This is a genomic window from Nonomuraea sp. SBT364 (genome assembly GCF_001083785.1).
Taxonomy (GTDB): Bacteria; Actinomycetota; Actinomycetes; order Streptosporangiales; family Streptosporangiaceae; genus Nonomuraea.
Genome location: NZ_LAVL01000061.1, coordinates 1 through 46888, shown reverse-complemented (window position 1 = coordinate 46888; position 46888 = coordinate 1). Strand labels below are relative to the sequence as shown.

The following is a 46888-nucleotide window of genomic DNA, read 5'->3' as shown; positions in this document are numbered from 1 at the left end:
GGCGGCCGCCTCGGCCAGCTCGGCCGCGCCGGCCTGGCCGCTCTCGTCGATGATGGCCAGTTCCGCGCCGACCTCGACGGTCTCGTCCTCAGCCACGACGATCTTGGTGATGACACCCGCGGACGGCGAGGGGATCTCGGTGTCGACCTTGTCGGTCGACACTTCGAGGAGCGGCTCGTCGGCCTCGACGCGCTCGCCCTCCTTCTTCAGCCAACGGGTGACGGTGCCCTCGGTGACGCTCTCGCCGAGCTGGGGCATCTGTACGGAGACCGGCATCGTTATTCTTCTCTCGCGTTCTGATCTCGAGGGCTGGACTAGTTGTGTACGTGCAGCGGCTTGCCGGCCAGGGCCAGCATCGCCTCACCGACCGCCTCGGACTGGGTCGGGTGTGCATGGATGAGCTGGGCGACCTCTGCGGGCAGAGCCTCCCAGTTGTAGATGAGCTGGCCTTCGGTGACGAGCTCGCCGATGCGGCGGCCCACCATGTGGACGCCGACGACCGGCCCGTCCTTGCGGGCGAGCACCTTGACGGCGCCGCCCGTGCCGAGGATCTGGCTCTTGGGGTTGCCCGCGAGGTCGTAGACCTGCTCGACGATCTCGATGCCGCGCTCGGCGGCCTGCGCGGACGTGATGCCCACCGAGGCGACCTCGGGGTCGGAGTAGGTGATCCGGGGCACGCCCGCGTAGTCGATGGGCGGCGGGTTGAGGCCCGCGATGTGCTCGGCCACCAGGATGCCCTCGGCGAACCCGGCGTGGGCCAGCTGCGGCGTGGGGATCAGGTCGCCGATGGCGTAGACGCCGGGAGCGGAGGTGCGGCAGTGCTCGTCGACCGTGACGGCGCCGCGCTCGACGGCCACGCCGGCCTCCTCGAAGCCCATGCCGGCCGAGACGGCCCCGCGGCCGACCGCGACGAGCAGGATCTCGGCGTCGAGGGTCTTGCCGCTGGCCAGGGTGACGAGCACGCCGGTGTCGGTGGTCTTGGCGCCCTCGAAGAAGACGCCGAGCTCGTACTTGATGCCGCGCCGGCGGAAGGCCCGCTCCAGCAGCTTGGAGCTGGACTCCTCCTCGGTGGGCAGCAGGTGCGGCAGCGCCTCGACGATGGTGACCTCGGCGCCGAAGGAGCGGTAGACGCTGGCCAGCTCGACGCCGATGACGCCGCCGCCGAGCACGATCACCGAGGCGGGCACCCGGTCCATCTGCAGCGTGTGCTCGCTGGTGATGATCCGCTCGCCGTCGATGTCGAGGCCGGGCAGGCTGCGGGGCGCGGAGCCGGTGGCCAGCACGACGTTGCGGCCCTCGTACACCTCATCGCCGACCTGGACGCGGCGCTCGGCGAGCAGCCGGCCCTCGCCCTCGACCACGGTCACGCCCGCGGCCTTGAGCAGGCCCTGCACGCCCTTCCAGGCGCGGTTGACGATCTTGTCCTTGAAGGCGTGCACGCCGGCCACGTCGATGCCCTCGAAGTGCGCCTTGACGCCGAACGAGGCGCTCTCGCGGGTCTCGTCGGCGACCTCGGCGGAGTGCAGCAGGGCCTTGGTGGGGATGCATCCCCGGTGCAGGCAGGTGCCGCCGATCTTGTCCTTCTCGATCAGGGCGACCGTCATGCCCAGCTCGGCCGCCCGCAGCGCGCAGGCGTAACCGCCGCTGCCGCCACCTAGGACGACGATGTCGTAGGCCACAGGAAGGCTCCTTGTCGGGGTGTTCGTGATGCCGTCATCTTTTCATCTGTTCCGGGCGCTCGCGCGCCGGTCCCCTCAGATGCTCGCGTGCCGTTCGGCGAGCGCGATGAGCGTGCGGGCGAAGGCGCCGGTGCCGCCCTTCGGGGTGTAGCCGTGCGCCTCGCCCTTGTTGAAGGCCGGGCCGGCCATGTCGATGTGCGCCCAGCGGACCCCGTCGGGCACGAACTCCTTGAGGAAGATGCCCGCGGCCAGCATGCTGCCCCAGCGCTCGGGCTGCAGGTTGGCGATGTCGGCGACGGGGGAGTCGAGGCCCTTGCGCAGCTCCTCGGGCAGGGGCATGCCCCAGGCGCCCTCACCGGCGGCGGCGGCCGCCTCGACGACCAGCTCGCGCACGGCGTCGTCGTTGGCCATGACGCCGGCGGTGCGCCAGCCGAGCGCGACGATCTGCGCGCCGGTCAGCGTGGCGACGTCGACGATCAGGTCGGGGCCGTCCTCGGCGGCGCGGGCGATGCCGTCCATGAGGACCAGGCGGCCCTCGGCGTCGGTGTCGAGGACCTCGACGGTCTTGCCGCTGTAGCTGTGGATGACGTCGGAGGGGCGCTGGGCGGTGCCGCTCGGCAGGTTCTCCGCCAGGCAGAGGTAGCCGATCACGTTGACCGGCAGGCCCAGGCGGGCGATGCCGACGAGCGCCCCGAAAACGGCGCCCGCGCCGCCCATGTCGGACTTCATCCAGTCCATGGACGCCGACGGCTTCAGCGACAGGCCGCCGGAGTCGAACGTGATGCCCTTGCCCACGAACGCCAGCGTCTTGGTGGCCTCGGGGTGGCTGTAGGACAGGCGGACCAGCCGGGGCGGGTTGGCCGAGCCCTGGCCGACGCCGATGAGGCCGCCGTAGCCGCCCTCCTTGAGCTGCTTGTCGTCGAGCACCTCGACGCTCAGCCCGTGCTCGCCGCCGGTCTGCTCGGCGATCTCGGCGAACTTGGCCGGCCACAGGTCGGACGGCGGCGTGTTGACCAGGTCGCGCACCAGCGTGACCGCGTCGGCCAGGATCGCGGCCCGCTCGCCGGTCTCGGCGGCCTCGCCCGACAGGACCGTCAGCTCGGCCACGGGGGCCTTCTGGTCGTCGCCGGTGCGGTAGCGGGAGAAGCCGTAGGCGCCCAGCAGCCCGCCCAGGGCCACGGCCTCGGCCTCGGCGGCGGAGCCGGCCGGCAGCGCGAGCGCGGCGCGGGCGGTGCCCGCCAGCGAGCGCACGGCGGCGCCCGCGGCCCGGCGCAGCCCCTCGGCGTCGGGGGAGTCGCCGAGCCCGACCGCGACCAGCACCGGGGCGGTGACGGAGCCGAACGTGGGCAGCTTGGCCAGCTCGCCCGGCTTGCCGGAGAAGCCCACGGAGGTGAGTGAGGAGGTGAGCTTGCCGCCGAAGGCCGCGTCGAGGGATTCGGCGCCTGTGGCGGGGCTGGGACCGCCGGGGCCGGACCGGAACCCGACGATGAGCGCGTCGGTGTCGAACGAGACGGGATCTGCTGAGTTCAGCCGCACAGTGGTCACGTAAACCGATGCTATCCAGGGTTTCCAGGTACTCACAAACAGGGGTTCATCCCACGAATCATGCGGTGCGACATGGTGCTATTGTCATTAGCACCATGTTGCTGACGCTCGACCTCAACGACGCCCGTCCCCTGCACGAGCAGGTCGCGGGCGCGATCCGCCGCGCGATCGGCGAGGGCTCCTACGCGCCGGGTGACCGGCTGCCGCCGGCCCGCGACCTCGCCGACGCGCTGGGCATCAACCCCAACACCGTGCTGCGCGCCCTGCGTGAGCTGCGCGAGGAGGGGCTGCTGGAGTTCCGGCGGGGGCGCGGCGTCAGCGTCGCGCGCCACGCCGACGGGCGCGCCCTGCTCCGCGAGCGGGCGCGCGAGCTGCTGGACGAGGCCAAGAGGTACGGATACCGCCGGGAGGACGTCATCACGCTGCTGGAGGAGCTCACATGAACATCCGGATCGCCGCCCTGTCGGGGGCGGCCGTCACCGCCGCCATGGTCGCGCTGCCGCTGGCGACGCGCGAGCGTCTGCCGGAGCCGCTGGCCGTGCACTGGGGGCCGGGCTCGGTGCCCGACGGCACGGCGTCGTTCGCCGTGTTCTTCACCGCCCAGCTCGGGATCTGGGTGCTGATGTGGCTGTTCGCGCTGACGGCGGTGACACGTGGCGCGGGCCGCGAGGCCACCGCGCCCGCGGGCGCCGCGGGCGGATGGGCGTTGCTCGCCGGCGGTGGCCTGCTCGCGCTGGGCGTGTCCGGCACCACGGTGCTGGCCAACCTCGACGCGGCGAGCTGGACCGGGGCGCGCCTGCCCGCGTGGGCGCCGGTCGCGATCGCGGTCCTGCCGCTCGCCGTCGCGCTCGCCGCGGCCTGGCTCGGCCGGGGCCGTCCCGGTGAGCGGTCGCCCGCCGCTGAGCCGCCGTCGCTGCGGCTGCGCCCCGGGCAGCGCGCGGTCTGGGTGAGCCGGGTGAGCAACCCGTGGCTGGTCGCCCTGACCGGCGCCGCCGCGGCCGGGCTCGTGGTGGCCGGGGTGCTCCTGCTCACCGGCATCGCCACGGGCGGCCCGCTCGCCGGGCTGGTCCCCGCGCTGGCCCTGGTGCTGCTCCTCGGCCTGTTCACCTCGGCCGTGCGCGCCCGGGTGACGGCGGACGGGGTGGCGATCGGATTCGGCCCGCTCGGCCGGCCGGTGCGCCGGATCTCGCTGGCCAAGATCGACCGGGCCTGGTCAGAGCCGCGCCACCCGAGCCAGGTCGGCGGCTGGGGCCTGCGCGGGGTGCCGGGCGGCTCCACCATCATGCTGCGTGGCGGCGACTGCCTGGTCATCCGCTACCGGTCCGGCGGCGAACTGGCCGTCAGCATCGACGACGCCGGTCGCGGCGCCGCCCTGATCAACGCGCTCGTCGCCGAGAGGGGCGTGGCGTGAAGCCCCTTCCCGTCTTCCTCGTCGTCGCGTTCGTCCTGTCATGGGCGGTGGCGCTGCCCCTGTGGCTGGCCGGCGGGCTGGCGTCGCCGATCGCCCGGCCGCTGGCCCTGCTGATGATGTTCACCCCCGCGGTGGGCGTGCTGGCCGCCTGGCTGGTCAGCCGGACGCCGCCGCGCCGGTGGGCCCGCGAGACCGGCCTCACCCTGGGCGAGCGCAGGGGGCGCACGGGGCTGCTCGTACTGGCCGCCTGGCTGGGGGTGCCGCTGCTGGTGCTCGCCGCCGTCGCGATCAGCGCCGGTCTCGGCCTGTTCACGCTGGACCTCGACGGGCTGAGCCTGTTCAGGGAGCAGTTGCGGGCCACCGGGCTGCCGGTCCCCGAGAGCCTGACGCCGGTCGCCGTCACCCAGGTCGTGGTCGCCGCGCTGACCGGGCCGGTGCTCAACGCCATCCCGGCGCTCGGTGAGGAGTGGGGCTGGCGCGGCTACCTGGCGCCCCGGCTGGCGGAGCGGCGCGGGGTGCTTCCCGGGCTGGCGCTGTCCGGCGTGGTCTGGGGGCTGTGGCACGCGCCGCTGACGCTGCTCGGCTACAACTACCCGGCGCTCGGGTCGTGGGCCGCCGTCTACTTCGTCGGCTTCTGCGTGCTGGCCGGGGTGGTGCTCGGGTGGTTGCGGCTCCGCTCGGGCAGCGTGTGGCCGGCGGTCGTGGCGCACGGCTCGCTCAACGCCGTCGCCCCCGCCGTCCTCCTGCTCGGTGACGCCGCCGCGCCGCCGAACCTGGTGCTGGCCGGGCCGTCCGGCCTCGTCGGCTGGGTCCTGATCGCGGCGTGCGCGGCCGTGCTGCTGAAGACCCTGCCGGTACGGGGCCCGCGACCCGCGTGATCAGCCGAGCACGGCGCACACCACGAGCGTGGCCGCCGTGGCCGTCTCCACCAGGGCGCCCAGCACGTCCCCGGTGACCCCGCCGAGCCGCCGCCGGGCGTGCCGCAGCATCACCAGCGCCGCGCCCAGCCCCGCGGCCGCCCCCGCGACGAGCACGGCCGGGCCGGGAAGCCCGATCAGGCCGGGAGCGCCGGTCGGGCTCGCGCCCCCGGGCGGCCCGGGCCGGGCGGGCCACGCGGCCCAGCCCAGGGCGGCGGCTCCCGCGAGGACGGCCAGGGTGACGAGCCACGCCGTGCGCGCCCGTACCGTGCCCGCGACCAGGACGCCGAGGCCGCCGGGCCGGGCGGCGGGGACGCCCGCCCGGCAGGCCCAGGTGAGCGCCAGGCGGCCGGTCACGCAGGCGGTCACCAGCACGGGCGCCCCGGCGGCGAACAGCGCGGGCCCCCCGGCCGGCGCGCAGGCTCCGGCGGCGGACAGCGCGGCCGCCTGGATGAGCAGCGTGAACGCCAGCGCCACCACCCCGAACGGCCCGATGTCCGACTTTTTCATGATGTCCAGCGCCTGCGGGGCCGGTTTGCCGCTGCCCAGCCCGTCGGCCAGATCCGCCAGCCCGTCCAGATGCAGGCCGCGGGTCAGCGCCGCCAGCAGGCCCAGCGCCAGGGCCGCGCCCAGCAGCGGCGGGCCCGGCAGCAGCAGCGGGAGCGACGCCACCGCGCCCAGCGCCAGCCCCACCAGCGGCGCCAGCGCCATCGCCCGCCCCGCCACCTCGCGATCGACCCGCTCCACCCGCACGGGGAACACGCTGAGCGTCCCGGCCGCGAACCGCAGCCCGTGCATCAGAACAGCTCGTCCAGCAGCCGGTAGTAGCGCAGCCTGTCCTCGTCCACCTCGGCGGGGCCGTACGCCCGCAGGAAGCTCCCGGCGGCGGGCCCGTCGAGCTCACGCAGCACGATCGCCAGGTCCACGTGCCGATCGGCCACCCCGAGCGCGCCCACGTCGACCAGGACCGTGTCGCCCGACGGCGAGGCCAGCACGTTGGCCGGGGTGTAGTCGCCGTGCGTGACCACCAGGTCCTCGCGCGCCGGCCGCTCGGCCACCAGCCGTTCGTAGACCTGGCCCGGCGTCAGCCCGAGGTGGTCCTCGTCGAAGTCACCGGCGTCGACCAGGCCGTCGCGCACCCGCCCGGCCGCCCGCGCCAGCTTGACGTCGAGCCGCTCGTCGAACGGGCACTCCCGCACCGGCACCTCGTGCAACGCGCGCAACGCCGTGCCCAGGACGGTCCCGGCGTCCGCCGGCGGCTTGCGCTCCAGGCTGCGCCATCCGGCGTCGGCCAGCACCAGCGCGTCGCCCTCGAACGCCACCACGTCCGGCACGCTCACCCACCGCTTCAGCCACAGCAGCCGCTCGTGCTCGGCCCGCGCCGACGGGCCCTGCTTGACGTAGAAGGCGCCGGTGGGGCCCGTGACGCGGAGGGTCTCGCCGCTCAGGCCCTCGTGGTCGTCCGACCAGATCGCGTCTTCGCCGAAGAGATCGAATATCCGCCCAGGGAGCTGCATAACCGACGATCCTACGAGGCCGACTAGGGTGGCCGGATGCACGTGCTTGAACTCGAAGGCGTAGGCGTCCGGGTCGTCGGCAAGACGTTGCTGGACGAAATCGACTGGCAGGTGGCCTATGGCGACCACTGGGTGATCCTCGGCCCCAACGGCGCCGGGAAGACGACGCTCCTCTCGCTGGCCGCCGCCGTGCGGCACCCGACGACGGGCTCGGTGAACGTCCTCGGCCACCGCCTGGGCCGCGTCGACCTGCGTGAGCTGCGCCGCCACATCGGCCTGGTCGCCGCCAGCCAGCGGCTGATCGACGAGGAGCTGCTGGAGGAGGAGGGGGCGACCGCGCACACCGTGGTGCTCACCGGCCACACCGGTACGAGCGCCCCGATCTGGGAGAAGTACGGCGACGCCGAGCGGGACCGGGCGCTGCGCCTGCTGGCCGACCTCGGCTGCAAGGACCTGGCCGAGCGGCCCTTCCGGGTGTGCTCCCAGGGCGAGCGGGCCAGGGTCAGGGTGGCCAGGGCGCTCATGGCGGACCCGGCGGTGCTGCTGCTGGACGAGCCGTTCGCCGGCCTCGACCTGCCGGCCCGCGAAGACCTCATCACCGCCGTGGAGGCCCTGGCCGAGACCCGGCCGGTGCTCACCACCGTCACCGTGACGCACCACCTGGAGGAGGTCCCGGCGACGACCACGCACGCGCTGCTGATGCGCGACGCCCGCGTGCTGGCCGCCGGGCCGGTGGACGACGTCCTCACCCCGGCGAACCTGTCCGACTGCTTCGGCCTGCCGCTGCACGTCGACCGCCTGGACGGCCGCTGGTACGCCCGCTCCGTCCGGCCCTGACCCTCACAGCCGCAGGAGGCGGCCGGCCACGACCAGGGCGACGTCCTCCGACTCGGCCGCCAGGCGCTCGTTCAGCCTGCCGAGCGCGTCCCTGAAGGCGCGACCGCTGGCCGTCGCCGGCACCACCCCCATGCCCACCTCGTCGGACACCGCCACGACCCGGTGCGGCGCGGTCCGCCACGCGCGGACCAGCTCGTCGCAGCGCCGCTCCACGGGCGCGCGGTCGCCCTCCCAGGCGGCGTGCTCGTCGAACACCGCCGCCAGCCAGGTGCCGAGCCCGTCGACCAGCAGCGGCCCCGTGGCCGCCCCGATCACCTCCGCGAGCTCCGTCGTCTCCGCCGTCGCCCAGTGCGCGGGCCTGCGCACCCGGTGGGCGCGCACCCGCGCGGCCCACTCGCCGTCGCCCTCCCCGGCGGGTCCCGTGGCCACGTACGTCACGTACGGCTCGGCGGCCAGGCGCAGCTCGGCCTCGGCCGACTTGCCCGAACGCGACCCGCCCAGCAGCAGCGTCCGCCGGGGCGCGGCGACGGGCGGGGGAGGCGGCCGGCCGGTGTCCAGGACCGTGCCGTCGGGCACCGCCCGGGCGCCCCACAGCTCCAGCCGCCTGGCGAGCTCGTCCTCGGACCTGGCCCGGTGGTCCAGGCCGACGGCGACCACGTGGGTGCGCTCGTCCACCAGCCCCGCCCGGCGCATCGCCCCCAGGCGCTCGGGCCGCTCCAGAAGGTCCACCAGCACCGCGTCATAGCGCCCCTCGCCGCCGGGGGGCACCTCCCGCCCCGCGGGGGCGTACAACAGGCGGGAGCCGCCGGGGCAGGTCAGCCCGAGACCGCCGGCGTGGACGCGATAGCCGGGCGGCACATCGGCGTACGGGACCGGCACCACCCCGTCGACCACCGCCCCGAAGGGTGCCCGGCGTGAGGGACGGCCGAGACACGAGGCGCACGCGCAGCCCGGCGCGGGCCAGCCAAGATCGCCCGAGGTCCCGGTGAGAAGCAGCTCCACCGCGCCGAGCGTACAAACCCGGTGCCACACGCCCTCGACCGGCCCGCCCCGGGAGCGGCGGTGAGGAGATGGGCGTGCGGCATCGATGGACCTGCGAACTCCGGAGTAGGGTTCCAGTGCCGTCGAGAGGATGCGCCGGCGAACCCGCGGAAAAAGGAGCGTATGGCATGACATGGCGGTGGCGTTATGAAAACGCGCAGGGTGGTGAGGTGACGGATCGCCCTTTGCCGCGAGAGGTTTTTCCGAGCCAGGCCGACGCGGAGTCCTGGCTGGGGGAGAACTGGCGTGAGCTGCTGGAGTCCGGGGTCGAACAGGTTGCCCTGCTCGACGAGGACCGGGTCGAATACACGGGTTTGTCATTGCGTCCGGAGTAATCGCGGAGAATAGGAAAACCCCTTGAGCGCATGCGCCGCTCAAGGGGTTTCTGTTGTGCGCGTGACTACGGGCGCTTGGCCGGGCTGACGGTCTTGGCCGGGTCGCGCTCCATGATGGGCGCCACCACGTCGTCGATCCGCTTCATCACCTCGGCGTCGAGCTTGACGCCCGCCGCCTTGACGTTGTCGCGCACCTGCTCGGGGCGGGAGGCGCCGACGATGGCGCTGGCGACGTTCGGGTTCTGCAGGACCCACGCGACCGCGAGCTGCGCCATCGACAGGCCCAGGTCGGCGGCGATCGGCTTGAGCTCCTGCACGCGGGCCAGCACGTCGTCCTTCATGAACCGGGCGATCATGCCGCTGCCGCCGGCGGCGTCCGTCGCCCGCGAGCCCTCGGGCAGGGCCTGGCCGGGCACGTACTTGCCGGTGAGCACGCCCTGCGCGATCGGCGACCAGACGATCTGGCTGACGCCCTCGCGCTCGCTCAGCGGCACGATCTCCGACTCGATGACCCGCCACAGCATCGAGTACTGCGGCTGGTTCGACACGATCCGGTCGAAGCCCATCTCGTCGGCGATGCTGAGCGCGTCGGCGATCTGGCCGGCGGTCCACTCGCTGACGCCGACGTACAGGACCTTGCCCTGCCGCACCAGGTCGTCGAACGTCTTGAGCGTCTCCTCCAGCGGCGTCTCGTGGTCGAAGCGGTGCGCCTGGTAGAGGTCGACGTAGTCGGTCTGCAGGCGGCGCAGCGAGCCGTTGATCGACTCGGTGATGTGCTTGCGCGACAGGCCGCGGTCGTTGGGGCCCTTGCCCGTGGGCCAGTAGACCTTGGTGAAGATCTCCAGCGACTCCCTGCGGACGCCCTTGAGCGCCCTGCCGAGCACCTCCTCCGCCTTCGTTCCCGCGTAGACGTCGGCGGTGTCGAACGTGGTGATCCCCTCGTCGAGAGCCGCCTGCACGCACTGCTTGGCGGCGTCCTCCTCGACCTGGGAGCCGTGAGTGAGCCAGTTGCCGTAGCTGATCTCGCTGACCATGAGACCGCTGCGGCCGAGGTGACGGAATTCCATACATCCGACCTTAGGGGGTGTCCCGGCATAACGGTCACCAGGGGCGTTGGGCGGAGATCGTCCGTCGGTCCGGGGCGATAAGGTCGGCCGGTGCCCAATCTCCTCCGGGCGGCGCTCACCGCCGCCGTCCTGGCGGCGATCGCCGTGCGGCTGCGCCGCCGCGCCCGCCTGCCCCGGACCGAGCCGCCCGCCCCCGGCGCCGCGCTCGACGCCGCGCTCGACTACGCGCCCGGTTCCACGTCGCGCCCGCGTCCGCGCCTGCGGCCCGGAAAGCTCGGCCGGCTCGGCGCGCTCGTGGCGGCCACGGTGGCCGTGCTGGCCGCCCTGGCGTACCTCGGGCCCGGGGCATGGCCGGGCCAGTCCGTGCGCGACACGTTCGCCTCCGTGAGCGGTCCCGTACGGCACGCCGCCGCGGAGCCTGGCGGCGCCGCGCCCTCCGGGCCGCCCGAGCCTGACGGTCCGACCTCGCGGGAGTTACAGGCCGGGGAGCCGGACCCCTGCGCACCCCCGCGCGGGGCCGTGACGGTCCGGCCGGTGGACCCGCGGGTCAAGCGGGCCGTCGACCGGCAGTGGCGGCGCATCGAACGGTGGCTCAGGGCCAACGCCCCGAGGACGCACGCCGCGCTCGGCCGCCCCGGCAGGGCGCGCACGATCGCGGTCGCCGAGGCGCAGATGGGCGTGAAGTTCCCCGACGACCTGCGGGCCTCGCTGCTGCGCCACGACGGCGCCCGCGGCTTCGGCTTCGGCGGAGCGATCAACCTCGGCGTACGGGAGATCAGGGACGCCTGGCGGCTCAGGTGCGCGCACGCCGCCACGACCGCGCCCGCCGGGGGATGGGACGCCGGGATCATCCCGTTCGGGCGTCTCCCGGGGCGCGGCGGCTATGCGGTCACCGGCCCGGCGGGGACGTCCGGCCGCCCGACCTACTACGCGATGATGCGCGCGGTCGCGGTGGCCCTGGAGACGGGCACGCCGATCGACGGCCGCCGCCCCGCGGTCAGGCGCGGCGTCCTGCGGTGGACGCACACGCGATGACCGCGGCGGCGAAGTGCCCGGCGGGCTACTTCTTGGGCGGCACCGGCTTGCCGCCCGGCAGCAGCTGGGGCGGCGGGAAGCGGAGCTTGCGGATCTGCAGCGCCCGCATCGCCGCGTAGAAGCCCACGCCCTTGAGGCTCTCGTTGGGCAGCTTGGCCGCGACCTCCTTCTTCACCTTCCAGGCCACGTAGCCGGAGGTGAAGACGACGCCGATCATCATGACCGGCCAGCCGAACACGATCACCGCGTTGAGCACCTGGACGCGGACCGACATCGGCCACGGCACCCAGGTCGCGAGCAGGATCAGTAGCGAGAAGGGCAGGAAGTACTGGCTCGGCAGCCGGCGCGAGTCGACCCAGTCGCGGGCGAACTTGCGCGCGGCGCCCTTGTCACGGGCCGGGAAGTAGCGCTCGTCACCGGCCAGCATGCCGCGCCGGGCCCGGTCGCGCTCGGCGGCCTGCTTGGCGCGCATCTGCCGATAAGCCTCCTTGCGGTCTTTCGGCGCGCTGACCAGCTGGCGCCGTCTGCCTTCGGCATCTCGGCGCTTGGGTGTGGGACGACCCTTACCTTGGGGCTTAGGATCGTCAACGGGGACGGGGGTGTCGTCCACGGAGGTTTGGGAACGGCGTCGCAACACGACGTCAACCCTACCTGGAGTGCAACTTAGTGACGCCCCCGTGCGTTATGCGTAGGGTAATCCCAAGGCAGGCTGCGCTGCAGTGGGTGAACGACAGCACGACCTAAGAAGGGGACGGCCGACGCGCATGAGCGTGATGAAGAGACTTTCGATGATCTTCAAGTCCAAGGCCAACAAGGCCCTGGACAAAATGGAGGATCCACGCGAGACCCTCGACTACTCCTATCAGCGGCAGCTGGAGCTGCTGCAGAAGGTGCGTCGTGGCGTGGCGGACGTCGCCACCTCTCGCAAGCGTGTGGAGCTGCAGATCAACGGTCTGGAGCAGCAAGGCAAGCGGCTGGAGGAGCAGGGCCGCAAGGCGCTGTCGGTGGGGCGTGAAGACCTCGCCCGTGAGGCGCTGTCGCGCCGCTCCGGCCTGCAGTCGCAGATCGCCGATCTGCGCGTGCAGCATGACAACCTGCAGGCCGAGGAGGAGAAGCTCACCACGGCCTCCCAGCGGCTGCAGGCCAAGGTCGACTCCTTCCGCACCAAGAAGGAGACCATCAAGGCGACCTACACCGCCGCCGAGGCGCAGACCCGCATCAACGAGGCGTTCTCCGGCATCTCCGAGGAGATGGGCGACGTCGGCCTGGCGATCCAGCGGGCGGAAGACAAGACGGCCCAGATGCAGGCCCGCGCCGGCGCCATCGACGAGCTGCTCGCCTCCGGCGCGCTCGACGACTTCAGCGGCACCCGCGGCGACGACATCCAGGCCGAGCTCGACCGGATGGGCGGCGGCATGGACGTCGAGCTGGAGCTGGCCAGGATGAAGGCCGAGCTCGGCCAGGGCCCGGCCCCGCAGGGCGCCATCGAGCCCGGCCAGCAGCAGCCGCAGCAGCAGCCCCAGCCCAACCAGCAGACGCAGCAGCTGCGCCAGCCGGGGGAGGGCGCATGATCGTCAGGATCATGGGCGAGGGCCAGATCGACATCTCGGCCGACGACATCGCGGTGCTCAACGAGCTCGACAGCGAGCTCGAGGCCGCCATCGACTCCGATGACGAGAAGGCCTTTCGCGTCAAGCTGCACGCCCTGCTCGACAAGGTGCGCCACGTGGGCAAGGCGCTTCCCGACGACAGCCTTGAGCCGTCAGAGCTGATCCTTCCCCCCGCGGACGCCTCGATCGAGGAAGTCCGGGAGATGCTGGGCGACCAGGGCCTCATCCCGGGCTGAGCCCGTGCGCACCCGGTTCGCGGCCGACCGCGGCCTGACCCGCCGCATGGTCGCGACGATGTTCCTGCTCGGCCTGCTCTACGTGGTGTTCGTCGGCATCCTCGTCGCCCTGGGCGTGCGGGCGCTGACCGTGCTGGTCATCGCGGGGGCCCTGCTGCTCGCGCAGTACTTCCTGTCCGACCGCATCGCGCTCTACGCGATGCACGGGCGGGAGGTCTCGCCCCAGGAGGCCCCCGAGCTGCACGGCCTGATCGACCGGCTGTGCGCGCTGGCCGACATGCCGAAGCCGCGCGTCGCGATCGCCCATTCCGACGTGCCCAACGCCTTCGCCACCGGCCGCAACCAGAAGAAGGCCGTCGTCTGCGTGACGACCGGCATCCTGCGCCGCCTGGAGCCGCGTGAGCTCGAGGGCGTGCTGGCCCACGAGCTGTCCCATGTCGCGCACCGCGACGTGGCGGTGATGACGATCGCCTCGTTCCTGGGCATCGTGGCCGGGCTCATGACGCGCGTCGCCCTCTACACGGGCCTCGGCGGCCGCCGCCAGAACGGCCAGGGCGGCCTGCCCATCGGCCTGATCATCATGCTCGTCTCGGTCCTGGTGTACGCGATCAGCTTCGTCCTCACCCGCGCCCTGTCGCGTTACCGGGAGCTGTCGGCCGACCGGGCCGGCGCCCTGCTCACGCAGCAGCCGTCGGCGCTGGCCAGCGCGCTGACCAAGGTGTCCGGCGACATGGCCCGGATCCCGACCCGCGACCTGCGTGAGGCCGAGCCGTTCAACGCCTTCTACTTCGCCCCGGCGCTGGCCAAGGGGCAGACGGTGGCCAACCTGTTCTCCACGCACCCGCCGCTCGAACGGCGGCTGGAGCAGCTCGCGCGCATCTCCGCGCAGCTCGGAAGGGGCTGACGACGATGGGCTGGCTCGACGCGATCCTGGGCCGTTCCAAGCCGGCCAAGCCCGACCTGGACGCGCTGTTCGCGCTGCCGTCAGCGGCCGTGACGCTCCAGGCGGCGACCGGGCTCGTGCCGACCGGGCTCGGCTCGGTGGCGTTCCGGGCGGCCGAGGGCGGTGCCTTCGCCCGCCTGGAGCAGGACGTCAAGGCCCTGCTCGGCGGCCGCGTCGAGGAGTCCGACGACGGCTACGGATACACCTGGCTGCTGGTGCGGCGCGCGCCCGACCTGCTCGGCGACCTGGTCACCGAGCTGCACGCGGTCAACTCCTCGCTGGAGTCGGCCGGGTTCGGCCCGTCGCTGCTGTGCTCGCTGGTGTCGTTCGCCGGCCCCGACGGCAGGCGGCTGGCCGTCGTCTACCTCTACAAACGCGGCACCTTCTACCCGTTCGCGCCGCTGGGCGGCGACCGCCGCGACAACGCGCTGGAGCTGCAGGTCAGGGGCGTGCTCGCGGGCGAGCTGCCGCTGGAGGAGGACCTCGGCCGCTGGTTCCCGGTCTGGGGCGCTCCCGGACTCTGAGCACCCACGGTGATGTAATCATCACGTGGAGCGAAGATTGTACGTGCTCGCGGCTTCCGGGTTCATCGTGGCCGCCGTGCTGTACTCGGCGTGGATCACCGGCCAGTTCACCACGCCGGCGGTCGACCGGGCGCACGGCTACGTCAGCGAGCTGGCCGCCCGTGACCAGCCGTGGACACGCCTGTTCCGGACCAGCGACGTGCTGTCCGGGCTCGCCTGCGTGGCCGGGGTGGCGCTGGTGCCGAGGATCGGGCGGGAGTGGGCGGGCTGGCTGACGCTGGCCGCGTTCGGCGTGCTGACGATCGCCGGCGGCCTGTTCCCGATGGACTGCGCCGCGCTGAGCTCCCCGGCGTGCGGGCGCGGGCCGCTGTCGGCCGCCCACCACGCGCACGTCGTGACCGGGGTGCTGGCGGCCGCCGCCGCGCCGCTCGCCATGGCGCTCCTGGCCGTCCGCTGGCGCACCTGGCCGGCCTGGATCATCGCGGGCCTGGCCGCCGGGTTCACCGCCTTCACCGCCACGGCCGTGGCCGCCGGTCAGCTGGCCGGCCTGGCTCAGCGCGCGCAGTTCCTGATCGTCGCCGCGTGGCTGGTGTACGCGGCGCTGCGGCTGCTCGTCTCGGACGCGCCCGTCCCGGCGCCCGTCCACCCGCACGTCGTACGGCAGGGCCGGGGGCCGGCCGTACTGATCGCCGGAGGGCCCGCGGCGGCGTGGTGCCACTGGGACGGCGTCGCCGGCGAGCTGGCCCGCACGCACACCGTGATCAGGTTCGACCGGCCGGGGCTGGGGCTCAGCCCGGCCTCGCCGGTGCCGCCCACGCTGCACGGCGAGGCGGCGCGGCTGGCGGCGCTGGCCCCCGAGCACCCCGAGCGGGTCGCCGTCGTCGCGCACCGGGCCGCCGCCTGGCACGCCGAGGCGTTCGCCAGGCTGCACCCGCTGCGGGTGTCCGCGCTCGTCCTCGTGGACCCCGCGGCGGCCCCCAGAGGCGCGCGGGGCACGTCCTCGCCCGGCAGGACGCTCGGCCGCTGGCTGCCCGCGCTGGGCGGCACCTGGGGCGCGGCGGCGCTGGCCCGCGTCGCCGGTCCGGTGGCGCACCGGCTGCTGTGCGGGACCGCCGACACCCACGGTCTCCACAGCCAGGGGCGGGTGCTGGCCGCCGCCGCGGGGGAGTGGCTCGCGCGCCGCGACATGGCCGCCGACCTGCGCGTCATCCGTGCCGAGCACGCCTTCCCCGACGTGCCGGTGACGGTGCTCGTCAGCGGCCGAGCGCGCGGCGCGAGGCTGGTGGAGGAGCTGAACGGCAGGCTCGTGCGGCTGCCCGTCTCGCGGCTGCGCGTGCACCTGAACGTCCTGCCCGCGATAGCCGACGCGCTGTGAGGCCGTGGTGAGGTTACTGTGGTTCCCGGCAGGCGAACCCCGGGAAAGGGGTAGGCGTGGACATCACCGTCGTCGGAGAGGGCACGGTCGCGGCCGTGCCGGACGTCATGCGGCTGCAGGCCGGGGTCGAGGTGCGCCGGCAGTCGGCCGCCGAGGCCTTCGCCGGGGTCAGGGCCGCCGCGAGCAGGCTCGCCGAGGCGCTGCGGCAGGCCGGGATCGCCGAGCGCGACCTGCGCACCACGGAGCTGTCACTCGGTCCCGAGTACGAGGCGTACCCGAAGGTGTCGGCCTACCGGGCCGCCCAGGGCGTCGAGGCCGTGATCCGCGACCTGGCGCGGGCCGACGAGATCATCGACACCGTCGCCCGGGTGGGGGAGGAGGCCCGGCTGCACGGCGTGGCCTTCGAGGTGTCCGACCCGGCCACGGCGCTCAGGGAGGCCAGGGCCGGGGCGTTCGCCGACGCGCGGGCCAAGGCCGAGCACTACGCCGAGCTCGCCGGACGGCCCCTGGGCGGGGTCGTCTCGGTGAGCGAGGAGGTGGAGCGCGGGCCGCAGCCGATGAGGCTGGCCGCGGCCGCCGAGCAGGGTTCGGTCAGCCCCGGGCAGCAGGGCCTGACCGTCACCGTGCGGGTGGTGCACGCCTTCGGCGACTAGGCCAGGGCGAGCATCCGGTCGAGGGCGGTACGCGCCCAGCGGGCCGTGTCGTCGTCGACCGTGATCTGGTTGACGACCTCGCCGAGCGCCAGCGACTCCAGCGCCCACACCAGGTGGGGCAGGTCGATGCGGTTCATCGTCGAGCAGTAGCAGACGGTCCGGTCCAGGAACGAGACGTTCTTGTCAGGGAACATCTGGGCCAGCCGCTTGACCAGGTTGAGCTCGGTGCCCACGGCCCAGCTCGACCCGGCCGGGGCCGCCGCCAGCGTCTTGATGATGTGCTCGGTGGAGCCCACGTGGTCGGCCTTGAGCACCACCTCGTGCCGGCACTCGGGGTGCACCAGCACGTTCACGCCCGGGACACGCCGCCGTACGTCGTCGACCGACTCGGCCGTGAAGCGGCCGTGCACCGAGCAGTGGCCCTTCCACAGCAGCATGCGCGCCCGCCGGAGCTGCTCGGGGGTGAGGCCGCCGTCGGGCCGGTGCGGGTTCCACACCGTGCAGTCGTCGAGCGACATCCCCATCTCCAGCACCGCCGTGTTGCGGCCCAGGTGCTGGTCGGGCAGGAAGAGCACCTTGGAGCCCTGCTCGAACGCCCACTCCAGGGCGCGCCTGGCGTTGGAGGAGGTGCACACCACGCCGCCGTTGCGGCCGCAGAACGCCTTGATGTCGGCGCTGGAGTTCATGTACGTGACGGGCACGACCTGGTCGGCCAGGCCCGCGTCCTCCAGCGCCTCCCAGCACTCCTCGACCTGGTCGAAGGTGGCCATGTCGGCCATCGAGCAGCCGGCCGCGAGGTCCGGCAGCACGACCCGCTGGGTGCCGGTGGTCAGGATGTCGGCCGACTCGGCCATGAAGTGCACGCCGCAGAACACGATGTACTCGGCCTCGGGCCGGGCGGCGGCCTGCTGCGCCAGCTTGAAGGAGTCACCGGTCACGTCGGCGAACTGGATGACCTCGTCGCGCTGGTAGTGGTGGCCCAGCACGAACAGCCGGTCGCCGAGCGCCTGCTTGGCCTTGCGCGCCCGTTCCACGAGCTGCGGGTCCGAGGCGGGCGGCAGCTCGCCCGGACAGTCCACCCCCGTCTCGCTGTGCGGATCGGCGTCCCGGCCGAGGACGTAGAGCGGCAGCCCAGTCTGGGTGGCCATGGCCGTACCCCCTTATCGTCGAACTGACGACTAACTATGACACACGGTATGGGGGCAGATATTCCGGGGGGTAACGGGGGAGGGAATGTGTAGCACCCGGCAGGTGTTGGTAGCGTCATCAGTAGACGTCGGAACAGACAGCCGGGTTAGGGAGTCAGCAGATGACGGTTGAGAGCAGCGAGACCACGACGCAGGGCCTGATCCTGACAGACGCGGCCGCCGCCAAGGTCAAGAGCCTGCTCGAGCAGCAGGGCGAGGAAGGCCTGCAGCTGCGCGTGGCCGTGCAGCCGGGCGGCTGCTCCGGCCTGCGTTACCAGCTCTTCTTCGACGACCGTTCGATGGACGGCGACGTCGTGACGGACTTCGGCGGCGTCAGCGTCGTCACGGACCGGATGAGCGCCCCCTACCTGATGGGCGCCTCCATCGACTTCGTCGACACGATCGAGAAGCAGGGCTTCACCATCGACAACCCGAACGCCACGGGCTCCTGCGCCTGCGGCGACTCCTTCAACTAGTCGGGTGTGCCCGTAGGCCCCGTCCGCCTTTGTGCGCGCGGGGCCTTCGCGTATCCTCGTTGCGCTCCTGGCTTGCTGACAACGAGGAAGAAGAATCCCGTGCGCATCGCCGTCACCGGCTCCATCGCGACAGACCACCTGATGACATTTCCCGGCAGCTTCGGCGATCAGCTCATCGCCGAGCAACTCGACCGGGTGTCACTCTCGTTCCTGGTCGACGATCTGCAGATCCGGCGCGGGGGATGCGCCGCCAACATCGCCTTCGGCATGGCCTGCCTCGGCCTGAAGCCCTATCTGGTGGGCGCGGTCGGCAACGACTTCGCCGACTACCGGTCGTGGCTTGAGCGGCACGGCGTCGACTGCGACTCGGTGCACATCTCCGAGACCCAGCACACCGCGCGTTTCCTGTGCACCACCGACAAGCACCACAACCAGATCGCCTCCTTCTACACCGGGGCGATGGCCGAGGCGCGGCTCATCGAGCTGCAGCCGGTCGCCAGCCGGGTGGGCGGGCTCGACCTGGTGCTCATCGGCCCGAACGACCCCGACGGCATGCTGCGTCACACCGACGAGTGCCGCCACCGCGGCATCCCCTTCGCCGCCGACATCTCCCAGCAGCTCGCCCGCATGGAGGACGAGCAGATCCGCCAGCTCGTCGACGGGGCCGCCTACCTCTTCTCCAACGACTACGAGAAGGGCCTCATCGAGCAGAAGACGGGCTGGAGCGACGAGGAGATCCTCGCCCGGGTCGGCGTCCGCGTCACCACGCTCGGCCCCAAGGGCGCCGTCATCGACCGCCGCGGCGAGCCGTCCATCGCGGTCGCGCCCGCCCCCGAGCACGGGAAGGCCGACCCGACCGGCGTCGGCGACGCCTTCCGGGCCGGCTTCCTGGCGGGCCTGGCCTGGGACCTGCCGCTGGAGCGGTGCGGGCAGCTCGGCAACCTGACCGCCACGCACGTGCTGGAGCGCGTCGGCGGCCAGGAGTACGAGCTGGGGCAGCGCGCGTTCATGGAGCGCTTCAGCGCCGCCTACGGCGCCGACGCGGCGGCCGAGATCGCGCCGCACATCCGCTGCTACCACCCCTGATACCACCCCTGATACCGCCCCTGATTCCGCCCCTGATCTCGCGGACGGGCCCCGCCGCCGCGGCGGGGCCGCTCAGGCGGGCGCGTAGACGCGGTGCACGAACTCCGCGAGCTGGTCGTCGGGCAGGTGCCTGGCCAGGTCGGCCTCGGTGATCATGCCGACGATGCGGTTGTCCTGCATCACCGGCAGCCGCTTGATCTGGTGCTTCTCCATACGCGACAGCGCGTCCTCGACGGTGGCGTCGGCGGGCGCCCAGACCAGCCCGGTCGCCAGGTCGCCGGCCCGCACCTGGGCCGGGTCGTGACCCGCGGCCACGCACTTGATGACGATGTCGCGGTCGGTGATGATGCCGCTCACCCGGTCGTCGGTGCACACCGGCAGCGCGCCCACCCCCATGTCGCGCATCATCTGCGAGGCGCGGTCGAGCGTCTCGTGAGCCTGGATGCACTCCGCGCCCGGATTCATGAGGTCGCGAGCAGTCTGATCGGTCATGTCTCTTTCCCCCGGATATCGGTGCTTTCCGGGGGCCCTACCCAGTTCACGCGTCAGTAGTTGCGCCGTACGTGAATCGCCCAGCCCCCCTGCGGAAGCTCGTAGGAGCCCACGTGGCGGTGCGACTTGAGCCGGCACCACGCGGGCACGTCCGTGAAGGCGGCGGGGTCGTCGGCCAGGACGGCCACCACCGCGTTGAGCGGGATGTGGTTGATCTGCTCGGCGAGCATGATGATCGGGATCGGGCACTTCTTCCCGAGCGCGTCGATCGTCAATGCCGGCTGAGTGGCCTCTGTCATGCGACTCCTGCGTCCTGGCGGATCCGGCGCACCAGCTCGGGCAGTACGGCGAGGAACCTGTCGACCTCGGCCGCCGAAGCGCCCCTGGGCAGTGACACCCGGACATTCCCATGCGTCAGCACGCCCATCGCTTCCAGGACATGCGATGGACGAAGCGTACTAGCGGTGCACGAACTACCGGACGATACGGCGAACCCGGCCTTGTCGAGCTCGGTCAGCAGCACCTCGCCGTCGACGTAGAGACAGGAGAACGTGACGATGTGCGGGGCCCGTTCGACCGGGTCGCCGATCACCTCCACGTCGGGGACGACCTTCGGCACGGTCTCGCGGATCCTGTCGACCAGGGCCGACAGCCTGGAGCGCTCCCGGGACGCCTCGGCCGCCATCGCGCGCAGCGCCGCGGCGGCGGCGACGATGCCCGGCACGTTCTCGAACCCCGGCACCCGGCGGCCCTCCCGCTCGTCCTCGGGGACGAACGAGCGGAAGCGGGTGCCCTTGCGCACGGCCAGGACGCCCACCCCGGGCGGGCCGCCCCACTTGTGCGCGCTGGCCGTCAGCACCGACCAGCCGCCCGGCACCGGCATCCGGCCCGCCGTCTGGGCCGCGTCGACCAGCAGCGGCACCCCGTTGCGCCGGCACGCCGCGGCGGCCTCGGCCACCGGCTGCAGCGTGCCGACCTCGTGGTTGGCCGTCTGCAGGCAGGCCAGCGCGGTGTCGGGCCTGGCCACGGCCTCGGTGAACGCCTCCAGGTCCACCCGGCCCGCGCGGTCGACGCCCACCGCCTCGACGGTGCCGCCGTCGCGCTCGTGCAGCGCGGCCGCGTGCAGGACGCTGGAGTGCTCGACGGCGCTGGTCACCAGATGTCGGCCCACACGCCGTCTGCCCTGTATGGTGCCGAGCACGCCGAGATGCACGGCCTGCGTGCCGGACGAGGTGAACGACACCTCGTCGGGCCGCGCGCCCAGCGCCTCGGCCACCTCCGTGCGGGCCTGCTCCAGCAGCAGGTGGGCACGGCGGGCCTGGCCATAGAGTCTCGCGGGGTCGGCCCAGCCGACGTCGATCGCCGCCAGGAGCGCCTCGCGCGCCTGAGGGTGAAGCGGTTCGGTCGAGGCCGCGTCAAAGTACGCCACGAGACCTATGGTCCCATCCGCGGCGCGCCACCGAGGGGGCGCGCGGAAGGGCGGGCCCGTTGCACGCTAATGTGTCTGCAATCAGCTGTGCATCTGGAAATACGAGCGCTCAGGAGAAGACTCCTGGGCTTCATCTGTGGGGTAGGCGATCCGTGAGTCCGACCCGCCGTACGACGCGGCGTTCGTTGGCCCGGCGCAGAGTGCCGCGCGCCGCCGCTTTGGCGTTGCTCCTGGCCTCCGCTACGGCGTGTGCAAATGACGTTCCCGAGGCCGATTGGTCCCGTGGCCTTCTGCCGGAATCAATCACGACGCAGGGTGACGTCGTCACGACTCTGTGGAACGGGGCGTGGATCGCCGCGCTGGCCACGGGCGCCGTGGTCATCGCCCTGATCGTGTGGGCGTGCATCTTCCACACCAAGCGCAAGGCCAAGGCCGAGCTTCCGCCGCAGGTGCGTTACAACCTGCCGATCGAGATGCTCTACACCCTGGTCCCGCTCGTCATGGTGTCGGTGTTCTTCTTCTTCACCGCGCGCGACAGCGACGTGCTCACCAAGGTCTCCGCCAACCCGGACCTCAAGGTCAAGGTCGAGGCGTTCCAGTGGAGCTGGCGCTTCACCACCACGACCGCCGACGGCAAGACCACCAAGCCGGTGACCGGCATGCCGGTGAGCGACTACAAGCAGGGGCCGCAGCTCGTGCTGCCGGTGAACTCGACGGTGGAGTTCGATCTCTACACCGACGACGTCATCCACTCGTTCTGGGTGCCGAACATGATCTTCAAGCGTGACATCATCCCCGGCATCCCGGAGAACAACCCCGGACGCAAGTTCGAGATCAAGACGTTGAACAAGCCCGGTGTCTACGCCGGTCGGTGCGCCGAACTGTGCGGCGCCGACCACAGCCGCATGCTCTTCTCGGTGAAGCTCGTCCCGCAGGCTGAGTTCGACCAGTACACCGCGTCCAACCAGGCTGGGAGTGCCCAGTGACCGCCATCCAAGAACCACTCGTCACGAGTGTCCGGCCCGTTACCAAGGGCCAGGTGATCGCGAAGTGGCTGTCCTCCACCGATCACAAGATCATTGGACACCTCTACCTGATCACCTCGTTCGTGTTCTTCCTGATCGGCGGCATCATGGCGCTGGTCATGCGGGCCGAGCTGGCGCAGCCGGGGTTGCAGTTCACGAGTAACGAGCAGTTCAACCAGCTGTTCACCATGCACGGCACGATCATGCTGCTGATGTTCGCGACGCCGCTGTTCGCCGGCTTCGCCAACGAGCTGATGCCGCTGCAGATCGGCGCGCCCGACGTGGCGTTCCCGCGCCTCAACATGGTGAGCTACTGGCTCTACCTGTTCGGCAGCACGATCGCCGTCTCCGGCTTCTTCACCCCGGAGGGCGCCGCCGCGTTCGGCTGGTTCGCCTACACGCCGCTGTCCAACGCGATCAGCTCGCCCGGCATCGGCGGCGACCTGTGGATCATGGGCCTGGCGCTGAGCGGCCTCGGCACGATCCTCGGCGCGGTCAACTTCATCACCACGATCATCTGCATGCGGGCGCCGGGCATGACCATGTTCCGGATGCCGATGTTCACCTGGAACATCCTGCTGACCAGCATGCTCGTGCTGATGGCCTTCCCGGTGCTGGCCGCCGCGCTGCTCGCGCTGGAGGCCGACCGCAAGTTCGGCACCCACATCTTCGCCTCGGAGAACGGCGGAGCGATGCTGTGGCAGCATCTGTTCTGGTTCTTCGGGCATCCAGAGGTCTACATCATCGCCTTGCCGTTCTTCGGCATCGTGACCGAGATCCTGCCGGTCTTCAGCCGTAAGCCGATCTTCGGCTACATCAGCCTGGTGGCCGCCACGATCTCGATCGCCGGCCTCTCCATCACGGTCTGGGCGCACCACATGTTCCCGACCGGGCAGGTGCTGCTGCCGTTCTTCTCGTTCATGACGTTCCTCATCGCGGTGCCGACGGGCGTGAAGTTCTTCAACTGGATCGGCACGATGTGGCGCGGGCATCTCAGCTTCGAGTCGCCCATGCTGTTCTCCATCGGCTTCCTGGTGACGTTCCTGCTCGGTGGCCTGACCGGCGTCATCCTGGCCTCGCCGCCGCTCGACTTCCACATCAGCGACACGTACTTCGTGGTGGCGCACTTCCACTACGTGGTCTTCGGCACCGTGGTGTTCGCGATGTTCGCCGGGTTCTACTTCTGGTGGCCCAAGTTCACCGGCAAGATGCTCGACGACAAACTCGGCAAGCTGCAGTTCTGGCTGCTGTTCGTGGGCTTCCACGCCACGTTCCTCATCCAGCACTGGCTCGGCGTGCTCGGCTTCCCGCGCCGCTACGCCGACTACAGCCCGGCCGACGGGTTCACCGACCTGAACATGATCTCGTCGGTCGGCGCGTTCGTGCTGGGCGCCTCGACGCTGCCGTTCTTCTACAACGTCTGGAAGACCTGGCGCACCGCGCCCAAGGTCACCGTCGACGACCCGTGGGGCTACGGCGGCTCGCTCGAATGGGCCACCTCCTGCCCGCCGCCGCGGCACAACTTCACCTCGCTGCCGCCCATCCGGTCCGAGCGTCCGGCGTTCGACCTCAAGTACCCGCACACGTCGGCGAAGCCCGCCAAGGAGGTTGAGGACTGATGAAGGTCCAGGGTTGGCTGTTCCTCCTGTGCGGCCTGTTCTTCGCCGGCGTCGACGTCGCCTACTGGTTCTGGACCAAGGCGGCCACGGGGCAGGGTGAGCCGGTCGGCACCACCGCCATGGCCATCTCGGTCGGCTTCGCGTTCATGATCGGCTACTACCTGATGTTCACCGCGCGGCGCATCGGCGCCCAGCCGGAGGACAACAAGCAGGCCGACATCAGCGACGGGGCCGGCGAGATCGGCTTCTTCAGCCCGAGCAGCTGGTGGCCGCTGTTCGTCTGCCTGGCGGCGGCCTTCGCCTTCGCCGGGTTCGTGATCGGCCTGTGGATGTTCATCATCGGCGTGTTCCTGGTGATCATGGCGATGATCGGGTTCGTGTTCCAGTACTACCGGGGTCACTTCTCGCACTGAGCGACCCGCCGGGCGGGCGCCCTCCTTAGGGAGGGACGCCCGCTTTTTGGCGTTCTTTACCGGGGGGCGGATGTGGTGATTCGATCACCGAGGGTAATAAGGGAGATGAATCTGCTCTACTCGGACGGGGGAGTACTCGTGGGGCGAGTTGCGTATCGATCGGCCGGCCTGCTGGCGCTGGCGCTGCTGACGGCGTGCTCGACGAGCAGTGCCGCCGACGAGGAGAAGACCGCCAAGGCGCCCGACGCGACCGTGACGATGTACCCGCACGACAAGGCCGCCAACGTGCCCACGGACCAGACCGTCGTCGTGGCGGCCCAGGGAGGCACGCTCAAGAGCGTCACCGTGCGCGGCAAGGAGGGCGCCCTGCCCGGCACCCTCAGCGCCGACCGGACCCGCTGGCGCAGCACCGCGACCGCCCGCCCCGGCACCACGTACACCATCACCTCCGTCGTGGCCAACGCCGACGGCAAGCAGGCCGAGCAGAAGAGCAGCTTCGCCACGGTCAAGGCGGCCAAGACCTTCGACATCGAACGCATCACCCCGAACCGCGACGACACCGGCCTCACCGTCGGCGTCGGCATGCCCATCATGATCGCCTTCGACCAGCCGATCACCGACCGGGTGTCCGTCGAGCGCAACCTGCTCGTGCGCAGTTCCAGGCCTGTCGAAGGGGCCTGGCACTGGTTCGACGACCAGCACGTCGACTTCCGGCCGCGCGACTACTGGCCCGCCCGCACCGACGTCCGCGTCGAGGCCAACCTGGCCGGCGTGCGGGGCGGCGCCGGCCTGTACGGCAAGCGTGACCTCGCCCTCGATTTCAGGGTCGGCCGCTCCCAGATCACCAAGGGCAGCACCGACGAGCACGTCCTGCACGTCAGGCGCGACGGCAAGAAGATCCGCGAGATGCCGATGCACGCCGGCCAGGGCGGCCAGTGGAAGTACTACACGACCTCCGGCATCCACCTGGCCATGTCCCGGGAGCCCGTCACCGTCATGATCTCGCCCGGGATCGGCCCGGGGTCGCCCGGCTACTACCGGATGACGGTGTACAACACGGTGCGGATCTCCAACAGCGGCGAGTACGTGCACAGCGCGCCCTGGTCGGTGGGCTCCCAGGGCAACTCCAACGTCAGCCACGGGTGCGTGAACATCAGCCCGTCCAACGCGTCCTGGTTCATCAAGAACACGCTCATCGGCGACCCCATCATCATCACCGGCTCCCCGCGCAAGCTGGAGCCGACCAACGGGTGGGGGCACTGGCAGGAGCACTGGAAGCAGTGGCTGAAGTGGAGCTCCCTCAAGGCGGGGCCCACCCTGGCCTTCTCCTGACGGAGGCCGTGCCCGCTCTCCCGCGGTGGCCGTTCCCGCCGTGGCCTCTTCACGCCGTACCGGCGCTGAGAAGGGGCCCGGAGCCCCATGGCGCATGTCGGGCACCGTGGGGCGGGCAGGAGGGCGTCAGGAGCTGGGGAAGGCGCTGCTGGCGGCGATCCAGCCGTCGAGGGTCTGGGCGGCGCGGCCGGAGTCGACGGCCTGGACGGCGCGGGAGTAGGCGTCGATCATGGCGGAGTCGAGGTCGTCGCCCGGCCCGTCGAGGGAGACGAGGGCGGCGGCGGTGTTGAGCAGGACGGCGTCGCGCACGGGCCCGGCCTTGCCGCCGACGAGGTCGTGCACCGCCTGGGCGTTGAAGGCGACGTCGCCGCCGCGCAGGGCGCCCGCCTCGGCGCGGGGGATGCCGAGGACCGCCGGGTCGAAGGTGGTCTGGGTGGCGGTGCCGTCGTGCACCGTCCAGACCGTGGACGTGGTGGCGATGGTGAGCTCGTCGAGGCCGTCGTCGCCGCGGAAGACCAGGGCCGAGACGCCGCGCTCGGCGAAGACCCCGGCCAGGACGGGCAGCATCCGGGGGTCGTAGACGCCGATGGCCTGGGCGGCGGGGCGGGCCGGGTTGGTGAGCGGCCCGAGGAAGTTGAAGATCGTGGGGACGCCGATCTCCTTGCGCGTCGGCCCGGCGAAGCGCAGCGCCGGGTGGTAGACGGGCGCGAAGCAGAAGGCGATGCCGGCCTCGGCGGCCACCCGGGCGGTCTGCTCGGGGGTGAGGTCGAGGCGGATGCCGAGGTGCTCCAGGACGTCGGCGGCGCCGCAGGAGGAGGAGGCGGCGCGGTTGCCGTGCTTGACGACGCGGGCGCCGGCGGCGGCGGCGACGATGGCTGCCATGGTGGACACGTTGACGGTGTGGGCGCGGTCGCCGCCGGTGCCGACCACGTCGACGACCGGGCCTTCGACGTGCAGCGGGGTGGCCAGGTCGAGCATGGTGCGGGCCAGGCCCACCACCTCGGCCACCGTCTCGCCCTTGGCGCGCAGCGCGATCACGAACCCGGCGATCTGGGACGGCGTCGCCGAGCCGGACATGATCTCACGCATGGCCCAGGCGGCCTCGTCGGCCGTGAGGTGCTCGCCGGACAGGAGAGCGGAGAGAAGCGCCGGCCAGGTCGTCCGCGAGTCCACGGTAGGCACCTACTTAGCGTTGAGTCGGCTGGAGGAGCGGCGGCGCATCAGACCGGCCACGGCGTCGGCGAGCACGATGGGCTCCAGGGGCTGCGGGACGACGGCGTCGGCCTTGGACCACTCGGCCAGCCAGCGGTCGTCGCGCCTGGCGATGATCAGGCAGATGGGCGGGCAGTCGTAGACCTCGTCCTTGGCCTGGCGGGCGACGCCCATGCCGCCGGCCGGCTGGGTCTCGCCGTCGAGCACGGCCACGTCGATCTCGCCGGAGGCGAGCCACTGGTGCACCTTGGGCTCGGTGGCGCACTCCACGATCTCCACGAAGGGGACGTCAGCAGCCGGCCGCCGGCCGATCGCCTGCCGAACCTCTTCACGGGTGGCGGCGTCGTCGCTGTAGACGAGGACCCTCATCGTGTCGTCGGTGCTCACGGTCGCGCTCACTATCGGTCGTAGCGGTATGGTCACCTGGGATCGTACCGGTGGTGCGGCGTGGAAGCCCAGGCTGCCACCTCTTGTGGGTGTTTTGTGGCAATTATCCCAGCTTGGCTCCCGGTTTGTACCCGCTAACGGGGGGTCGTGCGCCGGACCGGCCACAGGAGCCGCAATAATGCTGCCCGTGGCGACAGCATCCGCAATAACTTCGACGACGACAGCCCAGCCGTACCGACGACCGAACCTGGTCAGCGTCGGGACGATCGTCTGGCTGTCCTCTGAGCTCATGTTCTTCGCGGCGCTGTTCGCGATGTACTTCACCATCCGGTCGGTGAGCCTCGGCCAAGGTCTCGAGTGGGGCCCCGCGCTCGCGCTGCAGGGCGTCCACGCCGAGGGTGCGGCTCACCTGAACATCCCGTTCGCGACGGTCAACACGATCATCCTGGTTCTGTCGAGTGTGACGTGCCAGCTCGGCGTGTGGGCCGCGGAGAAGGGACAGGTCGGCAAGCTCCGGTTCTGGTACTTCGTCAGCTTCCTCATGGGCGCCGTCTTCATCGCGGGCCAGCTGTACGAGTACATGGAGCTCGCGAGCGAGGGCGCGACCCTGTCCGCCAACGCCTACACCTCGGTGTTCTACCTCACGACGGGCTTCCACGGCCTGCACGTGACCGGTGGACTGATCGCGTTCCTGTTCATGCTGGGACGTACGTACGCCGCGAAGCGCTTCACGCATGAGCAGGCCACCAGTGCGATCGTCGTGTCCTACTACTGGCACTTCGTGGACGTCGTCTGGATCGGCCTTTTCGCGACCATCTACATCATTCAGTAAGGAACGGGATCTCTGTGACTAGGATCACCGCATGGCGGCGGCATCCGCTCGCGAGATACGCCGTCCTGATTTTGGCGTTGGCGCTGGTCGGGACGGTATATGCCACCTTTGTGCAGGTGAGCAGGCCCGCTGACGCCTCGCTCGCGGCGGGCAAGGTCGACGACGTGGCGGCGGGCAGGAGCCTGTTCGAGGCGCACTGCTCCAGCTGCCACGGGCTCAACGCGCAGGGCACGACCACCGGGCCGACGCTCGTCGGCGTGGGCGCCGCCGCGGTCGACTTCCAGATGAGCACCGGCCGCATGCCGGCCTCCGACCCGGGCGCCCAGGTGCCGCGCAAGCCGCTGCCCGAGTGGGTCAAGGACAACCCGGACGCCATCCGGCAGATCTCCGCCTACGTGCAGTCGCTCGGCGGCGGCCCGCAGGTGCCGGGCAGGGAGCAGGTCGACCCCAAGCTCGGCGACGCGGCCAAGGGCGGTGAGCTGTTCCGCGCCAACTGCATCCAGTGCCACAACTGGGCGGGCGCCGGAGGCGCGCTGACGCGAGGCAAGTACGCGCCCAGCCTCAACGAGGCCACCCCCGAGCAGATCTACGAGGCCATGGTGACCGGTCCCCAGGCGATGCCGGTCTTCAACGACTCGACGATCACGCCCGAAGAGAAGCGCAACATGATCGCCTACATCACCCAGATCCGCGAGCAGAAGGATCCCGGAGGGTTCGGCCTCGGGCGCATCGGCCCGGTCACCGAAGGTCTCGTCGTGTGGATCGTGGGCATCCTGGCCCTCGTCCTCGCCGCCATCTGGATCACCGCGAAGAAGCGACAGAAGTCATGACAGACAACGAGCACGAGATCGAGCAGCCGGACGACCGCGTCCCCAAGCGCGTCATCGGCACCCCCGCGCCGGGCACCTCGATGCTCGGCCGGCCCGAGGCCGCCACGGCCGTGGCGGCCGACGACGACGCCCCCGGCGTCACCCTGCAGGACGAGCAGAAGGCTCGCAAGGCGGAGAGGATCGTGTCGCTCTGCTTCCTGATCACCTTCGCGGCCGCCATCGCCTTCCTCGTCTTCTACGTGATCCTGCCGGTGGGCAGCCCGGAGGCGACGGGCCTGTCCAACCTGGCGCTCGGCGGCACGCTCACGCTGGCCATCCTGGGCCTGGCGGTCGGCATCGTGGTCTGGGTCCGCCAGATCATGCCGAAGTACTCGCTGATCCAGGAGCGCCACGAGATGGTCTCCGCGCGGGACGACCGCGCGGTGGTCGCCGACACGTTCATCCAGGGCGCCAACGAGAGCGGCTTCGTCAAGCGCAAGATGCTGCGCCGCACGCTGCTGCTCGGCGCCGCGCCGCTCGGCCTGATCCCGCTGATCCTGCTGCGCGACCTGGACAACTCCGACATGCCGGCGTCGCAGTTCCAGAAGGAGCTGCGCCACACGGTCTGGGGTGAGAAGACCAAGGAGGGCAAGCCGCTCCGCCTGGTCGTCGAGGGCACCGGCCAGCCGATCCGGGCGGCCGACTTCAACTCGCCCGGCGGCATCCTGTCGGTGGTGCCGGAGGGCTACGAGCACGACCTGACCGTGCTCGCCAAGGCCACGCTGATCCTGATCAAGTTCCGGCCCGAGGAGATCAAGTCGGGCACCAACAAGAACTGGACGCACGACGGGATCGTGGCCTACTCGAAGATCTGCACGCACGTGGGCTGCCCGGCGGCCCTGTACGAGCAGACCACCCACCACATCCTGTGCCCGTGCCACCAGTCGACCTTCGACGCCGCCGACGGCGCCAAGGTGATCTTCGGGCCGGCCGCGCGGCCGCTGCCGCAGCTGCCGATCTCGGTCGACGACCAGGGTTACCTCATCGCGCAGGGCGACTTCGCGGTGCCGGTCGGTCCCAGCTTCTGGGAGCGCGGCGACGCCGAGGCCGCGGCACGGGCCAAGGGAGGCCAGGCATGAGTGACGACCTGAAGCAGGTGCCCAAGGCCATCGCCGGCACGTCCAGCGTCCTGGACGAGCGGCTGGGCGGAGCCAACTTCCTCAAGCGCAACCTGCGCAAGGTGTTCCCCGACCACTGGTCGTTCCTGCTCGGGGAGATCGCCCTCTACTCGTTCATCATCCTGCTGCTCACCGGTACGTTCCTGACGTTCTGGTTCAAGCCGGGCATGGGGCACGTGATCTACGAGGGCTCGTACGCCCCGCTCAAGGGCGTCATGATGTCCGAGGCCTACGCGTCGTCGCTGGAGATCAGCTTCGACGTCCGGGGTGGACTGCTCATGCGGCAGATGCACCACTGGGCGGCCCTGCTCTTCGTCGCGGGCATGATGGTGCACATGCTCCGGGTGTTCTTCACCGGCGCCTACCGCAAGCCGCGTGAGATCAACTGGATCATCGGCATCCTGCTGCTGACGCTGGCCCTCGCCGAGGGCCTGACCGGCTACTCCCTGCCCGACGACCTGCTCTCCGGCGCCGGTCTGCGCATCACCCAGGGCGTGGCCATCTCGCTGCCGCTGGTCGGCACGTACATCTCGTTCTTCCTGTTCGGCGGGGAATATCCGGGCGAGGATGTCATCTCCCGGTTCTACTCGCTGCACATCCTGCTCATCCCCGGCATCCTGCTGGCGCTCGTCACCGCCCACATGGTGCTCATGTGGGTGCAGAAGCACACGCAGATGCCCGGCAAGGGCCGCACCAACAAGAACGTGGTGGGCGCGCCGTTCTACCCGGCCTTCATGGCCAAGGCGGGCGCGTACTTCCTGTTCACGCTGGCCGTGGTCGCGGGGCTGGGCACGTTCGCGCAGATCAACCCGATCTGGATCTTCGGGCCCTACACGCCCGCCGACATCTCGGCCGGTTCGCAGCCCGACTGGTACATGGGCTTCCTGGAAGGCTCGCTGCGCCTCATGCCGGCGTGGGAGATCAACATGTTCGGCACGTCCCAGGCGGGGACACTGCCGCTCAGCGTGATCATCCCGGCCCTGGTGCCGCTCGGCCTCGTCATGACGGGCCTGGCGCTCTACCCGTTCCTCGAACGGTGGATCACCGGCGACCACCGCGAGCACCACATCGCGGACCGTCCGCGCAACAACCCGCACCGCACCTCGATCGGCATGTCCGCGATCGTGTTCTACGGCGTGCTGTGGCTGCTGGGCGCCAACGACGAACTGTCGGCGTTCTTCCACGTCAGCCTGAACATGACCACGTACGTGGGCCGGGTGCTCATCTTCGTGGGGCCGGTGCTGGCCTACATCATCACCTACCGCATCTGCCTGGGGCTGCAGCGTTCCGACGCCGCGGTCATCAGCCACGGCGTGGAGTCGGGCGTGATCAAGCGGCTGCCGCACGGTGAGTTCATCGAGGTCCACACGCCTCCGGCGGAGGACATCGAGGCGCACGTGCGGGGCAAGGAAGCCGTCCCGATGCTCCCGGTGGACGAGGACGCCTCCGGCATCCCGCCCAAGGGCATGCGCGGCCCGCTCGGCAAGCTGCGCGGCCGCATGTCCAAGGCGTACGGCGGGGAGAAGATCCCGCTCGACGACGGCCACGGCCACGAGGACGAGCACGCGGCGGTGGGCCCGGGCGAGGACAAGTCGCTCACCCACTGACACCGACCGTCGGCAGGCCCGGACTTCGCGAGAAGTCCGGGCCTGTTCCGTGCCCGCGGACGCCGCGAACGCCGGAAGCCCCCGCCGGGAACGCCGGAAGCCCCCGCCGGGGACGGCGGGGGCTTCCGGTTCGGGCGGGTGTCAGTCGGCGTCGTGGAAGCCGATGGAGAACGCCGCGTCGAGGTCGTGCTTGGAGTAGGCGCGGAAGGCGATGTGGGTCTCCGTGTGGAGCACGCCCGGGACCTTGTTGAGCCGGCCCGGGACGACCTCGGCGATCTGCTCGTAGGCCGCCACGCGGACCATCGCCAGCAGGTCGTAGTCGCCGGTGATGGAGTAGACCTCGCTGACGCCGTCGATCTCGGCGATCTGCGCCGCGACCTCCGGAATCCGGTCGACCTCGGCGTTGATGTGAACGATAGCCGTGACCATGTGCCAACTGTATCGAATCACAGGCCGCGATAGGCCAGGTCGATGCGGGCCTTGTGGCGGGCGGCGCCGCGGGCGGGCAGGCTCCACTGCCCGTCGACCTCCACCAGCCGCACGCCGGGCGACTCCAGCCAGCGCAGGATGCACTCGGTCTCCTCGGCGCTGGCCGCGTGGACCGGCCCGGGCCCGGGGATGACGGCCTCGGCCGTGGCGGACAGCGAGGCGACGAACGGCTTGGGGTGGGCGCCGCGCGGCATGACCGCGGCCGCGGCGAGCCGCCCGTAGCGCACGACGTGCATCTCCCAGCCGCCGTCGAAGGCCGGGCTGGCGGCGACCAGGTGGGGGATGCTGGTGATCGAGGTGAGGCGCTGCATCCGGGCGGCGGTGCGGACGAAGGCGGCCAGCCGGTCGCGGTCGACGGACGCCTCCTCGTAGCGCTGCTCGACCGACAGACGCTCCATCCGGGCCGAGACGGCCGAGAAGACCGGCGAGGCGTCGAGCGTCATGGCCCGGCGCGCGGTCTCGACGTGGACGGCGTAGTCGGCCTGCGACTGCTTGCCCTCGCACGGCGCGCCGCAGCGGCCCATCTCGTGCAGGACGCAGGCCGAGCGCCGGGTGCGCAGGCTGATCGGCTGGGTGCACTGGCGCAGCGGCACCGCCTCGTGCAGCGCGGTGCGGGCCTCGTCGGCGAGCCGGGTGCTGGAGAACGGGCCCAGGTAGGAGGCGCCGTCGTCCTTCAGGTCGCGCACGATCGACAGGCGCGGGAACGGCTCGCCGGTGAGCTTGAGCCACACGACCTTCTCCGGGAACCGGGAGCGGCGGTTGTAGCGCGGTTTGGCGCCGCCGATCAGGCGCAGCTCCCTGACCTCGGCCTCCAGCGCGGTGGCGCAGACGATGTGACGGACCCGCTCGGCGATGCCGATCATCTCGCGGATGCGCGGCCTGGTCTCGCTCGCGGTGAAGTAGGAGCGCACGCGGTTGCGCAGGTTGGTGGACTTGCCGATGTAGAGGACCTCGCCGCGCTCGTCCTCGAACAGGTAGACGCCGGGGGCGTGCGGCACCGACTCGGCCAGGTGGCGCTTGCGCTGCTGCTCGGGGGTGGGCGCGCGGACGAACGACTTGAGCTCTTCGAGGGTGTGCACCTGGAAGGAGCCGGCCCGTTCGATGAGCCCGTGCAGCACGTCGACGGTGGCCCTGGCGTCCTGCAGGGCGCGGTGGCACGGCTCGGTCGGGCTGCGGAAGAAGCGGGCCAGCGTGGACAGCTTGCTGTTGGGCGTCTCGTCGCGGGTCAGCACCCGCCTGGCCAGGTCGACGGTGTCGACCACCGGGTTGACCGGCGGGGGATAGCCGTGCGCGGCGCAGGCGGCCTTGAGGAAGCGGGTGTCGAAGCTCGCGTTGTGGGCGACCAGCGTGGCGCCCCTGATGAACTCCAGGAAGCTCGGCAGCACCGCCTCGATGCGCGGCGCGGCCACCACCATGGCGTCGGTGATGCCGGTCAGCACGGAGATGAACGGGGGGATCGGCCCGCCGGGATCGACCAGGGTGGAGAACTCGCCGAGCACCTCGCCCGCCCGGACCTTGACCGCCCCGATCTCGGTGATCAGGTGCTCGGCCGGCGAGCCGCCGGTGGTCTCGAGGTCGAACACCACGAACGTGACGTCGCTCAGCGGGGTGCCGAGCTCGTCGAGAGTGCCTTGTACCGGGTCCACGAACCAAGACCATAGAGAGGGGCACCGACAGATACGGATCCGAACGAATAACTATTGCGCTTGATCCTTAGTTAGTCTTCGGTCTATGTCCGGGGGAAGACTCGCCAACCGCTACTCCCTGCTGCGGCCGCTGGGCAGCGGCGGCATGGGCAGGGTCTGGCTGGCCAGGGACGAGATGCTTGACCGCGAGGTGGCGGTCAAGGAGCTGACGCTGCCCGACGGACTGTCTCCCGCGGAACGGACCGAGCTGGTCACCCGGGCGGTGCGCGAGGCGCAGGCCACCGCGCAGCTGCGCCACCCGGGCATCGTGGCGCTGCACGACGTCGTCGTCGAGCACGAGCGGCCGTGGCTGGTGATGGAGCTGCTGCGCGGCCGCACGCTCGGCGAGGCGGTGCGGGCGCACGGCCCCATGCCGCCCGAGTACGTGGCCAGGATCGGCGCCGACATGCTCGACGCGCTGTCCGCCGCGCACGCCCGCGGCCTGCAGCACCGCGACGTCAAGCCGGGCAACGTGTTCCTCACCGACAGCGGCCGGGTGGTGCTCACCGACTTCGGCATCGCGCGCCAGGAGGGCCAGGCGACGCTCACCGAGCAGGGCCTGATGATCGGCTCGCCCGGGTTCATCTCGCCCGAGCGGCTGGAGGGCGAGCCCGGCGGCCCGGCCAGCGACGTGTGGTCGCTCGGCGCGACGCTGTTCCTCGCGGCCACCGGCAGGGCCGCCTACGACGGCACCACCGCCGACCGCATCAGGGCGACGCTGACCCAGCCGGTCCCGGTGGCGCCGCAGCCGCTGGGCCCGCTGCTGTCGGCCATGATGGCGCGCCACCCGGCCGCCCGCCCGGTGGCGCCGTTGCTGGCCCAGGCGCTGCGCCGGGTCGCCGCGGGCGAGCCCGCCGCCCTGCCGCCCCAGCACGACGCCACCGTGCCCGGCCACGTCAGGAAGCGGGGCAGGGCCGCGCTGTGGATCGCGTCGGCGGCGACGCTGGCGGTCGCGGCGGCCACCACCACCGTCCTGCTGGTCATGAACGGCCAGGACGACGGCGTGCCGACGGCGTTCACCGCGCCGATGGACCTGTGCTCCCTGTTCCCGAGGGAGGACGTCGGCCTGCTGCTGCGCACCCAGCAGATCCCCGAGGGCGTGCCCGGCTCCGACGAGTACGGCCCCGAGTGCAACTGGACCAAGCCGGGCACGGGCCTGTCGGTGCAGCTCCAGAAGGACTCCGACACCCGCGACCCGTGGAGCATGACCCCCGTCTCCGCCCACACGCTCTTCCTCAACCAGCAACGCCACTGGGCCGGGTTCAAGGAGGTCCAGTGGATGTGGAAGGAGATCGGCGTGCCGGACGCCCAGAAGGTCACGCTCACCCCCGTCAGGGCGCTGGGCGGGCTGGGCGAGGAGGCGTTCGCGTTCGAGCTGCTCGGCGAGACGGGCCGGATGCACTCCGCCATCGTCTACTTCCGCCTGGCCAACCTCGTGACCGTCGCCGAGTACACCACGGTCGACGACCGGCCCACCGACGACCAGATCAAGCAGACCGCCCTGCAGGCGGCCAGGACGGCCGAGCGGGAGCTGCGCGGTGCGGGATGACGGTTACCTGCTCGCGGGCCGCTACCGGCTCATGGAGCGGCTCGGGGAGGGCGGTGCGGGCACCGTGTGGCGGGCCCGCGACGAGATGCTCAACCGTGAGGTCGCGGTCAAGCAGGTCCGCGTGCCGCCCGAGCTGTCGCCGCGCGAGCGCGCCGAGTTCGCCGACCGGGCCATCCACGAGGCCAGGTCCGCCGGGCGGCTGCGTGACCCGGCCATCGTGCTGGTCCACGACGTGGTGCTCACCGGCGAGCAGCCATGGATCATCCTGGACCTGGTCAGCGGCCGGTCGCTGGACAAAGTGATCAAGGAGGGCGGGCCGCTCCCGCCCGACGCCGTGGCCCGCATCGGCCTGCGCGTGCTGTCGGCGCTGTCGGTGGCCCACTCCCACGGCATCGTCCACCAGGACGTCAAGCCGGCCAACATCCTGCTCGACGCCGACGGCTCGGCCATGCTCACCGACTTCGGCATCGCGGTCCCGCTCGGCGGGCGCGGCGACCGCTACGGCAGCGCCGGCTCGCCCGGCTACATGGCGCCCGAGCGGCTCAACGAGCAACCCTCCGGCCCGGCCTCCGACCTGTGGTCGCTCGGCGCGAGCCTCTACACGGCGGTGGAGGGCCGCCCGCCGTTCGAGCGCGCCGTGCCCGCCGCCGTCGCGGCGGCCGTGCTGCTGCACGACCCGCCGCCGCCGGTCCGGGCCGGGCGCGAGCTCGGCGGGCTGCTGCTGGCCATGCTCGCCAAGGACCCCGCCGCCCGGCCCGCCGCGGCGCAGGTGCGCGACGCGCTCAACCGGATGCTCGGCACCGGCACCGGCACCGGCACCGTCCCGGCCCGCGCCCGACGGCGTCGCCGCTGGTGGCCGGCCGTCGCCGCGCTGGCCGCCGTCGCGGTGCTGGGCGCCGGAGGCTGGTACGGCGTGCGCGCGCTCACCCAGGAGGACCCGGGCCGTTTCGCCACCGCGCCCGCCCCCTGCGGCCTGCTCACCGACGCCCAGGTGGCCGAGGTGATGAAGCCCGCGACAGAGGGCGGCGGCACGGCCCAGCCGCAGGAGACGCGGGAGGGCGAATGCGAGTGGAACCTGCTCAGGGGGTCGAGGGAGACCGCGTCGATCACCGTGCGCGTGTGGGCCGAGCGGCCCGGCGGCGGCCGGGGCGCCCCCGAGGTGGCGGCCCAGCGCTTCTCCGGTGAGCGCACCGCCCGCGCGGGCGCCGAGGGGCAGGAGTTCCGCAGGGCGGTCGGGGCCGTCAGGGACGTGCCGGGCGTGGGCGAGGCCGCGTTCGTGCAGAACTCCTTCCGGCTCTACAGCAACTCCGCCGACCAGGGCACGGCCGTCAGCACGGTGTTGCTGCGCACCAGCAACGTGCTCGCCGAGGTGATCTGGCAGCGCGCCGACAGGCCGCTGGACAACCCGGCCGACCAGAAGCCGGCGCTCGCCGCCGCCGCCATGGTCTCGGCCGCGTTGCGGTCGTGAGACGGTGCAAGCGTCCTGCAACCACGGTGACTAGCATGTTTCACCGCAAGTCATGGCAAACCCCAGGAGTCCCTCGTGAATCCCGGTAGCGAGCACCAGCCGCCGACCCACCCCTATTCGGTGCCCGGAGGCCAGTTCGAGCCGCCGACCCAGCCGCCCATGCCGCCCATGCCACCCATGCCTCCGATGCCGCCCCGGCCGCCGCGCCGCCGTCCGTGGCTCCTGCCGGTCGTCGCCGCCACCCTCGTGGTGCTCGTCGGCGCGGGCGCGGGCGGCTACCTGCTGTACGGCCAGCTCACGCGGGGCTCGGCCACCGCCGCGCCGCCCGCCACCGGCCAGCCGACGACGGCCAAGGTGTCCAAGGCCGCCGCCGTGACCGGCCCCGACGCCTGCGCGATGCTGCCGAAGGAGGAGGCCGAGCGGCTGGTGCCCGGGGCGACCGTGTCCAAGGACTCCCGCGACAGCGAGTACACGGTCAACTTCTCCTGCAAGTGGAACAACCAGCGCATCTCGCACGGCGAGTGGTGGCGCAGCCGCGAGGTCGAGGTCAAGATCCAGCAGCACCGCGGCCAGGGCGCCAAGACGGGCCGCGCCATGGCGCAGAACTCCTACGAGGTCGACTACAGCGGGGCGAAGTACGCCGAGACCGCCAAGCCCACGCCGAAGAAGGGCGAGAAGGACTACACCTCCCCGGTCACCGACATCCAGGGCGCCGGTGACTCCGCCTTCGCCCAATACACCTGGCGGCGCTCCGGCACCGTGCTGTGGTACTCCTTCGGCAAGGCGTACGCGCGCGTCCAGGACATGACGATCGAGGTCCGCTACCAGGCGAGCCAGCAGCGCAAGGACGCCCAGATCCTCAGCAACGAGACCACCCAGTCGGTCACCGAGGACAACGCCATCCGCGAGGCCACCGGCCTGGTCAAGCACTTCGCCAAGGGCGTGGCCGACTGGAAGGCGCAGCACCCGGACGTCCTCGCGCAGCCGTACAAGGCCGCCACCGCCACGCCGAGCGCCGCGGCCACGCCGTCGCCGACGCCGCTCGTGGTCTACCCGCCCGTCTGCCAGACGGTGACGCCGGCGGCCGCCAAGCTCGTCCCCGGCCACACGCCCCGGGCGCGCGGCCTGGAGATGGGCGACGACACGCAGACCGAGTGCCGCTGGCTCAACCTGGACGTGCCCGCCGGCGACAAGGTGACCCGGATCCGCAGCGTGCTCATCACCGTGCACTCCTTCACCAACCGGGCCGGGGTTGCCGACGTGACCGCCGCCGAGTCCTTCTACACGGGCCAGCTCGGCGGCGACAAGAACCTGTCGCAGTCCTCGATGGGCGGCATCAAGTGGGGCAAGGTCCGCGACGTCGCCGGGCTGGGCGAGGAGGCGTACAGCGTCCATGTCCAGACCAGGCGGGGCGAGGTGTTCGCCGGCAGCGGGACGCTGACCGTGCGCAAGGGCGCCGTCGTGGTGGAGATCGACTACGCGGGCGCCGAGCGGCCCAAGGGCGAGCCGCCGGCCTCCGGCAACGTGGTGCTGCTCCCCGAGAAGGAGGGGCTCGACGGCGCGCTGAGCATGGCCAAGGTGTTCATGGACGCCCTGGCCCAGCAGCCGATCGGCAGCTGACGCTCAGGCCGGGGTGTCGCGCAGCCGCTCCACCCGGATGCCGCGCAGCAGCGCCTCCGACACGGCGACCGCGCACAGCAGGGCGGCGAGCAGCCCGGCGCCCGTGAGGATCGCCACGGGCGCCGCCGCCACCTCGTGCGCGAGCGGCGGCGTCACCAGCGGCTCGGCGAACTGCGGGATCCGGCCCAGCGCGGCCTCGGCCGCGAGCAGCCCGGCAACCGGCCCGGCCAGCGTGCCGGCCGCCGCGGTGATCAGCAGCAGGATCAGCGCCAGCCCGGGCCCCTGCCGGACGAAGGCGGCGGCGACCTCGGACTCGTAGCGGGTGGAGATCACCGTGAGGCCCTGCCCGCGCAGCGCCCGCTCCAGTGCCGGGGCGGCGGCGGCCCGGGCCCACACCTGATAGACGGCCTGCTCGTGCACCCCGTACGCGATCCGGTCGGCCTGGTCCAGGTCCATCACGACGCCCGGCCCCGTCAGGCCCGGCGCGGCCGACGCGGTGGCGACCGCCCGGACGCCCGTCGCGAAGGCGTTGTCCGGGCCCGGCACGAGCTTGGCGCCCACCCCGACGACGACGGCGGGCGGCCGCGCATCGTAGGTCGCCGGCCGCAGCGTCTGGTTGCCCTGGAGGGAGACGCTGAAGCCGCCGTCGTCCCTGGCCGGGTCACCGTCGGCGCGCCAGCGCGGCCGCGGTACGCGCTGGCAGCGGCCCTCGTGCCGGAAGGCCAGTCTCCTCACGGTGACGTCGATCTGCGGGATCGACGCCTGCTCGTCCATCGGGGTGAACTCGGCGTGGATGCGGCGCAGCTCGCACGGCAAAGCGCCGGCAGGGCAGGGGCAGGTTCCACTCGTAGGAGCCGCCGCCGGCCGGGCGCAGGACACCGAGCGGGACCGCGGCCGGCTTGAGGTTGCCGGCCAGCCGGAACGTGGCGAACAGCCGCACCTGCCAGCCCTCCGGCGGCACGTCGTGGCGGGCGGTGAGCCGGAGCCGGTCGCCGCGCATCATCACCCGGGCGGTGTCCGGGCCGGGCAGTGCCGCCGCCGCGCCGGCCAGCCGCACGCCTCCCGCCAGCTCCGGGTCCCAGGTGGCGACGCGGGCCAGCCGTTCCGGGTCCGTGGCGACGAGCTGCGGCGGGCCGGGCAGTTTGATCACCGGGGCGGCTGTGCCGCCGGGGTCGGCGGCCTCCACCGCGGCGGCGAACACGCGGGGCTCGACCGGCTGGACGGTGATCCACCCGCCCGGCGGCCGGCGGCGCCAGCCCGGCGAGCGTCGTGAGGAGGGTGGTCTTCCCCGACCCGGACGGGCCCATGAGCGCGACCCGCTCTCCCTCGTCCAGGCCGAGCGCCAGGTCCTCGATGATCGTGCGTCCGCCCGCGTGGCAGGTGAGACCGCGGCAGGAGATCACCGGTCCGGTTACCACGCGGGGATCATCCGCCAGCCGGGGCCGTACGTCAACAGTCAAAGATCCTGCAACTCCTCTGCAAGCGCGACAAATACGGTTATGTCAGCAAGCCGTACGTGAGCCGCGCGAGCGAGCTTGCCCAGCACAGGGGCCTGGGCAGGAACGTGGGGGATTCGCGCGGCTCACTGCCGTGAGCATCGACTTTGGTCGCTACCGGACGGCCGGGGGCAGGGCATAACCTCGGGAAACGTGAACGGACGCGAGCACGCCCCCGAATACCGGTGGGCCCTGCCGTCCGTGCTGCTCGGCGACGGCGGCACGGGCCGGCCCGTGCGCCGCTCGACCCGTGACTGGATCGTCGACATCGTCCTGTTCCTGACGGCCTGCGGGCTGGCCCTGCTGACCACCGCCGAGATCAGGGGCGCGCCGGAGTCCGTGCAGGCGGTCGAGCAGGTGCTGGGCGTGCTGTCCTGCCTGGCGGTGTGGCTGCGCCGGCGCTGGCCGGTCGCGCTGGTGCTGGTGACCACGATCCTGTCCGCCTTCGTGCTGCTGATCGGCGGAGCGGCGGTGGTCGCGCTGTTCACGGTGGCGGTGCACCGGCCGTTCAAGATCTCCGGGCCGATCGCGCTGCTCGGCGTCCTCACCCTGGTGCCCAACGTGATGATCTGGCCCGACGCCGAGCTCGGACCGCTCGGCACGTTCGTCTTCGGGCTGGCGATCCTGCTGACCGTGTTCGCGTGGGGCATCGTGGTGCGCGCCAGGCGGCAGCTCGTCTGGTCGCTCAGGCAGCGGGCCGACGGCGCCGCCGAGGAGGCCAGGCGGCTGGAGCGCGAGCGGATCGCGCGGGAGATGCACGACGTGCTCGCGCACCGTCTGTCGATGCTCAGCCTGCACGCCGGCGCGCTGGAGTTCCGGCCCGGCGCGCCGGAGGCCGAGATCGCCAGGGCGGCCGGCGCCATCAGGCACGGCGCCCATCAGGCGCTGCAGGATCTGCGGGAGGTGATCGGGGTGCTGCGTCACTCCGGCGCGTCCGCCGACGACCCGGTGCCCGACCGGCCGCAGCCCACGCTCGCCGACCTGCCCGCGCTGGTGGCCGAGTGCGGGCGGGCGGGTCTCGACGTGCGCCTCGACCTGGAGGCGGGGCAGGCGCCCGACGGGCTGGGGCGCAACGTCTACCGGATCGTCCAGGAGGCCCTCACCAACGCGCGCAAGCACGCGGGCGGCGCGCCCGCCACCGTCACCGTGACCGGCGCGCCGGGGCGCGGCCTGTCCGCCGAGGTGCGCAACGCGCTGGGGGCCCGGCACGCGGCCCGCATCCCGGGGGCCGGGGCCGGGCTCATCGGGCTGGCCGAGCGGGCCGGGCTCGCCGGCGGGCGGCTGGAGCACGGGCCGACGCCGGACGGCGAGTTCCTGGTGCGGGCCTGGCTGCCGTGGCCGGAGACGGGGGAGGGGCCGTGAACGCGCCGATCCGCGTCCTGATCGTCGACGACGACGCGCTGGTGCGCGCCGGGCTGTCGATGATCCTCGGCGGGGTCGCCGACATCGAGATCGTGGCCGAGGCGGCCGACGGCGCGCAGGTGCCGCCGCTGGTCGCCGAGCACCGGCCCGACGTGGTGCTGATGGACATCCGGATGCCCGGCGTCGACGGGCTGGCCGCCACCGAGGCGCTGCGCGCCACCAAGGCGGCGCCCGAGGTCGTGGTGCTGACCACGTTCCACGCCGACGCGCAGGTGCTGCGGGCGCTGCGCGCGGGGGCGGCCGGGTTCCTGCTCAAGGACATCCCGCCGGCCGAGCTGGTCGCCGCCATCAGGAAGGTGGCCTCGGGCGAGCCGATCCTGTCGCCCGCCGTCACCCGGCAGCTCATCACCCACGTCGCCGCCGGTGCCGCCGGCGGCATCGGCGGCCGGGCCGATCGGGCCCGCGGGCTGCTGGCCAGGCTCAGCGAGCGGGAGCGCGAGGTGGCGCTGGCGGTCGGGCGGGGCAGGTCCAACGCCGAGATCGGGCGCGAGCTGTTCATGAGCGTGCCCACCGTCAAGGCGCACGTCTCGCGCATCCTCACCAAGCTGGCGCTGAACAACCGGGTGCAGATCGCGCTGGTGGTCTACGACGCGAGCTGACGGGGCTGGGATTCCAGCTTTCCGGGCCGCTCGCGGCGGGATCTTCCCGGGCGGTCACCGGTCCCGGGACCGCCCCATGATCCCCACCAAGCGCTTGTCCTGCCCAGGGTGGCCGTTACGGACAGGTACCGGGCAGCCGTACCCTTGTCTGAAAGGGCATGTCATGAAGGGACAGTGGGATGAGTTCAGCGGGTGAAGGCCTGTCTCGCCCGCTTCCCGAGCAGGTGCGGCTCAACGTCGTCGACCTCGCGGCCCAGGTTCTCGGCTCGATGCCGGGCGTCGCGGTGCCGGCGCCGCTGCGCGGCATCGCCAAGTTCGACCCGCGCAAGCGCGCCCGGCTCGGCAGCGCGCCCATCGCCGCCCAGCTGGAGAACGACAAGAAGTTCCGCGAGGTGGTCGCCGAGTCGGTGGCCGCAGGCTGGCCGGAGCTGGTCGCCTCGCTGGCCGAGGGCAACGTGCCCCCCGCCGCCGACCCGGTGCTCGTCGCCGCCGCGGCCTACCTCACCAGGCCGCCCGGCTGGGCCGACATGGTCGAGTCGGCCCGCGTGGACCTGGAGCAGTCCGCCGTCGCGGCCGAGGGCTCCGAGCGCGAGGAGGTCGTCTCCCGGCTGCGTGAGCAGCTCGCCGCCCAGAAGAACGCCGCCAAGGAGGAGACCGAGCGGCTGCGCGAGCAGCTCAAGGCCGCCCGCGGCGAGAACTCCGAGCTGCGCCGCAAGCTGCACGAGGCCCGCGAGCGCGCCAAGGGCGCGGTGCGCAGGGCCGAGGAGATGGAGCACGCCGCCGAGGAGGCCCGGCACGCCGCCACGGCCGCCGGCAGCGCGGGGGAGTCGGAGCTGCGGCGGCTGCGCGAGCGCCTGGCCGACGTGGAGAAACAGCTCGAGGCCTCGCGCCGGGCCGCCCGCGAGGGCCGCAGCGTCGAGGACGCGCGCATCCGCGTGCTGCTCGACGCGCTGCAGGACGCCTCCGCCGGGCTGCGCAGGGAGCTGGCCCTGCCCACCATGATCAGCCGGCCCGCCGACTCGGTCGCGGCTCTCACCGGCGAGCGGCCCGGCGTGCGCGGCGTCCCCGCCCGCGCGCTGGCCGACGACGACCCGCAACTGCTCGACCAGCTTCTCGCGCTGCCGCAGGTGCACCTGATCATCGACGGCTACAACGTGACCAAGACCGGCTACGGCACGCTCACCCTCGCCGACCAGCGCGCCCGCCTGATGACCGGGCTCGGCGGGCTCGTCGCGCAGACCCGGGTCGAGGTGACCGTGGTCTTCGACGGCGCCGAGCTCAACTCGCCGGTCCAGGTGGTCGCGCCGCGCGGGGTGCGGGTGCTGTTCAGCGCGCCCGGCGAGATCGCCGACGACCTGATCCGCCAGCTCGTCCGGGCCGAGCCGCCGGGCCGGGCCATCGCCGTGGTCTCCTCCGACCGCGAGGTGGCCGAGTCCGTCCGGCGCATGGGCGCCAGACCCGTTCCGTCTGGATTGCTGCTGCGGCGGCTCGGACGTGCCTAGATTATTACGAATATGTCGTTTAGGTGAGGATCACTCGCCACTTCTGTACTATTTCGCCCCAGGATGATCCCCTGGGAGGCGACGCTGTGAGGTTGGGCCGGGTGCCGCTGGCCGCGGGTCTCGCGTTCGGACTGGTGATGAGCCCCGTCGGAGGGGCGCTGGCCGATCCCAAGCCGACGCTCGCGCAAGCCAGAGCGAAGCTCAACAAGCTGAACGACAAGGCCGACAAGGTCGTCGATCGCTACAACCTGGCCACTGAGAAGTTCAAGGAGGCCAGGACGCGCTACGCGAAGCTGGACGACACCTACAAGCGCAAGCTCGCCACCGTCGCGGACCTGCGCGGCGAGGTCGTCTCCATGGCCGTGGAGACGTACAAGCTGGGTGGCGACTTCGGTGGCATGCCCAGCATGATGACCAGCGACGACCCGGCCGACCTGCTGTACGGCATGGCGCTGGCGGGGCAGCTCGCCCAGGAGCGCACCGAGAAGCTCGCGGCCTTCGACCGGGCGAACCGGGGCCTGAAGGCCGACCGTGACCGCGCCCAGGCCGCGCTGGCCGAGGCCGACAAGGAGCGCGACGCGGTCAAGAAGGACCGGGCGGAGATCCTGGACCTCATCAAGGACCAGAAGAAGCTCCTCAACCGGCTGGGCGCCTACAAGACGGGCAATCCCAACAGCACCGGCATCGAGTACACCGGTCCCGCCTCAGGCAACGCCGCGGCGGTGCTGCGCTTCGCCTACGCCCAGGTCGGCAAGCCGTACGTGTTCGGCGGCACCGGGCCCGGCGGCTACGACTGCTCGGGCCTGACCCAGGCGGCCTGGCGGGCGGGCGGCGTCTCGCTGCCGCGCACGACCTGGCAGCAGTGGTCGTGGGGGGCCAGCCGCAAGGTGCCGATGAACGCCCTGGAGCCCGGCGACCTGATCTTCAGCGAGGGCCTCGGGCACGTGAGCATCTACGCGGGCGGCGGCAAGATCGTGCACGCTCCGCAGACCGGAGACGTGGTGAAGGTGGTCCCGCTCTCGTCGTACGGCCGCCGCCTCGTGGGTGCCGTTCGCCCCTGACAACGGGCCCTGCGGTCAAGTGTGAGCAGGGTCACGTTATGATCACGAAACTCGCTGCTCCAGGGGGAGTCGGGAGCCTTACTCCGGGCTTGTCTGATCTTGACTTGCTTACTCAGGCTTTGCCATGACGTGACTGATCGGCGTAGTTTCTGGCGTCGCGGCGTTCCAGCCAGGACGCCCGCCGGTCATCATCGGGTCCCCCGATGTGGACAGATAGACCATCCGCCGGTCACCGCCGGCGCGCCCCCGGGGCGCGCCGTCGTGGCGGTGACCTGCCGAATCCGTGCAGCCAGGAGCACGGAGCCGGGGACCCAATCGATCCCGACCCGGGATCAGGGGTGAATCGGCGCGTATCGCGCCGTAGGGCGACTTCCAGGCCCGAATCCGTCAGCTAACCCGGTAGGCGTTCGTGGAAGCCACTAGGAGCAATCCTGTCTACCCTCTCGCACAACCCCCGTCTGTCCCGCCTCGCCCTGAGTGGCGTTGCGCTGATCACCGTGACGGCCGGAGGGCTGGCCGTACACGCCCCGACGGCGCAGGCGGCGACGGCGAGCGAATTCGCCGCCTCCTCCCTGACTGAGACGGATAAATCCGTCAAGTCAGTGAAAGTGGCAAAGGTCGCTCGGCAGAAGGCGAAGGCCGGCAAGGCCGTCGCCGCGGCCAAGAAGCAGATCGGTGACCCGTACCGTTACGGCGCCACCGGCCCCGGTTCCTTCGACTGCTCGGGCCTCGTCCAGTACGCCTGGAAGAAGGCCGGGGTGAAGATCCCGCGCGTGACGAACAGCCAGTTCGCGCGCATCAGGAAGAAGGTCTCCTACAAGCACCTGCAGCCGGGTGACCTGATGTTCTTCCGCGGGCTCGGACACGTGGGCATGTACGTCGGCCACGGCAAGATGATCCATTCGCCGAGAACGGGCGAACGGGTGCGCATCGAGAAGCTACGCGGCTGGCGCAAGGCGTCGTTCGCGGGCGCGGTACGTCCCGGCCTGTGACTGCCCGCGAAGGCCCCGTCCCCTCCCCCGGGACGGGGCCTTCGCCTTTCCAGGTGCGACCGCCGCCCGGCGGGCGGCGCTCGGGCCGGTCCGGCACCCGGGGCGGGCGGCTACGATCGGGCAGCGTGTCCGTCCAGGTGCGCCGTCGAGCGGTGCCGGCGGTGCTGCTGGTCCTCACCGCAGCCCTGACCGGCGGCCCGGACGCGCTCCTGGCCCGCGAGCGCGCCGCGGGGGCACAGCCGGCCCCCGTGCCCGCGCAGTGGCTCCCAGGCGGCGATCCCCGCTCCTCGGAGCGCCCCGCCGCGATCGGCCCCGGTGAGCCGGAGCAGGGCGGTGTCCCGGAGGAGGGGGAGCCGGTCGCGGAGGTGCGGGCGCTCTGGGGGGACGGGCTGGACGTCGTCCGGGGGGAGCGGTCGCTGGTGGCCGGGCATGACGCGCCGCCCGGGCTGCTGGAGGACCTGGCGCGCCGGGCCGACACCGCGGGACGGCGGGTCGGGGGAGTGCTGGGAGGGCCGGTCCGGGCCGTGGTCCTGGTGCCCGCCTCGGCCGCGGAGGCCGCCGGGCTGGCGGGTGTCGCCTCGGTCGACGGGCTGGCCGCGGTGGCCGACGACGGGCGCGTGATCGTGGTGCCGGAGCAGTTCGCCCGGCTCACCCCCGTCGGGCGGGACGTGGTGCTGGCGCACGAGCTGACCCACGTGGCCGCCGGCACCGAGGGGCTGCCCGTCTGGCTGTACGAGGGATTCGCCGACTACGTGGCCTACCGGGACGCGGGGCTGCCCGCCCGGACGGCCGCCGCCGAGCTGGCCGCCGAGGTGCGGGCCGGGCGGCTGCCTGGCGGCCTGCCGGAGGCGGCCGACTTCGCCCCGGGGGCCGACGCGGGCCGGCTCGCCCGTGCCTACCAGGAGGCGTGGCTGGCGTGTCGCTTCCTGGCCGCGCATCTGGGTGAGGAGACCCTGGTGAGGCTCTACCGTGATGCCCAGACGTACGGCGCCGACCGGGCACTCGCCTCCCTGGGGCTCCCGACCGGCACGCTGACCGAGCGGTGGCGCGCGTACGTCCGGGACCAACTGGCGTGAGGGGACGCGACATGGAAGCCACGCCTCCTGGTAGGCACGGGCGAGCCGGCCCGCGTCGGCCCCCGGGGCGAAGTCGGCCGCCGCCGGCTGGCCGCCAGGCAGCCGCCCGGCCCGCACCTC

Annotated in this window: 49 protein-coding genes, 1 pseudogene and 1 riboswitch; of the genes and pseudogenes, 31 read left to right on the top strand and 19 right to left on the bottom strand. The window is 72.1% G+C overall.

The genetic code is table 11. From position 1 onward, the window contains the following. The 3 genes from ADY59_RS25275 to ADY59_RS25265 all read right to left on the bottom strand — a co-directional run. Window positions 1-276: biotin/lipoyl-containing protein (locus ADY59_RS25275; protein ID WP_331459515.1), on the bottom strand; the 276-nt coding region annotated here is incomplete at its 3' end. 38 nt (window positions 277-314) lie between these two features. Then, entirely contained in the window at window positions 315-1679 is a 1365-nt protein-coding gene (gene lpdA / locus ADY59_RS25270; RefSeq protein ID WP_049566438.1) for a dihydrolipoyl dehydrogenase, read from the bottom strand. Window positions 1680-1754: 75 nt separating this feature from the next. Continuing rightward, window positions 1755-3224 carry a leucyl aminopeptidase gene (locus ADY59_RS25265; RefSeq protein ID WP_049566436.1) on the bottom strand — a complete coding sequence of 490 codons (1470 nt, stop codon included), beginning with the start codon at window positions 3222-3224 and terminating at the stop codon, window positions 1755-1757. A gap of 95 nt (window positions 3225-3319) precedes the next feature. Here ADY59_RS25265 and ADY59_RS25260 point away from each other — a divergent pair, with 95 nt between their 5' ends. The 3 genes from ADY59_RS25260 to ADY59_RS25250 are packed head-to-tail and all read left to right on the top strand — an operon-like array spanning window position 3320 to window position 5513. Then, complete coding sequence (locus ADY59_RS25260) at window positions 3320-3667, top strand: GntR family transcriptional regulator (protein ID WP_049566433.1); 348 nt, start codon at window positions 3320-3322, stop codon at window positions 3665-3667. Continuing rightward, complete coding sequence (locus ADY59_RS25255) at window positions 3664-4635, top strand: hypothetical protein (RefSeq protein ID WP_049566430.1); 972 nt, start codon at window positions 3664-3666, stop codon at window positions 4633-4635. Before ADY59_RS25260 ends, ADY59_RS25255 begins: the two co-directional genes overlap by 4 nt. Further along, on the top strand, window positions 4632-5513 hold the full coding sequence (locus ADY59_RS25250) for a CPBP family intramembrane glutamic endopeptidase (protein WP_049566428.1): 882 nt from the start codon (window positions 4632-4634) through the stop codon (window positions 5511-5513). Before ADY59_RS25255 ends, ADY59_RS25250 begins: the two co-directional genes overlap by 4 nt. On the opposite strand, the gene ADY59_RS25245 is transcribed toward ADY59_RS25250, so the two are convergent. Further along, the gene (locus ADY59_RS25245; protein ID WP_049566426.1) at window positions 5514-6350 is read right to left on the bottom strand and encodes an adenosylcobinamide-GDP ribazoletransferase; all 837 of its coding nucleotides are present in this window, start codon (window positions 6348-6350) and stop codon (window positions 5514-5516) included. Further along, entirely contained in the window at window positions 6350-7069 is a 720-nt protein-coding gene (locus tag ADY59_RS25240) for an aminoglycoside 3'-phosphotransferase (protein ID WP_049566424.1), read from the bottom strand. The genes ADY59_RS25245 and ADY59_RS25240 overlap by 1 nt, the downstream gene beginning before the upstream one ends. Window positions 7070-7105: 36 nt before the next feature. Here ADY59_RS25240 and ADY59_RS25235 point away from each other — a divergent pair, with 36 nt between their 5' ends. Continuing rightward, window positions 7106-7906, top strand: a complete 801-nt coding sequence (locus ADY59_RS25235) for an ABC transporter ATP-binding protein (protein ID WP_049566423.1) — start codon at window positions 7106-7108, stop codon at window positions 7904-7906. A 3-nt stretch (window positions 7907-7909) separates the two neighbouring features. Here ADY59_RS25235 and ADY59_RS25230 read toward each other — a convergent pair whose 3' ends face one another. Continuing rightward, window positions 7910-8908 carry a bifunctional adenosylcobinamide kinase/adenosylcobinamide-phosphate guanylyltransferase gene (locus ADY59_RS25230; RefSeq protein WP_049566421.1) on the bottom strand — a complete coding sequence of 333 codons (999 nt, stop codon included), beginning with the start codon at window positions 8906-8908 and terminating at the stop codon, window positions 7910-7912. A 167-nt stretch (window positions 8909-9075) separates the two neighbouring features. On the opposite strand from ADY59_RS25230, the gene ADY59_RS25225 reads away from it, so the two are divergent. Next, window positions 9076-9282, top strand: a complete 207-nt coding sequence (locus tag ADY59_RS25225; RefSeq protein ID WP_049566420.1) for a hypothetical protein — start codon at window positions 9076-9078, stop codon at window positions 9280-9282. Between the two features lie 65 nt (window positions 9283-9347). Here ADY59_RS25225 and ADY59_RS25220 read toward each other — a convergent pair whose 3' ends face one another. Next, window positions 9348-10349 (bottom strand): aldo/keto reductase family protein, encoded by a 1002-nt coding sequence (locus ADY59_RS25220; RefSeq protein ID WP_049566417.1) that lies wholly within the window; start codon window positions 10347-10349, stop codon window positions 9348-9350. A 90-nt stretch (window positions 10350-10439) separates the two neighbouring features. On the opposite strand from ADY59_RS25220, the gene ADY59_RS25215 reads away from it, so the two are divergent. Next, window positions 10440-11384 (top strand): SMI1/KNR4 family protein, encoded by a 945-nt coding sequence (locus ADY59_RS25215; protein ID WP_049566416.1) that lies wholly within the window; start codon window positions 10440-10442, stop codon window positions 11382-11384. A gap of 25 nt (window positions 11385-11409) precedes the next feature. On the opposite strand, the gene ADY59_RS25210 is transcribed toward ADY59_RS25215, so the two are convergent. Next, a complete protein-coding gene (locus tag ADY59_RS25210; RefSeq protein WP_269433643.1) occupies window positions 11410-11994 on the bottom strand; it encodes a DUF3043 domain-containing protein in 585 nt (194 codons plus the stop codon). 154 nt (window positions 11995-12148) lie between these two features. On the opposite strand from ADY59_RS25210, the gene ADY59_RS25205 reads away from it, so the two are divergent. Genes ADY59_RS25205 through ADY59_RS25180 form a run of 6 tightly spaced genes read left to right on the top strand, consistent with a single transcriptional unit; the run spans window position 12149 to window position 16725 of the window. Beyond that, window positions 12149-12955, top strand: a complete 807-nt coding sequence (locus ADY59_RS25205) for a PspA/IM30 family protein (RefSeq protein ID WP_082310384.1) — start codon at window positions 12149-12151, stop codon at window positions 12953-12955. Then, entirely contained in the window at window positions 12952-13230 is a 279-nt protein-coding gene (gene pspAA, locus ADY59_RS25200) for a PspA-associated protein PspAA (RefSeq protein ID WP_049566409.1), read from the top strand. Before ADY59_RS25205 ends, pspAA begins: the two co-directional genes overlap by 4 nt. Window positions 13231-13276: 46 nt before the next feature. Beyond that, complete coding sequence (htpX, locus tag ADY59_RS25195) at window positions 13277-14134, top strand: zinc metalloprotease HtpX (protein ID WP_049566460.1); 858 nt, start codon at window positions 13277-13279, stop codon at window positions 14132-14134. 5 nt (window positions 14135-14139) lie between these two features. Beyond that, a complete protein-coding gene (pspAB, locus tag ADY59_RS25190) occupies window positions 14140-14697 on the top strand; it encodes a PspA-associated protein PspAB (RefSeq protein WP_049566407.1) in 558 nt (185 codons plus the stop codon). Between the two features lie 25 nt (window positions 14698-14722). Beyond that, entirely contained in the window at window positions 14723-16072 is a 1350-nt protein-coding gene (locus ADY59_RS25185; protein WP_082310382.1) for an alpha/beta fold hydrolase, read from the top strand. 56 nt (window positions 16073-16128) lie between these two features. After that, entirely contained in the window at window positions 16129-16725 is a 597-nt protein-coding gene (locus tag ADY59_RS25180; RefSeq protein ID WP_049566402.1) for an SIMPL domain-containing protein, read from the top strand. Here the strand turns inward: ADY59_RS25180 and nadA are convergent. Then, the gene (gene nadA / locus ADY59_RS25175) at window positions 16722-17873 is read right to left on the bottom strand and encodes a quinolinate synthase NadA (RefSeq protein WP_049566401.1); all 1152 of its coding nucleotides are present in this window, start codon (window positions 17871-17873) and stop codon (window positions 16722-16724) included. The genes ADY59_RS25180 and nadA overlap by 4 nt on opposite strands. 161 nt (window positions 17874-18034) lie before the next feature. On the opposite strand from nadA, the gene erpA reads away from it, so the two are divergent. After that, window positions 18035-18388, top strand: a complete 354-nt coding sequence (gene erpA, locus ADY59_RS25170; RefSeq protein ID WP_049566397.1) for an iron-sulfur cluster insertion protein ErpA — start codon at window positions 18035-18037, stop codon at window positions 18386-18388. Between the two features lie 99 nt (window positions 18389-18487). Next, complete coding sequence (locus ADY59_RS25165; protein ID WP_049566395.1) at window positions 18488-19474, top strand: carbohydrate kinase family protein; 987 nt, start codon at window positions 18488-18490, stop codon at window positions 19472-19474. Between the two features lie 72 nt (window positions 19475-19546). Here ADY59_RS25165 and ADY59_RS25160 read toward each other — a convergent pair whose 3' ends face one another. From ADY59_RS25160 to ADY59_RS25150, 3 genes are read right to left on the bottom strand one after another with little or no spacing between them, the layout of a single operon-like run. After that, on the bottom strand, window positions 19547-19966 hold the full coding sequence (locus tag ADY59_RS25160; protein WP_049566391.1) for a CBS domain-containing protein: 420 nt from the start codon (window positions 19964-19966) through the stop codon (window positions 19547-19549). A gap of 53 nt (window positions 19967-20019) precedes the next feature. Then, window positions 20020-20265, bottom strand: coding sequence for a sulfurtransferase TusA family protein (locus tag ADY59_RS25155; RefSeq protein WP_049566388.1), 246 nt, complete (start codon window positions 20263-20265; stop codon window positions 20020-20022). Next, the gene (locus ADY59_RS25150) at window positions 20262-21395 is read right to left on the bottom strand and encodes a cysteine desulfurase family protein (RefSeq protein WP_049566386.1); all 1134 of its coding nucleotides are present in this window, start codon (window positions 21393-21395) and stop codon (window positions 20262-20264) included. Before ADY59_RS25150 ends, ADY59_RS25155 begins: the two co-directional genes overlap by 4 nt. Window positions 21396-21466: 71 nt before the next feature. Here ADY59_RS25150 and ctaC point away from each other — a divergent pair, with 71 nt between their 5' ends. The 4 genes from ctaC to ADY59_RS25130 all read left to right on the top strand — a co-directional run bounded on the left by ctaC (window position 21467) and on the right by ADY59_RS25130 (window position 25784). Next, window positions 21467-22381 carry an aa3-type cytochrome oxidase subunit II gene (gene ctaC, locus ADY59_RS25145; protein WP_442937719.1) on the top strand — a complete coding sequence of 305 codons (915 nt, stop codon included), beginning with the start codon at window positions 21467-21469 and terminating at the stop codon, window positions 22379-22381. Continuing rightward, window positions 22378-24039 carry an aa3-type cytochrome oxidase subunit I gene (ctaD, locus tag ADY59_RS25140; protein WP_049566382.1) on the top strand — a complete coding sequence of 554 codons (1662 nt, stop codon included), beginning with the start codon at window positions 22378-22380 and terminating at the stop codon, window positions 24037-24039. Before ctaC ends, ctaD begins: the two co-directional genes overlap by 4 nt. Continuing rightward, window positions 24039-24452: a cytochrome c oxidase subunit 4 gene (locus tag ADY59_RS25135; RefSeq protein WP_049566380.1), complete on the top strand. Its 414-nt coding sequence runs from the start codon at window positions 24039-24041 to the stop codon at window positions 24450-24452. Before ctaD ends, ADY59_RS25135 begins: the two co-directional genes overlap by 1 nt. 138 nt (window positions 24453-24590) lie before the next feature. Continuing rightward, window positions 24591-25784, top strand: coding sequence for a L,D-transpeptidase (locus ADY59_RS25130; protein ID WP_049566378.1), 1194 nt, complete (start codon window positions 24591-24593; stop codon window positions 25782-25784). Between the two features lie 126 nt (window positions 25785-25910). On the opposite strand, the gene trpD is transcribed toward ADY59_RS25130, so the two are convergent. Beyond that, entirely contained in the window at window positions 25911-26957 is a 1047-nt protein-coding gene (gene trpD / locus ADY59_RS25125; RefSeq protein ID WP_053175135.1) for an anthranilate phosphoribosyltransferase, read from the bottom strand. Window positions 26958-26966: 9 nt separating this feature from the next. Then, window positions 26967-27365, bottom strand: coding sequence for a response regulator transcription factor (locus tag ADY59_RS25120; RefSeq protein WP_049566458.1), 399 nt, complete (start codon window positions 27363-27365; stop codon window positions 26967-26969). A gap of 196 nt (window positions 27366-27561) precedes the next feature. Between ADY59_RS25120 and ctaE the strand changes: the two genes are divergently transcribed. Genes ctaE through qcrB form a run of 4 tightly spaced genes read left to right on the top strand, consistent with a single transcriptional unit; the run spans window position 27562 to window position 31809 of the window. Next, window positions 27562-28215 (top strand): aa3-type cytochrome oxidase subunit III, encoded by a 654-nt coding sequence (gene ctaE, locus ADY59_RS25115; RefSeq protein WP_049566370.1) that lies wholly within the window; start codon window positions 27562-27564, stop codon window positions 28213-28215. Between the two features lie 14 nt (window positions 28216-28229). Next, a complete protein-coding gene (gene qcrC / locus ADY59_RS25110) occupies window positions 28230-29045 on the top strand; it encodes a cytochrome bc1 complex diheme cytochrome c subunit (RefSeq protein ID WP_049566367.1) in 816 nt (271 codons plus the stop codon). Next, window positions 29042-30163, top strand: coding sequence for a cytochrome bc1 complex Rieske iron-sulfur subunit (gene qcrA, locus ADY59_RS25105; RefSeq protein ID WP_049566364.1), 1122 nt, complete (start codon window positions 29042-29044; stop codon window positions 30161-30163). The genes qcrC and qcrA overlap by 4 nt, the downstream gene beginning before the upstream one ends. Continuing rightward, a complete protein-coding gene (gene qcrB, locus ADY59_RS25100) occupies window positions 30160-31809 on the top strand; it encodes a cytochrome bc1 complex cytochrome b subunit (RefSeq protein ID WP_049566361.1) in 1650 nt (549 codons plus the stop codon). Before qcrA ends, qcrB begins: the two co-directional genes overlap by 4 nt. Before the next feature lie 141 nt (window positions 31810-31950). Here the strand turns inward: qcrB and ADY59_RS25095 are convergent, their stop codons facing one another. Both ADY59_RS25095 and ADY59_RS25090 read right to left on the bottom strand, forming a co-directional pair. Continuing rightward, complete coding sequence (locus tag ADY59_RS25095; RefSeq protein WP_049566358.1) at window positions 31951-32238, bottom strand: Lrp/AsnC family transcriptional regulator; 288 nt, start codon at window positions 32236-32238, stop codon at window positions 31951-31953. Window positions 32239-32255: 17 nt separating this feature from the next. Then, window positions 32256-33944, bottom strand: a complete 1689-nt coding sequence (locus ADY59_RS25090; RefSeq protein ID WP_049566355.1) for a DEDD exonuclease domain-containing protein — start codon at window positions 33942-33944, stop codon at window positions 32256-32258. Between the two features lie 85 nt (window positions 33945-34029). On the opposite strand from ADY59_RS25090, the gene ADY59_RS47660 reads away from it, so the two are divergent. The 3 genes from ADY59_RS47660 to ADY59_RS25075 all read left to right on the top strand — a co-directional run bounded on the left by ADY59_RS47660 (window position 34030) and on the right by ADY59_RS25075 (window position 38620). Further along, window positions 34030-35532: a serine/threonine-protein kinase gene (locus ADY59_RS47660; protein WP_053175131.1), complete on the top strand. Its 1503-nt coding sequence runs from the start codon at window positions 34030-34032 to the stop codon at window positions 35530-35532. After that, window positions 35522-37000: a serine/threonine-protein kinase gene (locus ADY59_RS47655; RefSeq protein ID WP_053175129.1), complete on the top strand. Its 1479-nt coding sequence runs from the start codon at window positions 35522-35524 to the stop codon at window positions 36998-37000. The genes ADY59_RS47660 and ADY59_RS47655 overlap by 11 nt, the downstream gene beginning before the upstream one ends. 75 nt (window positions 37001-37075) lie before the next feature. Continuing rightward, the gene (locus ADY59_RS25075) at window positions 37076-38620 is read left to right on the top strand and encodes a hypothetical protein (protein WP_049566350.1); all 1545 of its coding nucleotides are present in this window, start codon (window positions 37076-37078) and stop codon (window positions 38618-38620) included. A 3-nt stretch (window positions 38621-38623) separates the two neighbouring features. On the opposite strand, the gene ADY59_RS25070 is transcribed toward ADY59_RS25075, so the two are convergent. The 3 genes and pseudogenes from ADY59_RS25070 to ADY59_RS53450 form a co-directional block, all read right to left on the bottom strand. Then, the gene (locus tag ADY59_RS25070) at window positions 38624-39394 is read right to left on the bottom strand and encodes a hypothetical protein (protein WP_156325722.1); all 771 of its coding nucleotides are present in this window, start codon (window positions 39392-39394) and stop codon (window positions 38624-38626) included. Continuing rightward, window positions 39282-39821, bottom strand: a complete 540-nt coding sequence (locus tag ADY59_RS25065; protein WP_049566345.1) for a hypothetical protein — start codon at window positions 39819-39821, stop codon at window positions 39282-39284. The genes ADY59_RS25070 and ADY59_RS25065 overlap by 113 nt, the downstream gene beginning before the upstream one ends. Window positions 39822-39855: 34 nt before the next feature. Continuing rightward, window positions 39856-40023: pseudogene (locus tag ADY59_RS53450) on the bottom strand (ATP-binding cassette domain-containing protein); the annotation flags it as partial. Between the two features lie 246 nt (window positions 40024-40269). Here ADY59_RS53450 and ADY59_RS25060 point away from each other — a divergent pair. From ADY59_RS25060 to ADY59_RS25035, 6 genes are all read left to right on the top strand, one after another. Continuing rightward, entirely contained in the window at window positions 40270-41478 is a 1209-nt protein-coding gene (locus ADY59_RS25060; RefSeq protein ID WP_049566342.1) for a sensor histidine kinase, read from the top strand. Continuing rightward, on the top strand, window positions 41475-42137 hold the full coding sequence (locus tag ADY59_RS25055; RefSeq protein WP_156325720.1) for a response regulator: 663 nt from the start codon (window positions 41475-41477) through the stop codon (window positions 42135-42137). Before ADY59_RS25060 ends, ADY59_RS25055 begins: the two co-directional genes overlap by 4 nt. Window positions 42138-42316: 179 nt before the next feature. Next, the gene (locus ADY59_RS25050; RefSeq protein ID WP_049566339.1) at window positions 42317-43639 is read left to right on the top strand and encodes an NYN domain-containing protein; all 1323 of its coding nucleotides are present in this window, start codon (window positions 42317-42319) and stop codon (window positions 43637-43639) included. Window positions 43640-43725: 86 nt separating this feature from the next. After that, entirely contained in the window at window positions 43726-44700 is a 975-nt protein-coding gene (locus tag ADY59_RS25045) for a C40 family peptidase (protein WP_231618874.1), read from the top strand. Between the two features lie 263 nt (window positions 44701-44963). Further along, window positions 44964-45121, top strand: a riboswitch (cyclic di-AMP (ydaO/yuaA leader). A gap of 187 nt (window positions 45122-45308) precedes the next feature. Further along, a complete protein-coding gene (locus tag ADY59_RS52725; protein WP_269433641.1) occupies window positions 45309-45692 on the top strand; it encodes a C40 family peptidase in 384 nt (127 codons plus the stop codon). A 125-nt stretch (window positions 45693-45817) separates the two neighbouring features. Then, window positions 45818-46768: a hypothetical protein gene (locus ADY59_RS25035; protein WP_156325718.1), complete on the top strand. Its 951-nt coding sequence runs from the start codon at window positions 45818-45820 to the stop codon at window positions 46766-46768. Window positions 46769-46888 lie beyond the last annotated feature (120 nt).

Bases quoted from the DNA above. Each gene is read 5' to 3' on its own strand.
- qcrB (WP_049566361.1), top strand. From the start codon at position 30,160: ATGAGTGACGACCTGAAGCAGGTGCCCAAGGCCATCGCCGGCACGTCC.
- ADY59_RS25205 (WP_082310384.1), top strand. From the start codon at position 12,149: ATGAGCGTGATGAAGAGACTTTCGATGATCTTCAAGTCCAAGGCCAAC.
- nadA (WP_049566401.1), bottom strand. From the start codon at position 17,873: ATGGCCACCCAGACTGGGCTGCCGCTCTACGTCCTCGGCCGGGACGCC.
- ADY59_RS25235 (WP_049566423.1), top strand. From the start codon at position 7,106: ATGCACGTGCTTGAACTCGAAGGCGTAGGCGTCCGGGTCGTCGGCAAG.
- ADY59_RS47660 (WP_053175131.1), top strand. From the start codon at position 34,030: ATGTCCGGGGGAAGACTCGCCAACCGCTACTCCCTGCTGCGGCCGCTG.
- htpX (WP_049566460.1), top strand. From the start codon at position 13,277: ATGGTCGCGACGATGTTCCTGCTCGGCCTGCTCTACGTGGTGTTCGTC.
- ADY59_RS25220 (WP_049566417.1), bottom strand. From the start codon at position 10,349: ATGGAATTCCGTCACCTCGGCCGCAGCGGTCTCATGGTCAGCGAGATC.
- ADY59_RS25135 (WP_049566380.1), top strand. From the start codon at position 24,039: ATGAAGGTCCAGGGTTGGCTGTTCCTCCTGTGCGGCCTGTTCTTCGCC.
- ADY59_RS25155 (WP_049566388.1), bottom strand. From the start codon at position 20,265: ATGACAGAGGCCACTCAGCCGGCATTGACGATCGACGCGCTCGGGAAG.
- ADY59_RS25160 (WP_049566391.1), bottom strand. From the start codon at position 19,966: ATGACCGATCAGACTGCTCGCGACCTCATGAATCCGGGCGCGGAGTGC.
- ADY59_RS25260 (WP_049566433.1), top strand. From the start codon at position 3,320: ATGTTGCTGACGCTCGACCTCAACGACGCCCGTCCCCTGCACGAGCAG.
- ADY59_RS25070 (WP_156325722.1), bottom strand. From the start codon at position 39,394: ATGGACGAGCAGGCGTCGATCCCGCAGATCGACGTCACCGTGAGGAGA.
- qcrA (WP_049566364.1), top strand. From the start codon at position 29,042: ATGACAGACAACGAGCACGAGATCGAGCAGCCGGACGACCGCGTCCCC.
- ADY59_RS25245 (WP_049566426.1), bottom strand. From the start codon at position 6,350: ATGCACGGGCTGCGGTTCGCGGCCGGGACGCTCAGCGTGTTCCCCGTG.
- pspAB (WP_049566407.1), top strand. From the start codon at position 14,140: ATGGGCTGGCTCGACGCGATCCTGGGCCGTTCCAAGCCGGCCAAGCCC.
- ADY59_RS25120 (WP_049566458.1), bottom strand. From the start codon at position 27,365: ATGAGGGTCCTCGTCTACAGCGACGACGCCGCCACCCGTGAAGAGGTT.
- ADY59_RS25255 (WP_049566430.1), top strand. From the start codon at position 3,664: ATGAACATCCGGATCGCCGCCCTGTCGGGGGCGGCCGTCACCGCCGCC.
- ADY59_RS25095 (WP_049566358.1), bottom strand. From the start codon at position 32,238: ATGGTCACGGCTATCGTTCACATCAACGCCGAGGTCGACCGGATTCCG.
- pspAA (WP_049566409.1), top strand. From the start codon at position 12,952: ATGATCGTCAGGATCATGGGCGAGGGCCAGATCGACATCTCGGCCGAC.
- ADY59_RS25240 (WP_049566424.1), bottom strand. From the start codon at position 7,069: ATGCAGCTCCCTGGGCGGATATTCGATCTCTTCGGCGAAGACGCGATC.
- ADY59_RS25225 (WP_049566420.1), top strand. From the start codon at position 9,076: ATGACATGGCGGTGGCGTTATGAAAACGCGCAGGGTGGTGAGGTGACG.
- erpA (WP_049566397.1), top strand. From the start codon at position 18,035: ATGACGGTTGAGAGCAGCGAGACCACGACGCAGGGCCTGATCCTGACA.
- ADY59_RS25050 (WP_049566339.1), top strand. From the start codon at position 42,317: ATGAGTTCAGCGGGTGAAGGCCTGTCTCGCCCGCTTCCCGAGCAGGTG.
- ctaE (WP_049566370.1), top strand. From the start codon at position 27,562: ATGCTGCCCGTGGCGACAGCATCCGCAATAACTTCGACGACGACAGCC.